Raw genomic sequence first — 57671 nt, forward strand, 5'->3', positions numbered from 1 at the left:
CGCCGCAGTGTCCCTTTGCGCGGTCCGGCCCCGCCGCCGTCCGTACGCCTCCGCCCGGGGACGCCTGAGGGGACGGTCCTGGATACTCCCGAACCGTCCCCTCAGCGCTGCAGATCCATAATGCCGGCTGTCGCGCGGCTGGCTAGCCCTGGCGGGACAGGGCCCCTGCCACCAGGAACGCCATTTCCAGGGACTGCATGTGATTCAGGCGCGGATCGCAGACTGACTCGTAACCCTCCAGGAACGCTTCCTGGTCGATTGGATCGGCTCCGCCCAGGCACTCGGCAACGTCATCACCGGTCATTTCCACGTGCAGTCCGCCCGGGAACGTGCCCAGGGAGTCGTGGACCTCGAAGAAGCCGCGGACTTCGTCCATCACGTCGTCGAAGTTGCGTGTCTTGTACCCGTTGGGAGAGGTGACCGTGTTGCCGTGCATCGGATCGGTGACCCACAGGACCTGGGCTCCGGATGCGGTGACGCGTTCCACCAGCGGGGGCAGCTTTTCGCGGATGTTGCCGGCGCCCATGCGGGTGATGAAGGTGAGCCGCCCCGGTTCGCGGTCCGGATCCAGCTTGTCGATGAGGGCCAGTGCGTCCTCCGGCTTGGTGCCCGGACCCAGCTTGACGCCGATGGGGTTGCGGACCCTGGAGAGGAACTCCACGTGCGCCGAGTCGAGGTCACGGGTGCGTTCACCAATCCACAGGAAGTGCCCCGACGTGTCATAGGGCCGTCCGGTGCGGGAATCGATGCGGGTCAGGGCGCGCTCATAATCCAGCAGCAGCGCCTCGTGGCTGGCGAAGAACTCCACCCGCTTGAGTGCCTCAAAATCGGCACCGCAGGCATCCATAAACCGTACGGCGCGGTCAATCTCGCGGGCCAGCGATTCGTACCGCGAGTGCGCGGGGTTGGCGGTGAAGCCCTTGTTCCAGTGGTGTACCAGCCGAAGGTCGGCAAACCCGCCCTGCGTGAACGCGCGGATCAGGTTCAGCGTGGAAGCGGACGTGTGGTAGGCACGGACCATTCGTGCCGGATTGTGCTCCCGGGACTCGGGGGTGAAGTCGTAACCGTTGACCATGTCTCCGCGGTAGGCCGGGAGCGTCACCCCCGCGCGGGTCTCGTCGTTCGAGGAGCGGGGCTTGGCGAACTGACCGGCCATCCGCCCCATCTTGATGACCGGCAGCGAGGCGCCGTAGGTCAGGACGACGGCCATCTGCAGGATCGTCTTCACCCTGGCACTGATCTTGTCGGCCGTTGCGCCGTCGAACGTTTCGGCGCAGTCACCGCCCTGCAGGAGGAAGGCCTTGCCCTGGGCTGCCGCGGCCAGCCGGTCCCGGAGGATATCGACTTCGCCGGCGAAGACCAGCGGAGGAACCATTGACAGCTCGGCGACGGCTGCCGGATAACCCGGGTGGTCCTGCCAGGACGGCTGCTGGAGCGCCGGCAGGGACCGCCAGTCATCGAGGCCGGGATACTCCGCAGCGCCCTGGCGGGGGGCGGTGGAAAAGTCTGACGCGTTGTCTACGGGAGTGTAAGTCACGTCTTTAAGGGTACTGTCTGCACCCCTCCTGGACAGAAGCCGCACGCCGGAGAGCGTAATCTGACGCTGCCGGTCCGCAACACTGCGGGCGCTTCCGAAAGGTCCCGCCGCTGATCCTAAGCGCTGTGGGGTTCGGTGTCTTCGGGTTCCGCTCCCGCTGCGGCACCTGACGCAGCGGACGGGTCCGCCGCGGCAGGAGGCGCAGCGGCAGGAGGCGCAGCGGCGGGCAGTGTTTTCCGCCGGCGTCCAATAGTCGTCACGGTACCCGGCTTCCGCGGAGATCTCCGGGCCGGCGGGACGGCGTTGTTCCCGGCGGCTTCCTCCCCGGCGCGCACTGTACCTCCCGTCACGGCGTCCGAAGCGGCAGAAGCATCCGGCGCACTGCTTGCGGCGCCGCCGTCCGCGCCGGCTGCCGGGCGTGAACGCCCGCCCGGCTCCGCTGGCCGAACGGCAGGCGTCCCGGTCCCGCCGGACACTCCACCGGGGCTGCGCGGCTCGGTAAGGCGCACCGCCGCGCTGCGGGCTTCAGCGCCCTTGGAGACCTTCCGGGCGGCCGCCTGCTTTTCCTTCATGGTGCTTGCATAAACGTCGACATATTCCTGGCCGGAAAGACGCATCAGCTCGTACATGATTTCGTCGGTGACGGAGCGCTGGATGAACCTGTCGTTCTCCATCCCGGCGTAGCGGGAGAAATCCAGCGGCTCACCGACGATGATCCCGATGCGCCGGATATTGGGAATCCTCCGGCCGATCGGCTGGACCTTGTCCGTGCCGATCATCGCCACCGGAATCACCGGAACGCCGGTTTTCAACACCAGCTTGGCCACACCGGTCTTCCCCCGGTACAGCCGTCCGTCGGGGCTGCGTGTGCCTTCCGGGTAGATCCCCAGCAGTCCGCCGTTCTCCAGGACGTCCACGCCGGCGGAGAGGGAGCTTGCCGACGCCGCGCCGCCGGACCGATCCATCGGGAGCTGGTTGGTGAGCCGGAAGAATGCCGCTGTGAGCTTGCCTTTGAGGCCTTTGCCCGTGAAGTACTCCGACTTTGCCAGAAAGCTCACCGGGCGCGGCACCGCAAGCGGCAGGAAAATCGAGTCGGAGAAGGACAAGTGGTTGCTCACCAGCACCGCCGGACCCGTTTCGGGCACGTTGTTCATGCCTTTGACCCAGGGCCTGAAGAGCAGATTGACCACCGGCCCGATGAAAATGGTCTTCATCACCCAATAGAACACGTAAGCCAGCTCTCCCGTCCGGACATAACAAATCAGGGACCCGGTTTGGATTCCCCAACTCCTACTCTATGCGCCCACCCGGCCGCGTTGAATTCTGCACCAAACCAGCGCCCCGGCTTGGGCGCTGCAGGGGTGGAAAACACGCAGCTCAATGCAACCATAGTGTTATGACTTCCCCACTGGCCCCAGCCGGCTTCTCCAGCAACGGGCATGGCGCCAACGCCGCCACCGGAGTGCTCTTGAGCCACGGCTTCACGGGCTCTCCCGTCAGCCTCGCCGCATGGGCCCGGCATTTGTCCGATTTGGGATACGCCGTGCGCCTGCCGCTGCTTCCGGGACACGGCACCACCTGGCAGGAGCTGGCCCGCACTCCTGGGAGCTCTGGTACGACGCCTATGACCGGGCCTATCAGGAGCTCGCGGAGGGCACCGACCGAGTGTTCGCCGCCGGACTCTCCATGGGAGGGACCCTGGCCCTGCGGCTGGCTGCGCACCGGCCCGTTGCGGGGGTAGCCGTGGTGAACCCGGGCCTGACCATTGACGATCCCCGCGCGCGGTACTCCGGACTGCTGAAGTATGTCCAGAAATCCGTCCCTGCGATTGCCAACAACATCAAGCTCGAAGGCCAGGACGAAGGAGCCTATTCGCGGACTCCGGTGGGCGGAGTGCATCAGCTAATGCGTCTGTTTAAGGACACGACGGCGGTGCTGCCGCGCATCACTTCACCAGTCCTTGCCTTCCGGTCTACAGTTGATTTGGTGGTCCCCGAATCGAGCATGGATGTCCTGCGCCGATACGTCGGCAGCACGCTGGAAGCGGTTTCGCTGGAGAACAGCTACCACGTTGCCACCATGGACCACGACGCGCCCTTGATTTTTGACCGTTCCCATCAGTTCATCCAAAGGATCAGCGCAGGTGCTGCAGCATGAAAGAACGTGAACCGGAACGCAACGAATCCACTGATGAAACCATTTGGCAGGATCTGGTTTCCCGGCTGGAGAACATGCCCGCCGATGGAACACACGGCGGCCGGGGCACACCCGGCGCCGGACCGTCGGTGGGACCCGGGGGCAACCCCGGCGCGGCGGGACCGGTAACCGGACCGCCTGCCACCGGAACTCCTCCGCCGGCGTCCGCGGAGGAGGCAGGATCAGCGGGTGGGAACGGTGAGGCAGGAGAGCCTGGAGCGGGAACAGCGGGTGCCTCCCGCGGTTCCGCACCCCGCTCCCCCGCTGAGCGCACCCGTGCCATTTTCGAAAACCAGCCGTTCCGGGACGCGCCGCCCCGGGGCCCGCGCGATTACGACGAGCCCGAGGAGCTCGAGTCCGAAGGTGAGTTCGTGCCGCCTGAACCGCCGCCGTTCAGCACGGGCGAGCCGCTCGTTGTGCTGGCCTGGATCGGAGCCCTGGGCGGACCACTGCTGCTGCTGCTCTTCGCCATGTTCTGGCGGGGCGCCCCCGTGGCCGTCATCCTGGGGGTAATCGCACTCTTCGGTGCGGCAGCCGCCTACCTGCTCTTCAGGCTGCCGCAGCACCGCGACGACGACGGCGCCGCCGTCTAGGGCAGCGCCGCCGCTACACGGCGGAGCGGCACAGCGGGGAGCGGCACACTGCGCGGGTGCCACACGCTGCAGCGCACGCCGGCGGCCCGGGGGCCATCATCAGCGGCGGGCGGCTATCCGGGACAGGTCCGCGGCACCGATCATGCCGGCAGCGGGCCCGAGCGCCGCAAGCTCCAGCCGCGCGGCAGGCCGGAATCCGCGGCCGGTCAGGTTGCGGGCAAAGGACCGGCGCGCTGGTTCCAGCAGCAGGTCACCGGCAGCGCTCAGGCCACCGCCGACAACGAACATTCCCGGATCCAGCGCAGCGGCCAGGTTAGCCAGGCCAAGTCCGAGCCACTGCCCCACCTCTTCCAGCAGCTCCACCGACGCCTGGTCGCCTTCGAGTGCCATTCGGGTCACCACGGCCCCGGTTATGGCACTGATATCCCCATTGACGGCGCGCAGCAGCTCCTGCGCCACCGGAGAATTGGCGGCGGCCAGTTCCCGGGCTTCCCGGCCGAGGGCATTTCCCGACGCGTACTGCTCCCAGCAGCCGCGGTTCCCGCACTCGCACCGCTGGCCGGACGGCATGATGATCTGGTGGCCGAACTCGCCCGCCACACCAAACCTCCCGCGCTCCAGCCGGCCGTCCATGATCATGGCACCGCCAATCCCGGTTCCCAGAGTCACACACACCATGCGGCTCTGCCCCAGGCCCGAACCAAACCGCCACTCAGCCCAGGCCGCGCCGTCGGCGTCGTTTACCAGGTATACGCGCCGGCGCAGCAGCCGCTCGAGATTTTCGCGCAGCGGTTCGTTGCGCCAGGCCAGATGCGGACTAAACAGCACAGTGCTGCCGGCGAGGTCCATCCAGCCCGCCGCACCGATGCCGACCGACCAGACGTGGTGGTTGGCGGAGAGCTCACTCACCAGGTCCACAATGACCGATTCCACTTCACGGGGGTCCTGGCCGGGCGTGGAGCGGCGGGCCTCGGCGATAACCCGGCCGTCGCCGTCCACCAGCCCGGCCGCCACTTTGGTGCCGCCAATATCGATGCCGATGGCCAGTCCGCGGCGGCGCATCCGGTTGGGCAGCCGCATGGGGCGGCGGGCGGGGAAAGGCTCAACGGCACGGCGCTGCCAAAGAAGAGGGGCAGGACGGGGCACAGGCGCTGGGTTAACGGGACGCATCAACATCCAAGTGTATTCTTCGGCCGGCCATGCCGCGAAAGCGTTATTGGTTCGAGAAGTTACTCACCGGTATTTATTGTGATCTACGCTATAGGCTGGGCGTTAATGTCTGCGCAGCGTCTGCCGGCCAGTCGGATATCAAAGGAGCTATCGTGCGTGAATACAGTGTTCCCCCTCTGGTGGAATCACCGTTGGAGACCAACACCACCGAACTATTGCTGGAGCAGGCGGCCAAGCCCTCCAATCCCGCCCTCTTTTCGGTGCGCGGAGCGGACGGCGCCTGGGCTCCGATTACAGCCACGGAGTTCCTGGCGGATGTCCGGGCCCTGGCCAAGGGCTTTGCCGCTTCCGGTGTCGAGCCGGGTGACCGGGTGGGCATCATGGCCCGCACCCGGTACGAGTGGACGCTGGTGGACTTTGCCCTCTGGTTCGCCGGGGCCGTTTCAGTTCCAATTTATGAGACGTCCTCGCCGTCCCAGGTTGCCTGGATCCTCAGCGATTCCGGTGCCGTGGGCGTGGTTGTCGAAGCCGCGCGCCACGAGAATGTGGTCCGCCAGGCGGCCGTCGAGGAGGACCTTGACGCGGTAAGGAATGTCTGGCAGATCGACGGCCAGGGGCTCGATGAGCTCCGGACAGCCGGAGCCGCCGTCTCGGACGGGGACCTGGAGGCCCGCCGCTCCAAGGCCACCCTGGATGACACCGCCACCATCATTTACACCTCGGGAACCACCGGGCGGCCCAAGGGCTGCGATTTAACCCACGGCAACTTCGTAAACCTCTCCCGCAATGCTGCCGCTGCGCAGCCCGAGGTATGCCGTGAGGGCGCACAAACCATCATGTTCCTGCCGCTGGCCCATGTGTTCGCACGCTTCATCTCCGTGCTCTGCGTGACCTCCGGAGCCACCGTGGCCCACACCGCCGATGTGAAGAACCTGCTCCCGGACCTGCAAAGCTTCCAGCCGGATTTCCTGCTCGTTGTTCCCCGCGTCTTCGAGAAGGTCTACAACTCTTCCATGCTCAAGGCCGAAGACGGCGGCAAGGGCAAGATCTTCCACGCCGGAGCCAAGACGGCCATCGAATGGTCCAAGGCGCAGGAAGCCGGCAAGGTACCGCTGAGCCTCAAGGTCAAACATGCGGTCTTTGACCGGCTTCTCTACGGAAAGATCCGCACCGCCATGGGCGGCCGGGTCAAGTACGCGATTTCGGGCGGTGCGCCGCTGGGCGACCGGCTGGGCCACTTCTTCCACGGAATCGGTGTGACAGTGCTGGAAGGTTACGGGCTGACCGAAACCACGGCCCCGGTGACCGTCAACACTCCCAAGCTGACCAAGATCGGCACCGTCGGCGCACCGCTGCCGGGCAACGCCGTCCGGATAGCCGACGACGGCGAAATCCTGGCCAAGGGCGTCAGCGTGATGAAGGGCTACTACAACCGCCCGGATCTCACGGCTGAAAACTTCACGGACGGCTGGTTCCACACCGGTGACATTGGTCAGCTGGACAATGACGGCTTCCTGAAGATCACCGGCCGCAAGAAGGAAATCATTGTCACTGCCAGTGGGAAGAACGTGGTTCCGGCGATACTGGAGGACAGCATCCGCGCCGATGCCATCGTCTCCCAGTGCGTTGTGGTGGGAGATCAGCGGCCGTTCATCTCCGCCCTGATCACTCTGGATGAGGAAGCCCTGCCGGGATGGCTGGAACGCCACAAGCTGCCGGCCGGGACGACGGTAGCCGAAGCGGGCGAAACGGAACAGCTGCAGCAGGAGCTCCGGGCCCTGGTGGCCTCGGCCAATAAAACGGTGTCGCAGGCGGAAGCCATTAAGGTCTTCCGCGTGGTGCCGTCCGATTTCACTGAAGCCAGCGGGCACCTGACTCCCTCCTGAAGATCAAGCGGGCCCAGGTCCTGAAGGATTTCTCCGCTGTGGTGGAGGAAATTTACAGCCGACAAAAGGTCTAACGGCAGCACAGGCGGGAACAGCGGCAGGGCGGGTCCGGAGTATCGGACCCGCCCTGCCGCTGTTCCCGACACCGGAGTCCCAGCCGGGGCCGGTGTGTTCCTCTACACCGTCGGCGCGGCTACCCGGCAGCGCCTGCCGTTCCGCTGGGCAGCGACAGCAGCGCGTTCTCCACCACTTCGGTCAGCGCCGGATGGATCCAGTACTGTCCCGACGCCATCGTCCGGGCATCCAGGCCGAAGGACATGGCCTGGATCAGCGGCTGAATCAGCATGGACGCCTCATGCCCCATGATGTGTGCGCCGAGCAGCCGTCCGGTTTCCTTCTCGGCCAGCAGTTTCACGAAACCGGTGGTGTCTTCCATGGCCCAGCCGTACGCGGTGGAGCCGTATTCCTGTACCGCGAGGGCGAGCTCAACACCGCGGGCTTCGGTGTCCCGGCATGCTTCCTCCTCCGTCAGGCCCACTGACGCGATCTGCGGGCTGCTGAAAACCGCAGAGGGCACAAACCTGTGGTCGCTGCGCCGCAGGTCGTCCGGGTGCACCAGGTTGTGGGCCACCGTCCGCGCCTCGTGGTTGGCCACGTGCTTGAGCTGGTAGTCGCTGCTGACGTCGCCAAGCGCCCACACGCCGTCGGCCGGTTTTCCGTTCCTCAGCACCCGCTGGTAGTCATCGACCACGAGGCGGCCGTCCGGACGGAGGTCGAAGCCGGCCGCCCCGACACCGAGCCGGTCGGTGTTGGGGACACGGCCCGTCGCCACCAGCACCAGGTCCGTGTCGAGTGCGGTTCCTCCGCCGGGTCCCTGCAGCTGTGCCCGGACCGAGCCGTCGGGATTCTCGGTCAGCGAGGTGACCCGCGTACCCAGCCGCACGTCCCACTGGCGGGAGGCAGCCTCGGTGAAGCGTTCGGCAATGGTGGCGTCCATGGCCCGCAGCAGCGGAGCCGAGCGGGCCGCCATCGTGACCTTGGCACCGAACGCGGAGAACACGAAGCCGAATTCAGCTGCTATGTACCCGCCGCCGATAATGAGGATCCGCCCGGGGAGGTCGGGGATGCGCATTACGGTGTCGGAGGTGTGCACCTGCGGCAGGTCCATGCCGGGAATGTCCGGCAGCACCGGCCGGGATCCGGCCGCCACCACGATCTGGTCCGCTGTGATCCGCTGGCCGTCGTCCGTTTCAAGGGCATGCCCGCTGACGAACCGTACATGCTGCTCATAGAGCGTGACGTTCTCCAGCTCCTCGGCCCGGTACCGCCGTCCGCCCTCGGAGATGGAATCGATCCGGGTGAAAATCCGGTCACGAATGTCGCGCCAGTGCACCTTCTCCAGGGTTTGGTCCACGCCCAGGCGCGCCGCGTCTGCTCCGGCTGCAGCGAGCTGCGCCGGATAGACGAACATCTTCGTGGGGATGCACCCCACATTCAGGCAGGTTCCGCCGAAGGTTCCCCGTCGATGACGGCAACCTTTTTGCCGTCCCAGTCGGGGGTGATCAGGGAATTGCCTGAACCGGAGCCAATGATGGCCAAATCAAAGTGAGTCACGGTTCCAGTCTAGAGCCGGGAAGGCCCCGGGATCCCTTCGGATTCCGGGGCCTTCGCGTTTTTCGCGCTTTCACTGCCGGGGCGGCAGGGCCGGGCTAGCTGTCGCTCGCGTCGATGACCACGAGCAGGTCTCCGCCCTGCACCTGCTCGACGGCGGAGATCGCCACCCGCGACACGGTCCCGGCCATGGGAGCCGTGATGGACGCTTCCATCTTCATGGCTTCGATGGTGGCGACGGTTTCCCCGGCGGCCACCTCCTCCCCGTCCTTGACGGTGATCGTCACGGCACCGGCGAAGGGCGCTGCCACATGCCCGGGGTTGCCGGGATCGGCCTGCTCGGCCACCTTGGCCTCGGACTGCACGCTGCGGTCGCGGACCATGACCGGACGCATCTGGCCGTTGAGGGTGGTCATGACCTGCCGCATACCCTTTTCGTCGGGCTCGCCGACCGCTTCGAGCGTGGCGATCAGGCGCACGCCCTTCTCAAGTTCCACCACATGCTCGGTTCCGCGCTGCAAACCGTAGAGGTAGTCACGGGTGTCCAGGACCGACACGTCTCCGTAGGTTTCGCGGACCGTGGCAAATTCCTTCGCCGGGCCCGGGAACAGGAGGCGGTTCAGCGTTTCCCGCCGCGTGGCCGAATCCCCCGCCAGCCCGGCGCGGTCCACCTCGGTGAGCTCGGCGTCGCGCACCTTGACGGTGCGGCCCTGGAGGGCCTTGGTCCGGAAGGGTTCGGGCCAGCCGCCGGGCGGGTTGCCCAGTTCACCGCTGAGGAACCCGATGACTGAATCCGGAATGTCGAAATTCTGCGGGTTTTCCTCGAAGTCCGCCGGGGACACGTTGCTTCCCACCAGCTGCAGGGCCAGGTCGCCGACAACCTTGGACGACGGCGTGACCTTAACCAGGCGGCCCAAAATGCGGTCCGCCGCGGTGTACATGTCCTCGATAGCCTCGAACCGCTCACCCAGGCCCAGCGCGATGGCCTGCTGGCGGAGGTTGGAGAGCTGACCGCCGGGGATCTCGTGCTGGTACACGCGGCCCGTGGGCCCGGCGAGGCCGGACTCGAACGGAGCATAGACCCGGCGCACGGCTTCCCAGTAAGGCTCCATGGCGCTGACCGCGTCCAGGTCCAGGCCCGTGTCCCGTTCGGTATGGGCCAGCGAGGCCACCAGCGAGGATGCGGAGGGCTGGCTGGTGGTGCCCGCGAGCGAAGCGCTGGCGACATCGACGGCGTCGACCCCGGCCTCGGCGGCCGCGAGCAGCGTGGCCAGCTGGCCGCCGGCGGTGTCGTGGGTGTGCAGGTGGACCGGCAGGTCGAAGCGCTCCCGCAGTGCTGCCACCAGCTTCGCGGCGGCGGCGGGGCGCAGCAGCCCGGCCATGTCCTTGATCGCCAGGATGTGGGCGCCGGCGTCCACCATCTGCTGGGCGAGGTCCAGATAATAGTCCAGCGTGTACAGCGTCTCGTCCGGATCCATCATGTCCGCCGTGTAGCACAGGGCGACCTCGGCGACGGCGGTGCCCGTGGCACGCACGGCGCGGATGGCCGGCTCCATCTGCTCGACGTCGTTCAGCGCATCGAAGATCCGGAAGATGTCCACCCCGGCATCTGCGGCTTCGGAGACAAACGCTTCGGTGACCTCGGTGGGGTACGGCGTGTAACCCACCGTGTTGCGGCCGCGCAGGAGCATCTGAATGCAGATGTTCGGCAGCGCCCGCCGCAGGGATGCCAGCCGTTCCCAGGGGTCTTCGCCAAGGAAGCGCAGGGCGACGTCGTACGTCGCACCGCCCCAGGCTTCGACCGAGAGCAGCTCCGGCGTCAGCGCCGCCACTGCGGGTGCGGCCAGCAGCAGGTCCGGGTGCGGACCCGGGTCGCCAGCAGCGACTGGTGCGCGTCGCGGAAGGTGGTGTCGGTGACGGCCAGAGCCTGCTGCGCCCGGAGTTCCGCCGCAAACTTTTCCGGACCCAGTTCCTGCAGGCGCTGGCGCGAGCCGGCACGGACCTCCGGAAGGTCGGCGGGAAGCTTGTCGGCCGGGTCGACGTGGACTGTCAGCTCGCCGTGCGGCTTATTGACCGTGGTGTCTGCCAGCCAGTTCAGCAGCCGGGAACCGCGGTCCGCGGAACCGCGGGCATTGAGCAGCTCGGGGCGTTCCTCGATGAAGGAGGTCGCGACGTCGCCGGCGATGAAGTCCGGATCGTCCAGTACGGCCTGCAGGAAGGAGATGTTGGAGGAGACACCGCGGATGCGGAACTCAGCCAGGGCACGGCGTGCACGGTTCACCGCTGCAGGGTAGGTGCGCCCGCGGCAGGTCAGTTTCACCAGCATGGAGTCGAAGTGGGGACTGATATCGGCACCGGCGTACACCGTACCGCCGTCGAGCCGCACACCGGCGCCGCCGGCCGAGCGGTAGCCGCTGATCTTCCCGACATCGGGGCGGAAACCGTTGGCCGGGTCCTCGGTGGTGATCCGGCACTGCAGCGCCGCACCGCGCACCTGCAGTTCGTCCTGCCTCAGGCCCAGGTCCCCGAGGCTCTCACCGGCGGCAATCCGCAGCTGGGACTGCACGAGGTCGACGTCGGTAATTTCCTCGGTAACCGTGTGCTCGACCTGGATGCGCGGATTCATTTCAATGAAGACATGCTGTCCGGCGCGTTCCCCGACAGTATCCACCAGGAACTCCACGGTGCCGGCGTTCTCGTACTTCAGTGCCTTGGCGAATTTCACGGCGTCCCGGTACAGGGCCTGCCGGATGCTCTCGTCCAGGTTGGGGGCCGGTGCGATCTCGATGACCTTCTGGTGGCGGCGCTGCAGGGAGCAGTCCCGCTCGAAGAGGTGGATGACGCTGCCCTCGCCGTCGGCCAGGATCTGCACCTCGATGTGCCGGGGCCGGAGCACCGCCTGTTCAAGGAACACGGTGGAATCGCCAAATGCGGTGTCGGCTTCGCGCATGGCGGCGCTTAGCGCGTCGGGAAGATCCTTCGCAGTGTCGACACGGCGCATTCCCCGGCCTCCTCCGCCGGCAACCGCCTTGACGAAGATGGGAAAGCCGATCTCTTCGGCTTCGGCGAGCAGCTTTTCCGGATCGGAGCTCGGCTGGGTGGAGCGCAGGACCGGTATCCCGGCTTCCCGTGCGGCGTTTAGTGCGTGGACCTTGTGTCCGGCAAGCTCCAAGATGTCAGCCGCGGGGCCCACGAAGGTGATGCCCGCTTCCTGCGCCGCCCGGGCAAGCTGGGGGTTCTCGGAGAGGAACCCGTACCCCGGGTAAATGGCGTCACACCCTGATTCCTTCGCAACCCGGATAATTTCGTCCACGTCCAGGTAGGCACGCACGGGATGCCCTTCCTCGCCGATCAGGTAGGCTTCGTCGGCCTTCTGCCGGTGAATGGAATTGCGGTCCTCATACGGGAACACAGCAACAGTTTTCACCCCCAGCTCATAGGCTGCCCTGAAGGCGCGGATCGCGATTTCTCCGCGGTTGGCTACGAGTATCTTCGAGAACATTGCTCTCCTGCATCGTTGCGGGCTGAGGGACAGCCGGGGTACCGCCGTCCTCATTCGGATTCTAGTCCAGACTATTTCACCGCGGCGATCCACAGCCGCAGACGTAACGCTCCTTATAGTTCCTCGTGTACGCCACCCCTGCAAACTCTGCGCTGCAGGAGTTACCACCGGGCGTCACATAGAATGAAGCTGCAGCCTCACAAGGGCCCCGCTCGTGATCCCTAGACACGTTAGGTTTTGGTTTAACAAGTGCAAGTAGTGAGCATCAGCAGTCTTAAGGGCGGCGTGGGCAAGACTTCAGTGACGCTTGGACTGGCATCGGCTGCACTGGCAGCAGGAATTCCCACCCTCGTGGTGGACTTGGACCCGCATGCGGATGCCACTACCGGCCTGGGGGTTACCGCCTCCGACAAACCGGGCATCGGTGAGATGCTCAAGAACTCGCGCCGCGCCCAGCTGGCCGACAATGTGGTCTCGAGCGGCTGGGTCGCTAATGACCGCCGCACCCGAACCGCCGGCCACAAGCGCCAGCCCATCCTCGACGTCGCCATGGGCTCCGCGTTTTCCGGCATTTACGACCGCCCCGACCTGGGAAAGCGCGACCTCAAGCGCCTCTCCACCCTGCTCGGCCGCGTCAGCGGCTACGGGTTGGTCCTGATCGACTGCCCGCCGTCCCTCAACGGTCTCACCCGGATCGCATGGACCGCGAGCAACCGCGTCCTCCTGGTCGCCGAGCCCGGCCTGTTTTCCGTGGCCGGCACCGAACGGACCATGCGTGCCCTGGAACTGTTCCGCAAGGAATTTGCGCCGAACCTGGCTCCGGCGGGGATCATCGCCAACCGGGTCCGTTCCGGTTCCAACGAGCATACGTTCCGGCTCGCGGAAATGAAGCAGATGTTCGGAGACCTGCTCCTGACCCCGACCATCGCCGAGCAGGCCAACTGGCAGCAGATCCAGGGCGCCGCACACTCCGTGCATCACTGGCCCGGCGAGTCGGCCAAGCAGGCGGCGTCGACGTTCGATGAGCTGTTGAAGAACCTCGTGGAGACCGGAACCGTCCGCAACCGGGTCATCCGCCGCGCCGGCTAGTCCTTTCCGCAACAAAAAATTGCAGGCACCGGAATATCCGATGCCTGCACGCTGCGTATCGTAAGCCTGCTCGGGCCCGGCCGATCCTGCCGCGGTTAGCTGATCTTGCGGGCAATCCGCCGCTGGCTTAGTTCGTCTCCGGGAAAGGTATGCTCGCCCACCCGCTCGCTGGGCAGCTGGGCAAGGCTCCCCTCCACTTCGCGCCAGACGCGCCCAACGGCGATTCCGAAAACGCCCTGCCCGCCCTGTACGAGGTCAATGACTTCGTCGGCGGAGGTGCACTCATACACGCTGGCGCCGTCGCTCATCAGGGTGATCTGAGCCAGGTCTTCGACGCCGCGCTCGCGCAGGTGCTCCACGGCCGTGCGGATTTGCTGCAGAGAGACGCCCGTATCCAGCAGCCGTTTGACCACTTTGAGGACCAGAATGTCGCGGAAGCTGTACAGCCGCTGCGTACCGGAACCGGAGGCGCCGCGCACCGCGGGTTCCACGAGGCCGGTGCGGGCCCAGTAGTCGAGCTGGCGGTACGTTATTCCCGCCGCTTTGCATGCAGTGGGGCCCCGGTAGCCTGCGTCCTCGTCGAGAACGGGCAGATCCTCGGTAAACAGCAAGCCCTGGGCTCCGGGAACCTTGCCCGGTGCAGCGGCGTGGGTCTGCTCGCCGGCATCGCCTTTCGGACTCACTTGTGCCTCCTTGTAGCGGTTCCCGGGGGGGTGGCGCGGGTAAAGGGGTCAGGATCGACTTCCTTCAGTGTGCCCCGCGGAACCTCTCAGGGGAAGAACCCCGGAAAGAGGAAGAGCGGAGAACCGTGCAGTGGGAACTCTATGCTTCGACGTTAGATCTGACCCGGTCCAAGGTCAAAGATGCCGGCTCTTTTCTCCAGGCGTGTCGAATCAGCGCTCGAAGTCCTCGGGCTCCACGTCGGCCAGGAACTCCCGGAACTGGCGCAGCTCGCGCTCTGCGTTCTCCTGGTCCTCCTCGTCCTCTTCGTCCTCATCGGCGTCGGCGATCCGCACACCGGCTTCGTCCAGGACTGCCTCCGCACAGAGAATGGGACAGTGTGCCCTCAGCGCCACCGCGATGGCGTCGGAAGCCCGGGAACTCACGGTGACTCCGTTGTCGAAAACAAGCTCGGCATAGAACACTGTATCCTCCACCGAGACCAGGCGGACCTCGCTGACGCTGCGGCCGAGGGCCGTTACCACGGAGGCGAGAAGGTCGTGGGTCATGGGCCGGGGCGGGACGATGCCCTGCTGGACGAAAGCGATCGCGCTGGCTTCCGGTGCACCGATCCAAATGGGCAAATGCCGTTCGCCGTTAACTTCCTTGAGCAGGACCAGCGGCTGGTTGGACGGCAGCTCGATGCGGACGCCCACCACTTCAACTTCACGCATGCTCCTCAGCCTTCCATTCGTGCGATATGCCCGTTGACCAGGGCACTGTGCAAGTTCAGGCAGAGATCACTGATCTCGCGCGCTGTCTCGGCCGCACGGGCCTTGGACGCGACATCCCGGCGCGAGGCCAGGGGTGCCACGACGCTCTCCACCAGCCCCAGCTCTCGGTCTGCTGCCGCACGGAACGGCCGAAGGTGCCGCGGTTCGATGCCGTGGGCCTGAAGTTTGGCGGACGCTTTCGCAACCTTGAGCGCATGTTCATCGAACACCCCGTGGTCCGCGCCGTTGCCGGCGGAAGCGATGAGGCCGTAGCCGGCCAGGTTCCGGACCAGATCGGCTGAGGCACCGGATTCCCGGACCAGTTCATCAAAGGTCAGGGCGCGGGCGTAGGTGCGGGCCGAAAGCTCCCCCGCAAGCTGGTCGGAGACGGCGCGGGGCGTCAGCGACATTCCTCCGGGCAGGGACTCGGGGCGTTCGCCGCGGTCGATGGCGTCCAGGTAGTCCTTGATGACTTTCAGCGGAAGATACTGGTCCCGCTGCAGCGCCAGCACGAACCGCAGGCGCTCGACGTCGGCGGACGTGTACTTCCGGTAGCCGGCTGCTGTTCGCTGCGGAGTGACCAGGCCCTTTTCTTCCAGGAACCGGATCTTGGAGGCACTGATACCGGGAAAATCGGCGCTGAGCTCGCCGAGCACCTCACCAATATTGAGCACACGGCCGCGCAGGCGCTCGTTCCCCGTTCCCAGGGTCCGCCTGACGGGCTGTGATGCTGCCATACCTAGTACCTATTCCCTCACTAATCCTGTGGGCATCCGGCCGGATCCCACCGCGGCTTTTCCTGCGGGCGCGTGCCTATGCCCGTGCTGCGGTTGGCCGGGCAGCGTAGAAAGTCAGCCGGAACTTGCCGATCTGGACCTCATTGCCTGTCCGCAGCAACAGTGTGTCCACGCGGTCATTGTTCACGTACGTCCCGTTCAGACTCATGGAGTCAACGACGCGGAAGCCCTCGGCAGTACGCCGGAACTCCACGTGCTTGCGGGATACGGTCACGTCGTCAAGGAACACATCGGCGTTCGGATGGCGTCCTGCCGTGGTCACATCCTGGTCCAGGAGGAACCGGGCGCCGCTGTTCGGGCCGGAATGGGCGATCAGCAGTGCCGACCCCGCGGGCAGCGCCGCCACGGCGGCCCGCTCGTCGGAGCTGAGTTTGGGCTCCACCGACGTCGCCTCTTCCTGAGGCGGGAGACTGATCGATGTGGTGTCCTCCACGCCCAACTCACGCCGGTTTCCGGCCTGTCCGGCGTTGTGTTCCTCGCGCGCCATGGTGATACATCCTCCCCAAAAGATGCGGCCAACCATTCTGTTTCTGGCTGGCCGCACAATTCCTGCTGACTCCTGCTGACAAATCTTGCCTACCGGCTGTCCTAGCCTACCTGTTGGCGGGCCATCCCGGCACTGAGCGCATTACGGGGCTTTACCGGTCCGGAGCCGGAATCACCTGCACGGCAAACCGTGACGGCGTGCGCGGGAGCGGTCCGGCGCCCGGATTGACGCCGATGGAGGGCGGGGGGAACGATCGGCCTGACGCCGATGGAGGGCGGGGCGGAACGATCGGCCTGACGCCGCAGCCCCGGGCGGACGGGCCCCGCCGGCGCTGCTGCACGGCAAACGCCCGGCGGCCAAAGGCCGCCGGGCGTTTCCGGCACGGATAACCTCCGGAACTACTCGCTCACGAGTTCCTTCAAGTCCAGGCCTGCAACGGGCATGGTCTCCTGGTACTTCGACGTGTCGGCGTGGACGAGGGGGTTGTCCCCGTACCAGGTCATGCCGTACGTCATGTCCTTGGGCTCCCACACCAGCGGCTCGTGATCAGGGTCGAAGAACGGGTACCCGCCGGAGTAGAGCTCAATGCGGTAGCCCGAGCCCGGGTCGCGGACGTACAGGTACATGGCCTGGCCGACGCCGTGCTTGCCCGGTCCCGCGTCAATCTGGATACCCAGATCCCGCAGCTGGTCCACTGCCGTCAGGGCATCGTGCATATTCTCGAGCGCGAAGGCGACATGGTGGAACTGGGCATCCTCTCCGGTCATGGAGGAGCCGATCGCGATGTCATGAAGCTTGGAATTCACTGACAGCCACGAGACATAAGGGACGTCCGGATTCTCCGGCAGCACCATTGCCTCACGTCTCTTCATCCCCAGTGACTCCCGCAGCCAGCCCTCGGCCTGTGCCATGTTCTGCGTACTCGTCTGGATGTTCAGGTGATCAATCCGCTGGACGCCAAGTCCCCGCCGGATTGAGCTGTTCCCGAAGAGCTTTGAGCGCATTCCCTCCGGAGCGAGGGGCCGCTCGATGCCGTAATAGAGCTCAAGCGGGTGTCCGCCTCCGGGCAGAAGAAGCCGGACAGCCTCGCCGCGGCCAAGTTCCGTACCCGCGCCAACGTGACGTACTTCGAGGCCCTCTTCGACAAATTGGTCGTGGAACAGTTCAACATCCTGGGGCCGGTTGACGCGCAGGCTCATCGTGTTGATCCGCGCCTCGTCCTGCTGCGTCAGCACCAGAGAGTGGTGGATCCGCTCCTGGTATCCGCGCAGGTAGGCAACGCCGTCATCCTCTGCGGTGACCTCCATGCCGAAAATGTCGCGGAAGAACCACAGGGACTTCTGCAGGTCCGGGGTGCCGATGTTGATGCCGCCTGCGTGGGCGATCGTGGGACCGGGATCATAGGTGGGGCGGGGTGCCATGCGTTTCTCCTTATTGTCTTGTGGTTCCGGGCAGGTCTTACAGGATCAGGCGGACGAAGGATCAGGCCGCGGGTGAGCGGTAGTGCGCGTTCGCTGCCTCGACGATGGGGCCGCGCGGGTGGGCAGAGCGTTTCTCCGCGTCGTCGCCGAAGCCGTCCGGGTACCAGCTGGGTCCGTCGCCGAGGTGGTCCAAAACTTCCCGGGCCACGGAAGCGGGGTCGGACGCGCGCACGCCGGGGGCGTCAAACTGGTAGCCGAGACGCTCCATTGCGGGCGTGCGGGTCAGGCCCAGGCACAGCTCCAGAACATCAACGTTGTACGGGCGCATTTCCACCCACAGCGCCTCGGCAAAGTTGTGCACAAAGGCCTTCGCAGCGGAGTAGAAGCCGATTCCGGCGGCTCCGGCAAAGCCGCTCAGCGAACCGGTGAGCATGATGCCCCCGCGCCGCCGTTCCTGCATCGGCAGGCCAAACCGGCGGACCAGGGCGGCGGTGACCGTGATGTTCAGGTCGATCACCTGCTGGGCGCGGTCCGCGTCGGACGTCACAATCTCGCCGCCGTAGGTGTTGGCGCCGGCATTGGATACCAGCAGGCCCACCTCGCGGTCACCAAGGCGCTCGGCGATCGAGTCAACGGCACCTTCGGCGAGCAGGTCCTGCTCAATGGCGAGCACTTCGACGTCGTACGCAGCACTCACGGAGGCAGCTACCTCTGCGAGGGGCCCGGGTTTGCGTGCCACAATGGCCACGTTGAGGCCGCGCCCCGCCAGCTCGTGCGCCAGCGCAGCGCCCACTCCCTCTGAACCGCCGGCAATCAGCGCCCAGGGCCCGTACTTCTCGAAACCACTCATTCCACGTTCCTCCCTTGCCCGGCCAAGCGCTTGTTTGCATCTTGAGTCACCGGTGATATTAGATACGGTAAAGGCCATTCGAAGGGGAATAACTGATGAGTCCACTGACCGAGATTGCCGCTCTCCGCGAGCGCGTCCAACGGCTGGAAGACCACCGCGAGATACTCGGCGTGCTCGCCGCTTACGGTCCTGCCGTCGACAGCGGCAGCGCTGACGCCGTGGCCGATCTGTGGACCGAGGACGGCAGCTACACCTACAGCCTCGGTGACGGCGCGGCAACACTGAGTGGCGCGGAGGACTTCCGCGGCATGGTGCACGGGCCGTCACACCAGAAAATCATCGCGGAGGGCTCCAGCCATTTCCTGGGGATTCCGGACATCCGGGTTTCCGGAGACGCCGCCGTAGCCACCGGTTACTCCATGCTGGTGCGGCACCGGGACGGCCCCGATCCGGGCTATTACGTGGACAGGCTCTCGGCGAACCGCTGGGAGCTGGCCCGCACGGAATCGGGCTGGAAGGTCACCGCGCGTACCAACTCGCTGCTGGACGGCCGCGCCGCTTCCCGGAAAATGCTCGCCAACGCAGGGAGTGCAGCGCTGTGACCGCGGACCACGATTCGACTGTGACCGGGCCCAGCGCCGCCGCTGATCCGCTGTTCCGCGGGTTCAGCGTACGGTCGCTGCACCTGCCCAACCGGATCGTCATGTCTCCGATGACCCGCACCCACTCCCCCGGCGGCGTCCCGGGCGAGAAGGTTTCACGGTACTACCGGCGCCGGGCCGAAGGCGGCACGGGGCTGATCATCACCGAGGGCGTGGCCATTGACCATCCCGCTTCGGTGGACCATGCCTCGGTGCCCAACATGTTCGCGACGACGGCGCTGGACGGCTGGCGCTCCGTCGTCGACGGCGTGCACGAGGCCGGCGGACGCATCATCCCGCAGCTCTGGCACGTGGGCCCCCTGTGGGGGGCGATGGGCGGAAGCCCGGCCATTACCCCGATGCGCCCTTCCGGCCGGTGGGGAACGCCCGGGATCACCACCTACTCCGATAAGTACGTCAGGGCTGCCGAACCGGTAACCCGCGCCATGACAACCGCCGACATCGAAAACGTCATCGGCGCCTTTCGCGCCGCCGCCCGCAGCGCTGTCGACGCGGGTTTCGACGGCATCGCCCTGCACGGCGGGCACGGCTACCTCCTGGATGCCTTCCTGTGGGCCGACACGAACCGGCGGACGGACGAGTGGGGCGGTGACGCCGAACGCCGCGCTGCTTTCCCCGCTGCGGTGGTTCGGGCCATCCGCGAGGAGATCGGTGCGGACCTGCCCATCTTCTTCCGTTTTTCCCAGCACAAGCAGCAGGACTTCGGCGCCCGTCTGGCCGACACTCCGGAAGAACTCGGCGCCCTGCTCCGCCCGCTCGTGGCAGCCGGCGTCGATGTCCTTGACGCCAGTGCCCGCCGCTTCCAGGCTCCCGCCTTCGAGGGCAGCGACCTAAGCCTGGCCGGGTGGGCCAAGAAGCTCACCGGCGCGCCGGCCATGGCGGTAGGCAGCGTCGGTATCGGTTCGGCCATCAAGGACCGGCGCAGCAGCGGCAACCCGACCCTCGACAACCGCGAGGAGCTTCTGCGCCGTCTGGACGCCGAGGAGTTCGACCTGATCGCCATTGGGCGGCTGCATCTCGCCGACCCTGATCTGGTGCAGACCCTGCGCGCCGGACGGCCGCTGCCGCAGTACGACTATGTGCTGCACGAGTCGGACCTGGTGTAGACGGCAGCAGCCGGGACGTGTCACACCCACTGAACGAGTTGGACAATGAGCCCGTTCGGGTCGCGGTACTGGGGGAACCGTTCTCCCCAGGGTTCTGTTTCCGGTGCCGTGACTACGTCGATACCCCGGTCCGCCAGCTGCCGGTGGAAGCCGTCAAGGTCCTTCACGACCAGCACCAGCAACAAACCTTCCCGGACCCGGCCGGCCGCCTCCGGCGCTTGAACGTTGACAGGCCGGTGCGGAGAAAGATGATGTTCGATCCGCCGTTCGGGTGGCGAAGCGAGAAAAACCCGCCGTCATCCTGCATGTCGATGCCGTAGCCAAAGTATTCCGTGAGGAAGCGGGCCGAGGCCTCCGGCTCCGGGACGTTCAGGGAGACGGCGAAGCCGCTGACCGTGAACTGCATTGTGTTCCCCTTTCCGACGGTTGCAGCGAGCTCCTTTGGCTCTTGCACCGAACCAGGACATGAGCTGCTCGTTGAGTTCGTCCTGGGCGTCCCCCGCCCACGCCACCTGCCCGTCCGGCCGCACCAGGGCAGCCGGCGGGTCCTGCACCAGGCTCCGGCGGGATGTCGGGGACGTAATCCACCAGGTCGGCCCATCCCCCGGTCGAAAGTTCTCCCGTGCGGTCCAGCAGGAGCCCGTGTCCGGAGCAGCGCATCCGCTCGAAGAGACGTCCCTGCTTCAGCGGCTTATCGGGCATCCGCCGCCCGACCAGCCGGTGTTCGCCGCCCAGGTCATAACGAATACCGGTGGCGGTGATTTTTTCGATCAGGAAGCGGTTCACCTCGGGAAAGTCCATCAGCTCGGCAACCAGGCGCCGTACCGCCTGCGGGCCCGGTTCCGGAGAGGTCAGGATCCCCTGGACGTGGGTGTTTTCCAGCACGGCGGCGGCCACCGGGCGGCATTCTGACTGGTAGCTGTCCAGCAGCGATGCCCGCAGCACCCTCCCGGACCGGTAACGCTCCGCCAGGCAGGCGGCGTCGCCGAACCGGGACATCCACCGTGGGGAATGCGCGGCGAAATCGGTGCCGGCGATCCGGCGCAGCTGCTGCCAGCGTGACTGTCCCGTCGTCGCCCTGTGTCAGTCCCGTCGGCTCCCGCCCGCGGCGGATCTCCAGGCCAAGTTCCTGCGCATGTTCGGTCAGCAGGCGCTCGGTGACCGTCTGCGGAATGGCCAGCACGTACGGATGGGAAGTATCGAGGCCCTCGGGCAGGTCCCTGGTGATTCCGGCGAAGAACCCGGCCAGCGGGTATTGCCGGCCCAGCGGCAGAAACCGTTCCAGCAGGCCCCGCTGGTCCATGATCTCGATACTGCGGGCATGCAGGCCCCCCCGAACGGTCCACGGAGGTTGGCTCAGGGTCCTTATCCAGCAGGAGTACGTCCACTCCGTGCAGCCGGAGTTCGCTGCCCAGCATGATGCCGGTCGGTCCCCCGCCGGCGATGAGAACATCGTGCATCTTCCCTCCCGGTTCAGTGGGCCACTTGTCCGGTGAAGCCCTGCGGCCCGGAATCGCTCAGTTTGACCGCGAGGCGGATACGCCAGTCCCGCAGATCCCGGACGTGTGCAGGGTCCACCAGATATTCCTCCAGCCGGCAGGTCCAGCCGTCCGGGTCGTTGCCGGGACGGTCAAACACCAGCCCCTGGAACTCCGCCCAGTCCAGCAGGCCGGCCGTCGCCTCCGGCACCTCTGCGGGGTCACCGGCATGCAGCAGGCAGGCGTATCTGCCGGCAGGCAGGACATCCGACAGCGCCGCCTCCCCGGGACTGATCGGCGCCGGTCCGGTCAGGCGGGCGCCGACGTCGACCTGCAGCGTCCCGGCCATGTCGATGGAGGTGTACCGCCAGAAAATCGGATAGGGGTCGGTGTCCGAGTACTCCACCAGCGACAGGAGCCTGTCTTCGACAGCCGGCATGTCGCGTCCAAGGGACGCCCTGTCGGTGACGACCGGCAGCGCGAGATAGGGCACTTCCCGGCGGTCCTCGATCCAGGGCGTTGTTCCGTCCATGCTTCCTCCTTGTGCACAACTAACCGCCGACGCTGACGCGCAGGATGCGGTCGTCGCCGGGGCCCGGGCTGCCCCGGCCGTCCGTATTGTTGGTGAGCACCCACAGGGAACCGTCGGGTGCACTCACAACGTCCCGCAGCCGCCCGTGTTCACCCGTCAGGTACCGGGTGGAGGTCCGGAGATCGGCCAGCGGCACCCCGCGCAGCTGCTCCCCGCGCAGGTTTGCGATGAAGACGGAGTCCCCCGACACCGCAATGCCGCTGGGGCTGGCATCGGCCGGTTCCCACTGCTGCACAGGATCAATGAATTCGTCCCGGCCGGCACTGCCCTCCACTTCGGGCCAGCCGTAGTTGCCGCCGGCAGTGATCACGTTGAGTTCGTCCCAAGTGTTCTGGCCGAATTCGCTGGAGTACAGGGTTCCCTCCGCGTCCCAGGCGATGCCCTGCGGATTGCGGTGTCCGTAGCTGTAGACGAAGGAGCCTGGCAGGGGGTTGTCCTCCGGTATAGCGCCGTCCGGTGTCAGCCGCAGGATCTTTCCGGACAGCGAGGCGGTGTCCTGGGCGCTGCCTCGGTTCCCGGCGTCTCCGGTGGTGGCATAGAGCAAGCCGTCCGGACCGAACGCGAGGCGCCCGCCGTTGTGGATCGGCCCGGCCGCTATCCCGCCCAGGATGATCTCGGGCGGACCCAGGCCCAGGGAACCGGTGCTCCCCGTCAGCTCGCGGCGTTCGATGCGGTTTTCTCCCCGGCGGTGGCGTAGCTGTAGAGGTATCCGTCCTGCACGGCGATCCCGAGGAGGCCTCCCTCTCCCCCGCCTGCTGCATCGTTAATGCTGCCAATTTCGCGGGCGTTTCCTTCAGCGTCCAGTTCAAGGATCCGGGCTGAGTCGCGTTCGCTGACCAGCGGGGTGCCGCCGTGGAAGGCAACCGACCAGGGGGCTTGAAGACCGCTGGTGATGGAATCGGTGGACGCTGTTCCGGCCGTCGTGCTGCTTTCCCCGGCGGGTGCAGTGCTGCAGGCCGACACCATCAGGGTGAGCGCTAAGGCCGCAGCGGCAGCTCTGGGAGTACCGCGGCGTCGTTGTTTCCCGGCGGGTCCGCGTTTCATGCGACGGCTTTCGGAGGAGGAGAGTGGCGTTTCCCTAGGGTAAGCGGGTGCCGGGCTTGAAGTGAGCCCTGCCGTCCAATGTACGTAAGCCGGCGTGCCGTGTTCCTCCCGGGACCGTCCCGGAACGTCAGTTGCGCCGGCAGATCACCCCGGTTCCCCGTTCTTCCAGCAATGTCCGTGCATCCCGAAAGCCGCGGCTGCGCAGCTGATCCGTGATGACGCCCGTATGTGCGGCGGACCCCGCGCCCTGAAGGGGACCCGGACCGTAGAGGATGGCGAGCCGCCCGTCCGGGCGCAGGACCCTGAAGAGGACGTCCAGCTCCGGGCCCGCCGGATCCGTCCAGAACACATTGACGTTGACGGCAAAAGCAACATCAAAGGTTCCGGTGTGCTCCGGCAACTGTGCCAGGGATGCCTCGAGCACCTCCAGCCGCCCGGCGGCCCGGTGTGAAGCGTTGCGGGACCGGGCCCGCGCCACGGCTGTCGCCGACCGGTCCACCGCAAGCAGAAACCCGGTATCCAGCAGCGGGCAGATCAGTTCGGCGGCAGCCCCGGGACCGCAGCCGATTTCGAGCACCCGGTCCCCGGCCGACAGACCCAGCAGCCCTACCGCCCATCGGATCCGGTCCGGAATTACTGGTGCCGCAGTCATGGCAGCCTCCCGGCGTTCCGTCCCTGCGCCCTACCCTGCGCCCTTTGCCCCGCGTATCCTTCGGGGCACGATAGTAGCTGGGCCCCTCGAACGGAAGAAGGGCCAACAGCCCAGTCCCGGGGTGCCGGCCCGGAGTCGGGTTATGCCCGGCTGCATTTCGCGTCACGACAGGAGCTTCAATGATCGAGGTCCTTCCGGCCACAGCCGACCGCTTTCAGGATCTCTCCTCCGTCCTCGCGCCGGGAAAACCCGGCTCCGCCGCCTGCTGGTGCCTCAGCTACCGGATTCCCGGCGCCGAGTTCAACGCCCTGACCGGTGACGAACGCCCGGCCCGGCTGCGCCGCTTCGCCGAGGAGGGCGCTGCCCCGGGGGTGATCGGTTACGTCGACGGCGAAGCTGCCGGCTGGTGCTCGGTCAGTCCCCGCTCCGGCCACCATCGGCTGGCCCGGTCCCGGACCATCCCCACTGTGGATGATGTTCCTGTCTGGAGCATCATCTGCTTCGTCGTTCGGCCGCCGTTCCGCCGCCGGGGCCTGTCCGCCCGCCTGCTCAACGGCGCCGTCGACTACGCGCGGACTGCCGGGGCCCCGGCGGTGGAAGCCTATCCGGTGGATCCCGGCGGCGGACGCGTCAGCTCAGCCCTGGCCTACGTGGGAACAACCGGGCTCTTCGAGTCAGCAGGCTTTGAACGGGTGATGGAAACGGCGTCGACATCCGGCGGGCTAACGCGGTGGCTCATGCGCCGAGACCTGGCAGCCTAGATGAGCCGGCTGTCCCGCCCCGGCCTGTGGTATCTCTTCGACTACGGCATGGTGATCTCCACGGAACCCGAACCGGCCGATTGGGAGGCCCTGCACCGGGCGACAGGCCTGGACCTCGAACCGGCCGGGAGCCCGTACTGGGCCCGGCGAGCGGACTTCGACGCCGGAACAGCGGACCCGGAGCAGTACTGGGCCGGGGTCCTGGGCCGGGCACCCGGGACGGAGGAGCTCCGGAAACTCGAAACCCTCGACGCGGCCCAGTGGTCCCATCTCAACCCGGACACCCTGGCGGTCCTTGACGCACTCCATGAGGAAGGTGCCTGCCTTGCGCTGCTCTCGAACATGCCGGCGGCCATGTCGCGCCGTTACACTGCCGGGGCCTCCTGGCCCCGGTATTTTTCGCGTCTGTACTTCAGCGGGCAGCTGCGGATGATGAAACCCGATCCCCGGATCTTCGACCATGTGGCCGCTGACCTGAAGGCGCGTCCGCGGGACATTGTGTTCATTGATGACAACGCCCTGAACATAGCTGCCGCCGGGAAGCAGGGGTTTCAAACAGTTCTGCACACGGGCACCATTGATTTGCGGGCGGAACTGGCCCGGCTCGCGCGGTAGCCGGTGGCCCGGCACCGGCAGGAAGGAGAACCCATGGAGATCCTCTTCGTTCACGGGGCCGGTGGATGGCGGGATGACCGGCCGATGGCCGCAGAGCTGCGCGGCATCCCGGGGGCGGAGGTGCTGGCACCCCGGTTCCCGGACGAGGACATGTCGGCAGCGGGCTGGCGGCGGGAGCTGAACGGGCATCTGCGGATGCTCGGTCCGGCGCCGGTGGTAGTGGCGCACTCTTTTGGTGCGTCCATGGTCCTGCTGCATTATTCGGATGATCCCGTGGAGCCTCTGCCCCGCGGCCTGATCCTGTTGGCCATGCCATTCTGGGGTTCCGAGGGCTGGCAGGCCGAGTACTCCCTGCCGGTCGACGCTCGGCTGCCCGCGGACCTGCCGTTGTTCCTCCACCAGTGCCTGGACGACGACGTCGTGCCCCTGACCACCTTGACCGCCACGCGTCCCGGCTTCCGCAGGCCCTCATCCGCCGGCATGCCAGCGGCGGACACCAATTTCAGGGGCGGATGGATGAAGTCATCGACGATGTCACGATACTGGGACGCTGAGATGTCCGGAAATCAGCGCGTCAGCCGGTAGGCCCCGCTTCCCACGGCTTCCCGCACCCGCGCCAGCGCCGCTTCCGGGGTGTCCGCGGAGGTGTCGATGGCATGCCGCTCCAGGGTTCCCAGATCCGCGAACTGATCCCACATCGCGGTAATGGGGCCTTCATCGACGAGTGCGCCGGGCGAAGTCCTGGCCAGCGCCCGCCGCAGGGCCTCCTTCCGGCCCGGCCGCAGGACAATGTAATGCAGGCGGCGCCCCGGCGCATCGGGCTGCGGTTTCCTCCTGCGGAAATGCTCCAGCATCCACGGGCCGATAATTCCATCAACGATTGTCACGAAGCCGCCCCGGGCATACGCCGTGGCGGCACCGCTGATCACGCTCATCACGGTCCGGTTCTGGGCATCGGATTCGGCGAGGTGCGGCGGGATTTTTCCGGCCGCAATGCAGTGCCAGAAATCGTCAGTGTGCAAGTGCACGGCTTTTGGATAGGTCCGGGCGAGGCTCCGTGCCGTTGTTGTCTTTCCGGAACCGGGAGGCCCGGAAAGGAGAATGACGTCCGCTGCCATGGCGTCCACAGTAGCGCGTGGGATTTCAGCGAAGGGGCTGTCAGGAAGCGGCAGCTCGCGGAGTTGCCGGCGTGAACTAATACCCAACTTGCGGAAGATGCTGCGCAGGTGGGCGTCAATGGTTCGGGGGCTGAGGAAGAGCTGCGTGGCGACTTCGCGGGAGGTGGCACCGGTGGCCACCTGCCGGGCAATGTGCAGCTCGTGGGCTGTGAGGGAGTCGGCCGGCTGGACGCTGCGCTTGCGGGGGTGCTCGCCGGTGGCCCGCAGCTCTCGGGCGGCACGGTTCGCGAACGCCTCGGCGCCCATGTCCAGCAGCAGCCCGTGTGCGGTGCGGAGCTGTTCCCGGGCGTCATTCCGGCGCCCCTCGCGGCGAAGCCACTCACCGTAGACGAGGTGGGCGCGGGCGAGGTGGGCGGCCATCCGGCAGCGCCCGAGCTGCTTTATCGCTTCACGGTAGTTTTCCTCCGCCTCCGGCCCGGTGCTGGTCAGGGCCCGCGAACGCGCCGCCAATCCGAGCCCCCACGGCGTGCCGCTGGCGAGGGCCCGTGTGGTGAGCTGCTCCAGCGCTTCGGCCGCACTCTCCTGCCGGCCGGAACGGCAGGCCGCCTCGATAAACTCGGAGTGGGCCATGTTGTTGAACCTCCACGCTTCGGAGTCGAAGGCCCGTTCCGCCGCGGCATAAGCCGCCGGGTAATCGCCCAAACCGTTGTACAGCACGGACATGGCATACTGCGTGAGGGACCCCTCCGTGCCGTGCGCCGGTCCGGCAGCCTTTCGGTCAATGGCCGCATGGACCTCGGCGGTCTCGGTTGGACGGCCGCGCCAGGCCGAGAGGACGAGCTGTGCGTGAAGCAAAGGCACAGCCCCGGCCGCGGCCGCAAATGCGTTCTGCTCGGCGGCCCGGACGAACTCACCGGAGAGCACCAGCATGATGGACTGGCCGAGAAGCGCGGCCGGGAGGGTGTCCAGGGCGCCGGCTTCCCGCGTCAACCGGACATTACGAAGGGCCAACGAGTGAAGCGCTTCGTCGTCGAACACCGACATCGCAGTTCGGCTGGCGAGCCACCCCCATCGGCAGCCGTTGGTGCCGTCCACCGTGTCAGCGTCCGGCTCGTGAAGGAAAGCCTCCAATGCCCTCCGCCGTCCGGGCAGACCGGCCTCGTACCCCTGCGTAAACGTCACCACCAGCCCATCGAGCAAAAAATCCACCGGCCGCTGCGGCCACGTCGGCGTTGGCGCTGCCCTGGCCGCCTCGGTAACAACCGGTATGCTGCGGCCGCGGCCGAAATTGCCGGTGACAATCGCCGCTTCGAGCGCGTGCAGGTAGGTCTCGCGGGACAGCGCCGGATCCAGCGGTGCGAGGCTCCTGGCGGCGTCCAGCAGCATTACCTGTCCTTCGCCGCTGCGGGCAAGATGAAATGCGATCCGGGCACGCAGCAGTTCGAGGCGCGCCTGTTGCAAGGGATCGAGCGGGCCGGCCGCAGCGACTTTCAGCAGCTCCAAGGCGTCCTCGGACGCACCCGCCTCCTGCTGGGCGTGTGCAGCCTCCAGCGCCCGGGCAGCCCGGAGGGCATGGTCAGGGTCAGTTTCGCCGCCTGTTCCATAAACGCCGCTGAGGCAGCCAGCCCGCCGCGGGCCCGCGCCCGTCCGGCCGAGCGCACGAGCTCCGCTGCGGCATCTTCGTCCGGGCCCAGCACGGCCTGCGCGCGGTGCCAGGCGCGTCGATCGGGGTCAACGTCTGAATCGGTGGCTGCGGCCAGCGCGCCGTGCACACGGCGGCGGTCCACCGGGGCAGCTGCCCGAAGCACTGCCGAACGCACCAGCGGATGGCGGAACTGCACGTGGCCATCGATCTCCAATAGCCCGGCTGCTTCCGCAGGCGCAGCAGACTCGGAAGCGATCCCCAGGTGCCCGGCCGCACGCCAGAGCAGCGCCGCGTCGCCGGTCAGATCGACCGCCGCCGTCAGCAGCAACAGTTGCGTCGGGACCGGCAGGCCCTCCGAGCGGCGCCGGAAGGTCTCCTCGATGCGGTGGGTGGTGCCCAGCACGCCGGGCGGCCCGAATCCGCCCACCCAGGCTGCGGAGGCGCTTGCGCTTCCGCCCAGTTCCAGCAGCGCGAGGGGGTTCCCGCGCGCCTCGGATAGGACGCGCTCGCACATCCCCTCATCCAGCGGGGCATGGACGGACCTGGCCAGCAACACGCGCGCGTCGGTTTCGTCCAATCCACTCAGGCAGATGGCAGGCAAACCGTCGAACGGCCGCAGGTCCAGGTCTGTGGGGTCACGCAGCGCGAAGACCAGCACCATGCCCTCGGCCGCTATCCGCCGCGCCACGAACGTGAGGACCTGCGCGGACGCCTCGTCCAGCCACTGGACGTCGTCGACGAGGCACAGAAGGGGCCCTTCCTCGGCGACTTCGGCCAACAGGTTAAGTGTCGCCAGACCCACCAGGAACCGGCTCGGCGCCGCGCCGCCCTGCTGCCCCAGCGCCACACCCAGGGCGGTCTGCTGCGGCTCCGGCAAGCCGGCCACGCGATTGAGCAATGGCGCGCACAACTGGTGCAAAGCCGCGTAGGCAAACTGTGTTTCAGACTCCACCCCGACTGCGGACGCCACCTTGAAGCCCCGGGACTCCGCCTGATGGCGCGCGTACCCGAGCAGCTCGGTCTTACCGATACCCGCTTCGCCCCGCACCACTGCTGCCCCGCTCAACCCGGTACGTGCTTGGAAGAGGAGGCTGTCCAGCGTTGCGCGTTCGGCGCGCCGGCCCAGGAAATCCACAGTGCCCCCTTTCAAAGAATGCGAGCACACTATTAGGCAATTGTTACCGATGCAAACGAAACCGGTCCGGCCCAAGGGCGGATGGCAGCCGGGCATAGGCAGTGGCTCCCGCCGACGCGAAAGCACCGGCACGGGTGCGAGCCTGAAGTACCAGCCGGAAAAGGCTCAATCACCCCGCACCAGGAAAGAGGCCCGCACCATGAATCCCATTCAGGAACTCATCATCAATTTTCAGGAACTCGCAGCCCAGATACCCGAGGCCATCCGCCCCTTCATCGTGATGCTCGCCGGGGCCATTCCCTTCATCGAGGGCGAGGTCGCCGCCATCATCGGCTTGGTGGGCGGCCTCAACCCCATCGTTGCCGGCATTGCCGCCGCGGCCGGTAATTTTTTGTGCGTCCTCGCCGTGGTACTCGTTACGTCGAGGGCGCGCACAGCCGTGGTGAACCACAACCGGGACCGCGCAGAGGCCACCCGGAACGCCACGCTTGTCCCGGCTGCTCCGGGGTACCAGGGAGCCACTGCCGTCGAAGCACCGGCATCGGCCAAACCCCAGTCGAAGGGCCGCCAGCGCTTTGCGAAGTGGCTCGTCCGGTTTGGCGTCCCCGGAGCCAGCATCCTGGGCCCCCTCGCGATTCCGACCCAGTTCACCTCCGCGATCCTCATCGCGAGCGGAACCCCGCGCGGCTGGGTCCTGCTCTGGCAGGGGGTGGCGATCGTTCTCTGGACGACCGTTTCCATCGTGTCAGTCTGGGCGGCCCTCACTTTCGTCGTCGGTGTCTAGGGCCCGCACGGGGATGGCCGGCACGGGTGCAAGGAACGCCGGCCGTCAGGGCAGCGCCGCCGATCCGGCCGCGCTGCCCTGGGGACAGGGCACCGGGGAAGTGAACACCGGAGAAAGCGGCACAGGAAGAATCGACGGCGGGAGGAAATTATGGAAACCACGAAAGCGGTAAAGCCCGGGGACGGCCATTTGTTGCCCAGTTACCACTGGTGGCAGGGATTCTCACGGGCCCTGTTTCATCTGCATCTCACCGGGGCGGGCGGCGCGCCGGAGACCTGGTCCATCGACATCAGGCCCGGGGGTGATGTCGACGGCGAGGTGCGGGCCAGGCTCTACCGCAATGGCGTCAACACGTCCGTTTCGATGGTCCCGGCAGCATTCCCGGTGCCGGGAGGCACCATCGAGGTCGAGGCACCATCGAGGTCGAGGTCAGCGGCTTCGGAATGAAGCGCTGCCACTTTGTGAGGCACGATGGGTCCGAGCAGCAGCTTGTGCCCGACCCGATCTCCGCCGAGGGACGGCGGGCCCGCCTGGAGGCGGGCAACCCGGTGCTGAGCCGTGCCCTGGGCTTCCTATCGGTGAGCATCCTCGCGGTCGCCGTCGTGCTCGGTGTTCCGCAGATCGTCGAGCAGATCACGCTGCTCCCGCCGATCGCCGATCATATCGGCACGTTCTCCAGCCCGTTCCGTCTTCCGGCGGTGGCTAATACGGCGCTTTTCGTGGCCTCAGTGGCCGCGAGCACCGAACGCGCGCTCCGGCTGCGCTACAGCTGGCTCCTCGACGGGAGTGCCTTTGGCGGAGGCACGTTTGGCGGGAACTAGGACCGGCAGGCACCTCCTCAACGGCGAAAGGCTTCCATCGCTGGAGTGAGGCGCTTGAACGACAAAAGGCCCAACGGAACTTTCGTTCCATCAGGCCCAGTTGTCGGGTTGACAGGATTTGAACCTGCGACCCCCTGACCCCCAGTCAGGTGCGCTACCAAGCTGCGCCACAACCCGTTGTTTGGCCGGAATGATTCCGGCCGAAGCAACTCGAATACTCTACCTCATAAGTGACGGATTTCCCGAATCGGGAAGCCCCGGACGCGGCTGCAGCGTCCGGGGCCCGAAATGCTAGCGGTTCTTGCCGCGCTTTTCGCGCACGCGCATGTTGACTTCGATGGGAGTGCCCTCGAAGCCGAACGTCTCGCGCAGGCGGCGGGTGATGAAGCGGCGGTAGCCCGGATCCAGGAATCCGGTGGTGAACAGCACGAACTTCGGCGGGCGGGAGGACGCCTGCGTGCCGAAGAGGATGCGGGGCTGCTTGCCGCCGCGCACGGGGTGCGGATGGGCCGCAACGAGCTCGCCCAGGAAGGCATTGAGCTTGCCGGTGGGGATGCGCTTGTCCCAGCTCTCCAGTGCCTTATCCAGGGCGGGAACAAGCTTGTCCTTGTGCCAGCCGGTCCGCGCGGAGATGTTCACGCTCGGAGCCCACTCCACGTGGGCCAGGTCGCGCTCAATCTCGATCTGCAGGTAGCGGCGGCGTTCGTCGTCGAGCAGGTCCCACTTGTTGAACGCGAGCACCAGGGCGCGGCCGGATTCGATGGCCAGCTGCAGGATGCGGACGTCCTGCTCGCTGAGGACTTCGTCCACAGCCAGGAGCACGACGGCGACCTCGGCCTTTTCCAGCGCGGACTGCGTGCGCAGCGAGGCGTAGAAGTCGGCACCCTGCGCCATGTGCTGGCGGCGGCGGATGCCGGCGGTGTCCACGAAGCGCCAGGTGCGGCCGCCGAGCTCGATGAGCTCATCGACCGGGTCGCGGGTGGTGCCGGCGGTGTCGTCAACCACAACGCGCTCGGTGCCGGCCAGCTTGTTCAGCAGCGAGGACTTGCCCACGTTCGGGCGGCCAATCAGGGCGATTCGGCGCGGGCCGCCGGACTTGTCCAGTCCGCCGTAGGCAGAGTACTCGGGGAGTACTTCCAGGACGGCGTCGAGCATGTCGGCGGTACCGCGGCCGTGCAGGGCCGAGACCGGGTACGGCTCGCCAAAGCCGAGGCCCCAGAGCTGGGCGGCGTCGGCTTCGTTCTGGATGTCGTCCACCTTGTTCGCGACGACGACGACGGGCTTGCCCTTGCCGCGGAGCATCCGCACCACGGCTTCATCGGTGGCGGTAATGCCCACGGTCGCGTCGACCACGAGCATGACGGCGTCGGCATGGTCCACGGCCACCTCGGCCTGGCCGGCCACGCGGGCATGGATGCCGCGGGCGTCGTGCTCCCAGCCGCCGGTGTCCACCAGCGTGAAGTTCACGCCGTTCCAGGTGGCGGGGTAGGACACGCGGTCACGGGTGACGCCGGGGGTGTCCTCGACGACGGCCTCGCGGCGGCCGAGGATGCGGTTCACCAGGGTGGACTTGCCAACGTTCGGCCGCCCCACGATGGCGACGACGGGGTCCTGCAGCAGCGGTGCGTCTTCGTCGTACTCTTCGAAGCCGCCGGCCAGCAGGGCCGCGTCTTCTTCGTCGAGTTCATAGTCGTCCAGGCCGGCGCGCAGCGTTTCCGCGCGCAGCTCGGTTTCGGCGTCGTCCATCGTGGCCAGGCGTTCGTTAACCTGGTCCTCTCCGGCAGGAATGTACTCTTCCTGGCCCGTCTCGTCGCCGGCGGTGCCGGAATATGAGGAGTTCGTCATTTTTGCTTTCTTTCCGTTGAGGTCTGCAGCACTGCAAGCAGGCCGTCTCCGGACCGTTCAGCCCGGTAAGTTTTGTGAGGGGTTCCGCGGGTGATGACACCGCAGTTCCACCTGTCCATTGAAACACGTGCGGCACCGGCAGGGCATTTGCCCCAACCGGTGCACGTCCGCTCTGATTGTTCCCGGCAGCGCCTAGTGCGTGCTGGAATACACCACGTCCAGCACGGCCTGGACGGTTTCCTCGAAGTCCAGGTCGGAGGAGTCGATCGTTACCACGCCGTCGGCTGCCTGCTGGAAGTTCACCACGGTGGAATCCTTGGCGTCGCGAATCAGGACCTGCTCCTTGAGCGCCGCCGCGCTCTGCGTGCCGCCGAGCTGGACGCCGCGGCGCCGCATCCGGGCTTCCTCGGAGGCGGTCAGCAGGATCCGCACCTCGGCGTGGGGCGCGACGACGGTGGTGATGTCCCGGCCCTCAGCCACGATCCGCAGGCCGGAGTCCGCGATCAGCTGCTGCTGGCGGCGGACCAGCTCGGCGCGGGCTCCGAGGGTGGTGGCAACGGCGCTGACCGAGGAGGAGACGGACGGCTCACGGATGGCATCCGTCACGTCGCGGCCGCTGACCCGGACCCATTCGGCGTCCGGGGAGGTGCTGAGCTCAATGTCGGCGTTGCGGGTTGCCGCTTCCACGGCCACGGCGTCGGTGAGGTCGATGCCGGCTTCCATGCAGGAGAGCGTGACCGCCCGGTACATGGCTCCGGTGTCGAGGTAGGCCGCGTGGAGCCGGCGGGCAGCTTCCCGGCTGATGCTGGACTTGCCGGATCCCGAGGGGCCGTCGATGGCGACCACGAGGGGCTTTCCCAGCCGGAACAGGGCCGGATTGCGTTCTTCAGTCACTCCACTACCTTCCACCCGCGGGCGCTTAATTCATGTACGAGGTTGTGCACGCGGCTGGGCAGGACGGAAATTTCCGCCCGCCCCACCTGCTGACCGGAGGAATGCTCCAGCCGAAGATCCTCCAGGTTCACGCCGATCTCACCGATCTCCGTGAGCAGCCGGGCGATCTGGCCCGGGGTGTCATCCACCAGCACGGTGAAGGACACGAAGGACTGCGGCGGCGCGCCGTGCTTGCCCGGAATCCGGGCCTGGCCGGTGTTGCCCTCGGAGATCAGCTGGGCCATGTCCAGCCGTGCGCCGTCGGCTAACGGGTCCTCCAGGGTGTTGATGAGCCGGTTCAGGTCTTCCCGCACGCCGTAGAGGATTTCCACCAGCCGCGGGGCGTTGCCGGACAGGATCTGCACCCAGAGCCTGGGATCACTGGCGGCAATCCGCGTGACGTCGCGCAGCCCGTTGCCGGCCAGTGCCATCGCCTGGGCCGGCGTTTCCTGCAGCCGGCTGGCGACGAGCGAGGACATGATTTGCGGCAGGTGCGACACCAGGGCCACCGAGGAGTCGTGGTCCTCGGCGCTCATGCGGGAAACCACGCCGCCAAGGTCAATGGCCAGTGATTCGGCGCATCGAACCGCCTGCGGCGAACTTTCCGGACCGGCACAGATCACCCAGGGCATGGAGGTAAAAGCTCGCCGAGCGCGGCCACCGGCCCGGACTTCTCCCGCCCCGCCATCGGATGGGTGCCGACGTAGCGGCTCAGGTCAGCTCCGGAAGCGCGCAGATCGGAGAGGATCGCGCTCTTGACGCTGGCAATGTCCACGACGACGGCGTCGGGCCAGTCTTTGAGTGCCTGCACCGCCAAAGACGCGGTGACGTCCGGCGGCGCTGCCACGACGACGAGTTCGGGGGCGAACCCTTCCTCCACCGTTTCGAGCAGGCGGCCGGCACCGATGTCCCGCGCCACCGCCGCCGTCGACGGCGAAATGTCCGACAACGCGACGTCCACGCCCTGCCGCCGCAGCCCCAGCCCGATGCTGGTGCCGAGCAGCCCGGTGCCGATCACCAAAACCGGGCCGGACAGATGCGTGGCGGATCCCTGTGCCGCGCCCACTGCCTTAGAGGCCTACGGAGGCCAGGAGGTGGCCGACCTCGCCGCGGCCGAGCACACGGATGCTGCCCTGGCGCTGGTCGTTCACGCGGATGGGGCCCACCTGGGTGCGGACCAGGCGCTCGACCGGGTGGCCGACCGCGTCGAACAAACGGCGGACAATGCGGTTGCGGCCCGAGTGCAGGACCACCTCGACGAGGAGGTGCCCCGGCGTGGAATCCACCAGCTTGAAGGAGTCGACGTTGGCAAACCCGTCTTCGAGCTCCATGCCTTCGCGCATCTGGGCGCCGACGCCGTGGGCCATCGGTCCGCGGACCTTGACCAGGTAGGTCTTGGGGACCTCGTAGGACGGGTGCGTGAGGCGGTTGGCCAGCTCGCCGTCGTTGGTCAGCAGCAGCAGGCCCTCGGTGTTGGTGTCCAGGCGGCCGACGTGGAAGAGGCGCTCGTGCTTGTTGGTGCTCTTCAGGAAGTCGCTGATGCAGGGACGGCCCTCGGGGTCGTCCATGGTGCAGACCACTCCGCTGGGCTTGTTGAAGACGTAGTACTTCAGGTTCTCGTCCAGCTGCAGGCGCATGCCGTCCACGTGGATGGCAACGTTCTGCGGGTCGACGCGGACGCCAACCTCGGTGACGACCTCGCCGTCGACCTCCACGCGGCCTTCGCGGATCATGTCCTCGCAGACGCGGCGCGATGCCACGCCGGCCTGGGCCATGACCTTCTGCAGGCGGATGCCCTCGGGGTCGTGGTGCTCGGAAATGACCGGCTTGGCCGGCCTGCGGGTGTTGGTGCGCTTGACGGCGCCCAGGTTCTGGCCGAAGCGCTCGTTGCGAAACGCGCGGTCGCCGCTCTTGCGCTGACCGGACTGGGGACCGCCGCTGCGCGATGCTCCGCCGCCCTTGGTGCCGTACGGCTTGGCCGACTTGGCGCCGGCCTTGTAGCCCTCGGGCTTGAACTGGCCGGCTCCCGGCTTGGAAGCACCGGAACCGGACGGTTTGCCGGCACCCTTGCCGTCGAAGGCCCGGGAAGCGGCCGAACGGAACTTCTCGGGACGGTTTTCGGCGGACTCGTCGCGGGGCTTGTAGCCGTTGGCACGGAATTCGCCGGCGGTCATGCCGGCGTCGCGGGCCGTGGCGGGGCGGCCGCCGGAGCGCGGGGCGCCGGTGCGGGAGCCGGCAGGCTTGGAGCCCTTACCGAAGGACCTGCCGCCGGCTGCTCCCCGCTGCGCGGGTTGTTGCGGCCTGATCCGGATCCGGAGCGGGGTGCCTGTGTCATGAAAAATCCTTCGGGTGTAGCGGTTAGTAAGTAGTGTCTTCAAATTCAGCCAGGTTTTCCAGCCCGGGCAGGTGCGGCGCGAGCCGCGGAAGTTCGTCGAGGCCGCCCAGTCCGAGCCGTTCCAGGAAGTACGGCGTGGTCCGGTACATCATGGAGCCCGTTTCGGCTTCCATGCCGGCTTCGTCGATGAGACCGCGCTGGACCAGGGTCCTAACCACGGAGTCGACGTTGACGCCCCGGATGGCTGATACCCGCGCCCTGGAAACAGGTTGCCGGTAGGCAATCACTGCCAGGGTCTCCAGAGCTGCCTGAGTCAAACGTGAGCTCTGGCCGCCCAGGACGAACTTCGAGACCGCGGGTGCAAACTCGGCGCGGGAGTAGATCCGCCAGCCGCCGGCCACATCCCGCAGTTCAAAACCTCGCATTGAAGTAAAACCACGTACTGTGCCACCGGGTCCTCCCCCAGTATAGCCGTCATACTCGCGCTGCAGTTCCGTGAGGATGGCGGAGACCCGGGCTGCGGGGACTTCCAGCACGGCGGCGAGCTCCGCGGCGGTGACCGGTTCGTCAACCACCATGAGTACGGCTTCGACGGCGGCCCGGAGGTCCTGAGGCTGCCCGTCGGCCCCGGCGGGCACTGCCGGCTCCGGCTCAGCGGGCGGGTTCTGCTTCATGTTCCTCCAGAGTGACTTGATCATTGACCAGTTCCGCAGCGGTGCCGCCTTCCGCGCGGCCGTGCGCCCGCGGCGGCCAGGTGCCGGGTTCCGCCGCCCAGGTGATCAGCAGCTCCCCCAGCGGGTCGGGCTGGTCAAAGGCCACGGCCCCGTCACGGAACAGCTCCAGCAGCGCCAGGAAACGGGCTACCGCAAGCGAGCTGCCGGCGTCGTGCACCAGCGCGGCGAAGGTGAGCTTTCCGGCTGCCATCAGCCGGTCCGCCACAATGTCGGTCTGTTCGCGCACGCTGACCTTGGGCGCGTGCAGGTGGGTCAGCCCCACCGTGGCGGGCGCCGCTTCACGGGGAGTCAGCGCTTTGGCTGCGAGGGCCGCAAAATCCTGCGGGCCGGTGCGCCAGATAAGGTCCGGCAGCATGGCCGCGAACCGGGGATCGAGACCGGCCATCCGGGGGAAGCGCTCGGCCTCCTCGAGCAGGCGGGCGTCCAGGATGGCCGCAATCTGTTTGAAGGCCCGGTACTGCAGAAGACGGGCGAACAACAGGTCGCGTGCCTCCAGCAGTGCCACGTCGTCGGCATCCTCGACGTCGCCGGCCGGCAGCAGCCGGGCCGCCTTCAGATCGAGCAAAGTGGCGGCAATGACCAGGAATTCGCTGGCTTCATCCAGCGCCCAGGCCTGGCCGTCCGCCCCCAGGTCCCGGATGTAGCCGAGGAAGTCGTCGGTGACGGCGGCGAGGGCAATCTCGGTGATGTCCAGTTCGTGTTTGGAGATCAGACCGAGCAGGACGTCGAACGGACCGGTAAAGTTCTGCAGCCGGACGCGGAAGCCCCGGGCGCCGGGTCCGGATTCCGGTGTGCCGGTCCGGACAGGCGCCGTTGACGGGACAGGGCCGGCAGGACGGGCTGCTGCTGGCGTGCCGGATTTCACGAGCGTTAGGGGGCGCCGCCGCGGGAGATCAGTTCCTTGGCGAGGCGGCGGTAGGAATCAGCGCCCGGGTGGTTGCCCGCGTAGGTGGTGATCGGCTCGGCGGCCACTGTGGCGTCGGCGAACTTGATGGTGCGCTTGATGACGGTTTCGAAGACCTTGTCCCCGAACGCTTCCACGAGCCGGGAAATGACCTCCCGGCTGTGGAGGGTCCGCGCGTCGTACATTGTCGCGAGCACGCCGTCGATCTGCAGTCCCGGGTTCAGCCGGTCCTGCACCTTTTCGATGGTCTCCACCAGCAGTGCCACGGCGCGCAGAGCGAAGAACTCGCAGATCAGCGGGATGATGACGCCGTGTGCGGCCGTCAGTGCGTTGACCGTCAGCAGGCCCAGCGAGGGCTGGCAGTCGATGAGGATGACATCGTAGTCATCGGAGACCCTGCGCAGTGCACGCTCCAGGACCTGCTCGCGGGCAACCTCGTTGACCAGCTGCACTTCCGCTGCGGAGAGGTCGATGTTGGCGGGCAGCAGGTCGATGTTCTCGATGCCGGTCTCATGGATGGCCTCGCGGATATCCACCTTGCGGTCCATCAGCACGTTATAGACCGTGAGGTCCAGTTCGTGCGGATTAGTGCCCAGTCCGGCTGACAGTGCACCCTGCGGGTCAAAGTCCACCAGGAGGACCTTGCGGCCAGCTTCAGCCAGTGCGGCGCCGAGGTTGATGGTGGACGTGGTTTTGCCCACGCCGCCCTTCTGGTTGACCATGGCGATGATGCGCGCGGGGCCGTGGGAGCTCAGCACCGGAGGCTCGGGAAATTCCGTCAGCGGGCGCCCGGTGGGTCCCATCACGGAATCCGCTGCGTCCTGTGTTGCGTCCTGCAGAGTTGTTGAACTCTGATCGCTGCTCACGTAATAATCCACGCTTCCGTCTCTAGCTGTCCTGCGGGCTGTCCCTGTCAAGATTACAACCGTGCAACGCCTATACCGCGAATCGGTGCCATGGAGCGCCGCGAGCCTTGACGCTCAACTAGAGGTCGAAGCTTCCTGAGGTGTGTGCCCGGTTCCGCAAAGGCCTTCCCCATTGATTCGCACTTGCCGCCTCGGTCTGCTGCGGTTTTGGGATTCCCTGCCGCTCCCGCAGTGGCAGGGAAAACCGCAGGAACGACCGAGCGTTCAGCTAGGGTCCAGGCGCGCCGGGGATGCATTCACCTTGTTGACACGGGTTTCCTCAGGCCGTTCCATGTGAGAACCCGAGCGCAAGATCTTTCGCCGGCCTGCTCACTAATGCAGGAAATTGAACAAAGGACCGGAGACAGATGACATATGAAGTGGCTGTATGGGCAGGCAGAACTATTCCGATCAGCGGGCACTGCGCCCAGCGACCGATTCTCCTAAAAGCATGCCCTCGAAATTGACCCAGCTGCGGGCAGGGAACGGCCGAATCTCATCGCGGGCATCGAGTCGCGGGGATTCGTCCTTGCTCCCGCAGTTGGTGTCGCTCTTGGTATGAGGTCACCCCCTCCGGAAGGAAGGGAGCCTATTCTCCGGAGACACCGTCCGGCGGACGTGCATCCCGACCAGGCCGCCAAACACCGAAGGGCGCTCCCGCAGAAACTGCGGGAACGCCCTTCGGTATAAGGGGCCTGGCTGACCCCCAAGGGAACCGGATCGGAACCGAAGTGCCGGAGCAGTGCCCCGGCAGAAACCCTAGCGGCTGCCGCTGCTGCCAGTTCGGGTTCGGCGGTGGGAGCCTGAGGCTCGCTGTGGCCGTCGTCCATGGTGGACTCGTCGAACGGAAGTTCGCGGTTCAGCACCGCGTTGACCTGGCCCTTGTCGATTTCCTTGGTCCAGGTACCGATCAGGACGGTGGCAACGGCGTTGCCGGTGAAGTTGGTCAGCGCGCGGGCTTCGGACATGAAGCGGTCAATGCCGACGATCAGGCCGACACCCTCCACCAGGTCCGGGCGGTGGGACTGCAGTCCGCCGGCCAGAGTGGCCAGTCCGGCACCGGTGACGCCGGCGGCACCCTTGGAGGCGATGATCATGAAGACCAGCAGCGAGATCTGCTCGCCGAGTTCCAGCGGCATGTTCATGGCGGAGGCCACGAACAGGGCGGACATCGTGAGGTAGATGGCGGTGCCGTCCAGGTTGAACGAGTACCCGGTGGGTACGGTCACGCCAACCACGGGCTTGGACACACCCAGGTGCTCCATCTTCGCGATCAGGCGCGGCAGGGCAACCTCGGAGGATGAGGTGGAGAAGATCAGCAGGTATTCGCGGCCAAGGTAGCGCATGAGCTTGAAGATGTTCACTCCGGTGCACAGCTTCAACACCCCGCCCAGGACGATGACGATGAACAGGGCACAGGTGATGTAGAAGGCGATCATCAGCACCGCCATGCTCTTGATTGCTTCGACCCCGGTTTCGCCGACGACAGCGGCAATCGCGCCGAAGGCGCCGATGGGCGCCAGCCACATGATCATGCCCAGGATGCGGAAGACCAGCTTCTGGATCTGCCCGATCAGGGTGAGGAGGGGCGCTCCTGTCGAGCCCATTTTCTGTAGGGCGAATCCGACCAGCAGGGCAACGAAAAGGGTCTGCAGGATGCTCTCGCCGGTCAGCGAGGACAGCAGCGTGGTGGGAATGATGCTGAGGAGGAATCCGGCCATGCCTTCGGCGTCCTCGGCGACCTCGGGCGCACTCTCTGCGCTGGCCGCAATGTTCAGGCCCTCACCCGGGTGGATCAGGTTTCCCACGACCAGGCCGATGGCCAGGGCGAAAGTCGACATCAGGATGAAGTAGCCAAGGGCCAGCCCGCCCACCTTGCCCACCGTTGCCGCTTTGGCGATTGAGCCGATGCCGAGGACAATTGTGCAGAAGATGACCGGGGCGATCATCATCTTGATCAACCCGATAAAAGCGGTGCCGACAGGCTTCAGCTCTTTGGCGAATTCAGGCTGCATCAGGCCCAGGGCGGCGCCGAGCACCACCGCGAGAATTACTGCGATGTACAGAAAGTGTGTTCTGTCCTTCTTGCGCGGGCTCTTCGGTGAGCCGGCGCCTCCGGAATTAGTGGCAGATGCCATGTGTGCTGCTCCTACGCTGGTAAAGGTGTTCCTGGGCGGCACCGTGGATGCGGTTCTCCGTTTGGTGCGGAGCCATGCGTGAATCGCCGGGAACGGAAGATCGTCGTACACATCGTCATCCGGCTTTGTGATGACTGTCACGATTGTGGTCATACTGTTCTCAAGCACCGGGCATAAAGGAAAAAATTGCGGAAATGGAGTTTGGCCAGCCGGCTGCTTATCGGGCAGCTGGTTTTTATCGTGTGCCTGTCGCTGGGCTTGTCGCTGACGCTTTATTTCCAGGCTGAGCAGGACAGCTACGAGGAAACCTCCGAACGAATGCTCGCCGTGGCCGGAACCGTCGCCGCGGACCCCATCGTCCTGGAATCGGTGGCCGCACCGGATCCGAGCACCACGCTCCAGCCTTTTGCCCTCAAGGTAATGGACGCAGCCCACATCGATTTCCTGACCATCATGGCTCCGGACCGTACCCGCTACACGCACCGCAGCAGGGACCAGATCGGCGCGCCCTACCTCGGTTCCGTGGACCAGGCACTGAACGGACAGTCCTTCACCGAAACGTACGCCGGCACGCTGGGCCCCTCCGTGCGCGCCGTCGTCCCGGTCTTGGGTCCCGACGGCACGGTAACGGCCCTGGTGGCAGCGGGAATCACCGTGGACCGCGTAGCCATCGCCCGCAACGCGCAACTGCCGGCGGTCCTCCTCACCGCGCTCGGCGCCCTGGCCTGCGGCGCACTCGCGTCCTATCTGCTGAGCCGCTACCTGCGGCGCACCACCCAGGACCGGCGCCCGGACGAACTGCGGAGCATGTTCGCGTTTTACGGCTCGGCACTGCATTCCCTGCGCGAGGGCCTGGTGCTGCTCAACAATGACGGCAACGTGGTGCTCTACAACGATCAGGCTGCCGCACTGCTGGGACTCGCTCCCGATAACCGCGGTGTTCCCCGTGATCCGCGGACGCTGGGGCTTCCCGCACCGCTGGCGGCGCTGCTACATGAAGGCCGGAGCGCCGAGGACGAGTTCCATTTCTCCAGGGACCGCATCCTGGTGGTGAACCAGTCCCCCGCGCTGGCTCCACGGGGGCACGACGGCGCCGCCCGGCTCGGCAGGCTCACTTCCCACCGCCGCGGGGCCCGCGCGGAAACATCCCCGGGGCGGCGCTTTGGCACCGTCACCACCCTGCGCGACCACACCGATATTGAAGCCTTAACCGGAGAACTGCAATCCATGCGCACGCTGACCGATGCCCTTCAGGCCCAGGCCCACGAACATGCCAACAGGCTCCACACGCTGGTGGCGCTGATTGAACTCGACCGGCATGAGGACGCCCTGGACTTCGCCACCCGTGATCTTGAGCTGTCCCAGCAGTTGACCGACGACGTCGTCGCCTCCGTCGGTGAGCCCGCGCTGGCCGCCCTCCTGACCGGGAAAACAGCTCAGGCCCGCGAGCGCGGCATCGCGCTGGTCCTCGATCTGGACTCCGCGGCTCCGGACAGCGGGAGCCTCCGGCTCTCGACCCCGGGGAGCTGGTGACGATTGTCGGGAACCTCATCGACAATGCTTTTGACGCCGTGCAGGGCAGATCCGGCGCCGCGGTGGAGGCAGGCTTTGCGCTGGTGGAACGGGGCGGCCGGACGTGGTTCGAGATTGTGGTGCGGGACAACGGGCCGGGCATTGCGGAGCTGGACGCGGAACGGATCTTTGACCAGGGTTTCAGCACCAAGGATCCGAAGGTGCTGCTGCCCTCGGGCACCGGTGCGACCGGCCGTGGGATCGGGCTGCCGCTGGTGCGCCAGGCAGTCCTCCGGCTGGGCGGAACCCTGCACCTTGACCCCGGCGGGCAGCCGGGCCGCGGGGCCTGCTTCACGGTTCTGCTGCCCCATGCCGGGCCGCTTCGCCAAACGGACGCCGCGGCCAGGACTCCCCGTGCTGCCTGGACGGGGCAGCCGTGAACGGCGCTGCACCCATGAACGACGATGCGGCACTGAACACAGAGCGGGACATCACGGTGCTGGTGGTCGAAGACGACCCCATCGTCGCCGAGGCGCATGCGGAATACGTGCGGCGCTCCCCCGGGTTTTCCCTGGCCGGCGTCGTGCATTCCGGCACCGATGCGATCACCTTCCTCAACGCGCCCGCTGCCGGACGCAGCGGCCCGGCGTCCGACGGCGGCCCGGCACCTGCCGCCGGGACCGCCGCCCACCTGATCCTGCTGGACATGAATCTTCCGGACCTGCACGGACTGGACGTTCTCCGCCGGATCCGGGGTGCGGGCGTCCCCTCCGACGTCATTGCCATTACCGCGGTGCGGGATCTCGCCGTCGTGCGCGGAGCCATGTCGGCCGGCATCGCCCAGTACCTCATTAAGCCCTTCACCTATTCGGCGTTCAGCGCCAAGCTGGCCACCTACCGGGAGTATCACCTGAACCTGGCCGGGCAGGGTGCCTCGGCGACCCAGTCGGAGGTCGACCGGGCCCTGGCCGCGCTGCGGCCCAATGTCACTGCTGACCTGCCCAAGGGGCTCTCCCCCGATACCCTGACGACGGTTTCGAGCTCCTGAAGTCCGCCTCGGCCCCGATGTCCGCCAGCGAGGTTTCCGCCGCGCTGGCCATGTCCCGCATTACCGTCCGCCGTTATCTGGAGTACCTGGGCGACCAGCGGGCGGTGCTGCGCACCCCCCGGTACGGCACCCGGGGGCGGCCGGAGCTGGAGTATCTCTGGCGGCGGTGAACCGGCAAGCCGGGACGGCATGGGATCATCCTTGCAAAAGTTCATTCCGTCGCGGGGATTTCACCTCAGCAGGTACCGGGACCGCGCGCAGGCACTTATCCTTTTTAGGTGCGTTAAGCGAACCAGCAGGCCGTTGATGCCTCCCACCCCGGCCTTCTTCCCAACCAGGGAGACGCATGTTCAAGGACACAGACCTCGAAAACCTCAGCGGCAGAGTGCAGGGTTCGGTGAGCCGTCCCGGTGATCCCCGGTATGGGAACTTCGTCCGTTGCGGCGCCCTCCGGCTGGCTGGCGCGGCTCCGCGATTCGGGGACCCCAGCGGCTACGATTTCCGGATGATTACCCTTGTGCGTCCGGACGCGGACCTTCAGCGCTCTTGGCTCGAGTGCGCCGCGGACTTCCAGGGCTCCCGCCGCAACGGCTCCGGAAGTGAAGACTGGCCATTGGACACCCTCAGGGACCCGGAAACCTTCCGCCACTTCGTTGCCGGACTCGTGGCGGACGCTCTGCCGGAGACTCCGAGGAAGCCTGGACATGTGCCCTGCACCTACCTATGGGTTGCCGAGGGGCAGACCGTTGTAGGATCCCTGGCAATCCGGCATGAACTCAACGACTTCCTCCACCGCGAGGGAGGGCACATCGGATACAGCATCCGGCCTTCCGCGCGCCGCAGGGGTCACGCGGCCGAAGCACTAAAGAAAGCCCTGCCGATCGCCCGGGAGCTGGCAGTTCTCTCGGTCCTGCTCACCTGCGACGAAGACAATGCCGCTTCCCGGGCGACCATCGAAAAAAACGGCGGCGTTTTCGAAGGCACCGCCCACGGCAAGCGCCGCTACTGGATTCCTACCGGCTATGTTCAACTCCCCGGACGCAGCAGCGGCAGCAGCGCGTCGATGACCCCCGGATCCTCGATGGTGGACGGCACGGCGTAGGCATCGCCGTCGGCAATCTGCCGCATCGTCTTGCGCAGGATCTTGCCCGACCGGGTCTTGGGCAGCGCCTCCACCACCTGCACGTCCTTGAAGTCCGCCACCGGACCGATTGATTCGCGGACCAGCTTCACCAGGTCCGCCCGCAGCTCCTCCACGCCCAGTTCCGACCCGGATTTCAGCACCACATAGCCGCACGGGCGCTGCCCCTTGAGGGAATCCGCCACTCCGATCACGGCGCACTCGGCCACGGCGGGATGGGTCGCCACAATCTGCTCCATCGCGCCCGTGGACAACCGGTGGCCGGACACGTTGATGACGTCGTCGGTGCGGCCCATGATGAACACGTAGCCGTCCTCGTCCACGTAACCGGAATCGCCGGTGGTGTAGCAGCCCTCGAAGATCTCCAGGTACGAGGACCGGAACCTGTCATCGCTTCCCCACAGCGTGGTCAGCGTACCCGGCGGCAGCGGCAGCCGCAGCACAATGTTCCCCTCCTCGCCGGGAGGAACCTCCGCACCCTCGCCGTCCACGATTGCCAGGGAGAAACCCGGCACCGGCACAGTGGCGGAGCCGGCCTTGACCGGCAGCTTTTCCAGGCCCAGCGGGTTCGCGCAGATCGCCCAGCCCGTTTCGGTCTGCCACCAGTGATCCACCACCGGAATGTCCAGCGCCCGTCCGGCCCACGCGAACGTCTCCGGATCCAGCCGCTCCCCCGCGACGAACAGCGTCCGCAGGCCGGACAGGTCATAGCCGGCCATCAACGCGGCCTCCGGGTCCGCCTTGCGGATCGCACGCAGCGCGGTGGGTGCCGTGAACAGGACATCCACCTTGTGCTGGCCGGCGACGCGCCAGAACGCCCCGGCGTCGGGCGTGCCCACCGGCTTGCCCTCGTACAGCACTGTGGTAGCCCCGGCGAGCAGCGGCGCGTACACAATGTAGGAGTGCCCCACCACCCAGCCCACGTCGGAGGCGGTCCACATCACCTGGCCGGGGCCGACGTCGTAAATGTTGCGCATCGACCATGCGAGCGCGACGGCGTGGGAGCCGTTGTCCCGCACCACTCCCTTCGGCGCGCCGGTGGTGCCGGAGGTGTACAGGATATAGAGGGGATCGGTGGCAGCCACGGACACCGGTCCCGCCGGTGTTGCCTCCGCTGCGAGCGCATCCCAGTCGTGCCAGGCGGTGCCGCCGTCGCCGTCGTATTCCCGGGCGCTGTGTTCAAAGCCGCTTCGGGCGGCAACCACCACATGGTTCACCCGGTGCGCTGCGGCGGCGAGCGCCTCGGCCACATTGGGCAGGTACTCCACGGACCTTTTGGGTTCCAGCCCGCCGCTGGCGGTGACGACGACGGCGGGATGCGCGTCATCGATCCGGGCCGCCAGCTCCTTCGGGGCGAAGCCGCCGAAGACCACCGAGTGCACCGCGCCGATCCGGGCTGCGGCAAGCATCGCGATGACGGCCTGCGGAATCATCGGCAGGTAGATGATGACCCGGTCTCCGGCTCCTACGCCGAGGCCGCGGAGTACTCCGGCAAAGGTCTCCACCTCGGCCAGCAGTTCACTGTAGGTATGCGTCCGGGAGGTTCCGAGCATCGCTGAGTCATAAATGAGGGCAGTGTCCCCTCCTCCCGGCGTCCACATGCCGGTCCAGGGCGTTGTAGCTGGTATTGAGCATCCCGTCGGGGAACCACCGGTACAGCGGCGCTGCGGAGTCATCCAGGCCCTGCCGCGGAGCCGTGTCCCAGTCCACCAGTGAGGCAGCCTCCAGCCAGAAACCTTCGGGATCGGCAATGCTGCGCGCGTAGGCCTGCGCATAGGCGCCGGTGCTGCCGGGTCCATCCGTACCGGTGCCAGCTGCGCTGCCTGCTGCGGTGACTGCTGCCGTGCGTCCGCCGTGCGCAGCGGCTTCCGCCGTTTCATTTCCTGCATCCAGGCCAGAGCTCATGAATCCTCCTCGATTCGGATGTGATAGCCATCACCCTAGGTCAGTTGAAGTGCAAGCCACAACACCGCTGTGTATACATGACCCCGTGAGAACATCAAGAATTTCCCATTCCGGTTTCCCCGAGGTCCCACTGTGTATACACTAATGAGGCACATCACAACCGGACCGGTCTTCCTGCCAGAGCGGCCCGCAGCAGAAGGGAGCGTCAGTGAGGGCAAGTGACCGCGCCTACCGGGCGCTTCGCGAGGACATCGTGACCGGCCGCCTGCTGCCCGGAACCGTGCTCGGCGAAGTGGAACAGTCCCAGCGCCTTGGCATTTCCGCACTCCGCTGCGCGAGGCCATCAGCAGGCTCACCGCCGACGGGCTGGCCGCGCCGCACAATGGCCGCGGCGTCGTCGTCACCTCCATCTCCCCGCAGACGGTGAGTGAGCTGTTTGAACTCCGGCAGGCCCTGGAGTGCAAAGCAGCTTCCCTGGCCGCGCAGCGGGGCGACCCGGAGGCCTTCACTGTGCTCCGGCGGGAGTTTGAAAATGCCGCCGGCCTGATCGTGCAGGACACCGCAGCAGCCGATCCGTCCCGCGCGGACTACTACGCCCTGGTCGCCCGGCTGGACGTAGCCATTGATGCGGCAGCGGCAAACACCTACCTCACCCAGGCATTGGCGAACGTCCGGCTGCACCTGGCCCGCGTGCGCCGCCTGGCAAAGGACAATCCCGAACGGCTGCTGGCTACGGCCGGTGAACACGCCACCATCGCCGCAGCGATTGCGGCCCGGGATCCTGCCCTGGCCGCTGCTGCCACTTCGGTCCACCTGCACAAGAGCCTGGAGCACTTCCTGGCTGCCGCCGGCCCGCCGGGCTGACACCGGCCTGTTGCAGGACCGCCTCCCTGGAACGGCTCACCTGAACCGGCACCCCGGCAGCAGCCGCAGGCGCGGCAATTCCCCAACTTCCTCCGAAAACCCTGACCGTCCCGAAAGGACACACAATGAATCTCCACAAGGTGCGGGTCCACCGCAGCGATGAAAACCTGGCCCGCGAAGACCAGCTGGCCTACAAGATCGCCGAGGTCGCCGCCGACCCCGTCGCCGTCACCGATGAGGTCACGGATATGGTCATCAACCGCATCATCGACAACGCGTCGGTGGCCATCGCCTCCCTGAACCGCGCGCCCATCGTCGCCGCCCGCGCCCAGGCGCTGTCCTTCTCCCCGTCCGCGCACGGCAAGGGCTCAGCCGTGTTCGGCGTCGAGCAGAAGACCTCGCCGGAATGGGCCGCCTGGGCCAACGGCGTCGCCGTGCGTGAACTGGACTACCACGACACCTTCCTGGCCGCCGAGTACTCCCACCCGGGTGACAACATCCCGCCGCTGCTCGCCGTCGCGCAGCACACCGGCGCCTCCGGCGCCGACCTGATCCGCGGCATCGCCACCGGCTACGAAATCCAGGTGGACCTGGTCAAGGCCATCTGCCTGCACAAGCACAAGATCGACCACGTGGCCCACCTCGGTCCCTCCGCCGCCGCCGGCATCGGCACCCTGCTGGGCCTCGACGTCGCCACCATCTTCCAGGCCGTGGGCCAGGCCCTCCACACCACCACCGCCACCCGGCAGTCCCGCAAGGGCGAAATCTCCACTTGGAAGGCCCATGCTCCGGCCTTCGCCGGCAAGATGGCTGTCGAAGCCGTGGACCGTGCGATGCGCGGGCAGACCTCCCCCACCCCCATCTACGAAGGTGAAGACGGCGTCATTGCCTGGATGCTGGACGGCCCCGACGCCGCCTACGAGGTGCCGCTGCCCGAAGCCGGCGAAGCCAAGCGCGCCATCCTGGACACCTATACCAAGGAACACTCCGCGGAGTACCAGGCCCAGGCCTGGATCGACCTGGCCCGGAAGATCCACCGCGAACACCCGGCGGCAGCCGACGCCTCCCAGGTGGAAAGCGTGCTGATCTCCACCTCGCACCACACCCACTACGTGATCGGCTCCGGCGCCAACGACCCGCAGAAGTACGATCCCACCGCCTCCCGCGAGACCCTGGACCACTCGATTCCGTACATCTTCACCGTCGCCCTGCAGGACGGCTCCTGGCACCACGTGGATTCCTACGCCCCCGAGCGTGCCGGCCGTCCCGACACCGTGGAACTGTGGCACAAGGTCACCACAGTGGAGGATCCGGAATGGACGCGCCGCTACCACTCGCTGGACATCAACGAGAAGGCGTTCGGCGGCAAGGTGACCATCGTCCTGGCCGACGGCACCGTGATCACAGATGAAATCGCCGTCGCCGACGCGCACCCACTGGGCGCCAAGCCGTTTGCCCGCGAACAGTACATCAACAAGTTCCGCACCCTGGCCGCCGGCCTGGTCTCCGAAGCGGAGATCGAGCGGTTCCTGACCACGGTCCAGCGCCTGCCCGAACTGGCTGCCGGCGAACTGGACGCCCTGAACATCACTGCAGCCGACGGCGTCATTGACCCGGCCAACGCCCCGAAGGGACTCTTCTAAATGCTGTACTCCTCCGTAACCCCCGAAGCCAAGCGCATCGCCTTCCGTGAAGGCCTTGCTTCCGGCACGCTGCAGCAGTTCCCGGGAGCGTTCAACCCGCTGTCCGCCCGCCTGATCGAGGAAAAGGGGTTCGACGGCGTCTACATCTCCGGCGCGGTCCTCGCCAATGACCTCGGCCTGCCGGACATCGGACTGACCACGCTGACCGAGGTGGCCGCCCGCGCCGGGCAGATCGCCCGGATGACGGACCTGCCTGCCATCGTCGATGCAGACACCGGTTTCGGTGAGCCGATGAACGTGGCACGCTCCATCCAGGAACTCGAGAACGCCGGCCTGGCCGGCTGTCACATTGAAGACCAGTTCAACCCGAAGCGCTGCGGCCACCTGGACGGCAAGAACGTCGTGGACCTGGACACGGCCACAAAACGGATCCGCGCCGCTGCGGACGCACGCCGCGATCCGAATTTCCTCATCATGGCGCGCACCGACATCCGCGCCGTGGACGGCCTGGAAGCGGCCCAGGACCGTGCCCGTGCCCTGGTCGACGCCGGAGCGGACGCCATCTTCCCCGAAGCCATGAAAACGCTGGAGGAATTCGCCGCCATGCGCGACGCCGTCGACGTGCCGATCCTGGCCAACATGACCGAGTTCGGCAAGAGCGAACTCTTCAGCTACGACGACCTGGCCTCGGTGGGCGTGAACATGGTCATCTACCCGGTGACCCTGCTGCGCAGCGCCATGGGCGCCGCGGAGCGCACGCTGGAGACCATCAAGGCCAAGGGCACCCAGCAGGATGATGTCCCCAACATGCTGACCCGTGCACGTTTGTACGATCTGGTGGATTATGAAGCCTACAACCGCTTCGACACCTCGGTCTTCAACTTCCAGGTTCCCGGCAAGCACTAGCATTTCCGCCGGAATCCACTGCAGCACCACCACCGCGACAAAGGAGTCTTTCGCTATGACAGATGATCAGATCCACAAGGGACTGGCGGGTGTCCTCGTTGACACGACCAAGATTTCCAAGGTCAACCCGGAAACCAACTCACTGCTGTACCGCGGCTATCCGGTCCAGGAGCTGGCCGCTCACTGCAGCTTCGAAGAAGTTGCCTACCTGCTCTGGAACGGCGAGCTGCCCACCGCGGACCAGCTGGCCGAGTTCACCTCGGGAGAGCGGGCCCAGCGGGCCCTCACCCGGAACTGAAGGCCGTCATCGATGCCCTGCCCACCACCTGCCACCCCATGGACGTGTGCCGCACCGCGGCATCCGTACTGGGTGCACAGCACGAAAAGGCCGACGATTCCTCGGTTCAGGCCAACATGGAAAAATCCGTGAGCCTCTTCGCTGCCATGCCGGCAGTGGTGGCCTACGACCAGCGCCGCCGCCGCGGCCAGGACGTGGTGGAACCCCGCGACGACCTGGACTATTCAGCCAACTTCCTCTGGATGACGTTTGGCGAGGAAGCTGCCCCCGAGGTGGTGGAAGCGTTCAACGTGTCGATGATCCTCTACGCGGAGCACTCCTTCAACGCCTCCACGTTCACCGGCCGCGTGATCACGTCCACGCTTTCGGACCTGCATTCGGCCGTGACCGGTGCCATCGGCGCGCTTAAGGGTCCGCTGCACGGCGGTGCCAATGAGGCCGTGATGCACACGTTCGAGGAGATCACCGAAAGTGCCGGCGAGGGTGACGTTGCCGGCCATGCCGCGGGCTGGCTGGACGCGGCTCTGGCCGACAAGAAGAAGATCATGGGCTTTGGCCACCGCGTCTATAAGAACGGCGACTCGCGCGTTCCCACCATGAAGGCCTCCATGGACAAGATGGTCAAGCACTATGACCGGGCGGACCTGGGTGAGCTGTACACGGCACTGGAGTCGGCTATGGGTGAGCGCAAGAACATCCTGCCGAATCTTGACTACCCGGCTGGCCCGGTCTACCACATGATGGGTTTTGACACGCCCACCTTCACCCCGCTGTTCGTGGCCGCCCGGATTACCGGCTGGACCGCGCACATCATGGAGCAGCTGGAAGCCAACTCCCTGATCCGTCCGCTCAGTGCCTATGACGGTGCTGAGGAACGGCACGTGGGTTAGGCTCCGGCCGGATGGGCCTGACGGGCCCTGGGGCGCTGCGCGGACCCCGGAACGGCGGCAACGAAATTTCCTGCTCGCAGAACTCGCAGGAAATATTAAAGCCGCCTACTCCGGGTCCGCTCTGCGTTCGGCTCCGGGGTCCGCTCTGCGTCCGGCCCCGGTTCGGACGCCGGCTGCGCCGGACGGTCCGCCGCGAAGATCCGCCCGGAGGCATCCTGATGCGCCAGCCGCCGCAGCGCCAGCAGCAAGGGCTCAACCAGGACCGTCCCGAGCATGACGTAGCGCAGTGCTTCGGCAGGGCTGCTCCGGGGAACCCCCTCCACCTCACGGGTGGCCACCTCCCGCATGACGGCGGCATACATGTCCAGGAAGCCTTCAGGGGGTTCAAAATCTGCGTCATTTAGGCCCTGCAGCGCCAGTTCCAGCCGGGAGCGGGCATCGTGGTCCCCGGGATCAACGCTCCATCCCCACGTTTCCAGCAGGGCATCGGCGCGGGGATGGCTCGTCCGGGCCTCCGGCAGCACCGCAGCCGCGTGGGCGGCGATCCCCAGCAGGTCATGGGCCGATTCGGGCGGATCGTCCAGCTGCTGCAGGACCTTTCCCGCTTCGGCAACGGAAAGGCCGCCCGGCCCCAACAGAGCCCGGATCAGACGGAGCCTGCCCACGTGCCCGTCGTCGTACTGCGCCTGGCGGGGCGCGGTGAGGCGGCCGTCATGGAGCAGTCCGATCCGCAGGTAGTACTTGATGGTGGCCACCGGAACACTGCTCTGTTCCGCCAATTCTGAGATGCGCATGTGAACCCCCTTGTGCTGGATAGTCTAACTCTCTAGTTTGGATACCATCACTATCCAGACATCCAGTCGGAGGGAGCCGTCATGGCTCACATCTACCCCCAGCGCAGAAGCCACGCCTACGATGGATCACTTGTGGTCTTTCTCATCGGTATGCGGATCAATAAACCTTGGCGACCGAACCTTTGGCTTCCGGCCTTCACGGCCATGCCCCGCATGCTCGCCGAGCTTTCCTCCGATCCGGAGTCCGGACTGTTGGGCTACCGGATGACGGTTGGTTCAGGCGGGCCATTGGTCATCCAGTACTGGAAAAGCACAGAGCAGCTCTATGACTACGCGTCGCAGCCGAACGCCGAGCACCGGCCCGCGTGGGCCGCCTTCAACCGGGCTGCCCGCAAGGCACCCGGCAGTGTGGGGATTTGGCACGAGACATACGTAGTGGACCGGGCTGAATCCATGTACGTCGGAATGCCGACCACGGGGCTGGCCAAGGTCACCGGAGTGCAGGACGCCGCCTTCGGCAGCCGGGCCGCAGAGCGGCTGGGGCCGGCGGCGGCATAGTTCCGGCGCCGGTTCCCACGCTGTGTTGCCCTGCGGGGGGGACGTGGTCCCGCCGGACCCACCGGCGGGACCGCGCCCCGGGTGGGAACACGTGCCGCTACTCACGAAAAGACGACGCTGGCAACACTCTCGTTGTCGGACGCCAGGGTGATGGCGACGTCGAAGGTGCGGCCGGCGAGCACTTCCGGCATCCAGTGCGCCGAGTCAGGCCACATCTGCGCGTAAGGAACGTCCCCTACCGGATACCAGGCAGGAATGATTTCGGCCGACGGTGCGGGCTCGCCTTCCCAGGTCCGGGTCCGGTAGACAACCGTGGACATGTCCCAGTCCGGGCGGGCCGGGAACATAAACTCAACGGTCCCGGCCTGCTCCAGATCCGTTTCCGCCACGACAACCCCGGATTCTTCAAAGACTTCCCGCACGGCTGCCTGGGCCGGGGTCTCCCCCGGTTCCACATGACCGCCAAGAGTGACAATCCGGCCGATGCCGAACCCGGTCTGCTTCAGGCCCAACAGGACTTCCGTGCTTTCCACAGTTTCGCGGATCAGGAAACACAGGACCACGGGGACGGCTTGGGATGGCTGGAGCATCTCCTCAATCTACCCCGCGGCTCCTGTTCCGGCTGCAGCCGGACTGCTGGCCGGGCAGACCGGACCCACCGCAGCGCTCCGCACCGGGCAGCCGTTCTGTGGGATGATCCGTGGCAACCTACGGCGGAGGTGGTGTCCGGTGAGCAGCAGCCAATCGTTTGACCGCAGTTCGGTCGAATATGGGCGGGGCGTCTCCTTTTTTGACGCCATCTACGGATTCGCCATCACCCTGCTGGTTACCAACGTCGACCTTCCGGCGGCGGAGGCCTGGCAAAGCCCTGCCGGCGTCTGGAACTCCGGAATCGTCGGCCAGCTGTTCGGTTTCCTGCTCAGTTTCGTGGTGATTGCGACCTTCTGGCGGGTGAACTTCCGGTACATGTCGGCCGTAACCCGGATGAGCCCGCGGATTGTCATTTGGAACATCACCGCGAGCTTTTTCATCATCCTGCTTCCCTTCAGCACACAGGGAACCAGTGACCCGGCAACCGCGGGACTCCCCCTGCCAACTGCCCTCTACGCGCTCAATATCGCTCTCGCCTCACTGTCCCAGACTCTCCTCTACCTGAGCGCGAGGAAGCACGGACAAATCCCCTCCATGCAAAGAACCGGGCCCGCCCAAACCCTGTTGCATCTGACAGTGCCGGCCGTCTTCCTGGCCTCGATCCCGGTAATTTTCCTGGCCGGGCCGGTTCCCGGACGACTGGTATGGGCCATCCTGGTAATTGCCAGTCCGGTGGCGGGCAGATATATTGTCCCGGCAGAGCCGCCGCCGGCCGGTACAGCGGCTGCGCAAGGCAGCTGATCCGAAAGGCACCCGTGCGGAGCGCCTGCGGCAACGCTCCGCGGTACGGACGGGCGGAGCGCCTACAGCGCGCGGGGGTGCGCGGCGGCGTAAACCTCGCGCAGGGTTTCAGCGGTCACCAGTGTGTACACCTGGGTGGTGGTCACCGAGGCATGCCCCAGCAGCTCCTGGACCACCCGGACATCGGCCCCGCCCTCGAGCAGGTGGGTGGCAAAGGAGTGCCGCAGCGTATGCGGAGATACGTCCCGGCCGATCTGGGCCTTTTCGGCAGCATTTTTCAGGATCGTCCACGCGCTCTGCCGGCTCAGCCGGCCGCCGCGGGCGTTCAGGAACAGCGCGGGAGTCCCCTTGCCCTTCACGGACGCCGCCGGCCGGCCGCGGACCAGATACTCGTCCAGGGCGCGGGCGGCATAGGACCCCAGCGGCACCAGGCGTTCCTTGGAGCCCTTGCCGAACAGCCGGACGACGTCGGGCCCGTTGGCCGGAATACGCTCCAGGGACAGGTCATCAATGTCCAGGCCGACGGCCTCGCTAATGCGCGCACCCGTGGAGTACAGGAACTCGAGCAGAGCACGGTCACGCAGTCCGGTGGGGGTCTCGGTGTTGACCGCTTCAAGGATCCGGGTGACTTCGTTGACGCTGATGGCTTTGGGCAGCCGCTTGCCAGGCAGCGGCGGATGGACGTCTGCGGCCGGGTCAGCGGTGGTGAGGCCTTCCAGGGCCCAGAACTTATGCAGCCCGCGTACCGCGACGACGGTGCGCGCCGCCGACCGCACGCTCAGTGCGGAGGCGCCGTCGGATCCTTCGACGATGGACTGCGCAAAGGCGGTGACATCGTGCCGGGAAATGCGGGCCACATCCTCCACACCGCGGGTGGCGAGGAAACGGGCGTAACGCAGCAGGTCCCGGCGGTAGGCGTCCAGGGTGTTGACGGCCAGACCCCGTTCCACGGCCATGTGCTGCAGGTAACCGCCGATGGCGCGTCCGACGGCGGTGGCGCGCAGCTCATCGGCGGCGGACGGACCCTTGGTCGCCGGAGCCTTGGTCGCCGGAGCCTTGCCGGCTGCCGCAGGAGCTTTATCCGAGGCAGCGGGCGCCCGGGGTCTGCCGGGTTTTCCGCCGCGGCGGCCTGGCCCCCGGCTCCCGGAACAGTTCCACCGCCGCCTGATTGGCCGGTGGCTTTGTCTTCGGCCAGTGCGGCCCGCAGCAGTTCGGCCGGAGAATCGAGCCGAAGGGTTTTGTTCAGCGGGGAGAAATCGAACGCCACCGTGTCATTGAACGGCGCGTTGGAGGGGGCCTCCGGCGCCGCAGTACCGGGGTGTACCGGGGGCACCGGTGCAGGAGAGTGTCCGCCGGCAGGTAGATCGGAGGCGGCCATAGCGGTCTGCGGTCCTAAAGAACGGGGCCCTGGGGCCAGGTTGAGTGCTGGGAGTGGTGTTCGGGCCAGGGGGCGTCGCCCGGCCGCAGGTTCGTGAACCCCGAGGGACGTGCGGCCGCCGCAGCGAGCACGCCGGCCACCGCGGAGGGGCTGTGCATCCGGCCGTCCAGAGCCGCCTGCACGGCATCGTCCAGGTCCACCCACATGGTGCGGATTTCCGCTTCCTCATGGGTGCGCACGTGGCGGTCCGCTTCGGGAACCTCGGTAATCCCCCGGGCCAGGTAAATGCGCAGGGCTTCGCGGGACGAACCGGGTGACAGGAACAGGTCGGTGAGGACGTTCCATTCACTCGCCTGGATGTCGGCCTCCTCGGCCAGTTCCCGGGCGGCGCCGACCTGGAAGTCTTCGCCGTCGATGTCCAGCAGTCCGGCAGGGATCTCCCACAGGGTCATCCGCACCGGGTGCCGGTACTGGTTGATCAGCAGCACCTGGCCCGCGTCGTTCAGGGCCAGGATAGCCACCGCCCCCGGGTGGCGGATGTAGTCGCGGACCAGGGGTTCGCCGTCGTCGGTCAGCTGGAACTTGTCGCTGACCACATCCCAGACCCGCCCGGTGTATTCCACGGAGGAACTCAGCAGGCGGCGGGGACTCTGTTCGTCGGCGAACCCTCTGGTCTCGCTCATGGGGTGTTAGCCCTTCCCGTTCTGGTGGGCCAGGGCGGCCTTCACCAGACCGGCGAAGAGCGGATGCGGGCGCGTGGGACGGGAGCTGAGCTCCGGGTGCGCCTGCGTGGAGACGTAGTACGGGTGCACGTCAGCCGGAAGTTCAACGAACTCCACGAGTCCGCCGTCAACCGTGGTGCCGGAGAAGGACAGGCCTGCCTCGGCGATCTGGCCGCGGTACTCGTTGTTGACCTCGTAGCGGTGGCGGTGGCGTTCAGCCACTGCCGTCTTCCCGTAGGTCTTGGCAACGACGGAGCCCTCTTCGAGCTTCGCGTCCCACAGGCCCAGGCGCATGGTGCCGCCCATGTCGCCCTCGCCGGAGACAATGTGCTTCTGCTCCGCCATGGTGGCGATGACCGGGAACTTGGTGTCCGGGTCGAACTCCGAGGAGGACGCGCCTTCCAGGCCAACGACGTTGCGGGCGTACTCGATGACCATGCACTGCAGGCCCAGGCACAGGCCCAGCGTCGGGAGCTTGTTTTCCCGGGCGTACGTCAGGGCGCCGAGCTTGCCCTCCAGGCCACGGATGCCGAAGCCGCCGGGAACACAGATGGCGTCAACATCACCCAGTGCCTCTGCGGCGCCTTCCGGCGTCGAGCAGTCATCCGAGGGCACCCAGCGGATGTTGACCTTGGTCTTGTTGGCGAAGCCGCCGGCACGCAGAGCCTCGGTCACGGAGAGGTAGGCGTCGGGCAGGTCAACGTACTTGCCCACGAGGGCAATGTTCACGTGGTGCTTGGGGTTGTGGACGGACTCGAGGAGCTTGTCCCACTTGGTCCAGTTGACGTCCTTGAACTTCAGGTCCAGGTGCTGGACGATGTACGCGTCCAGGCCCTGGGAATGAAGGGTCTTCGGAATGTCGTAGATGCTCGGCGCATCCGGGCAGCCGACGACAGCGTCCACGTCGACGTCGCACATGCGGCCGATCTTGGCACGCATGGCATCGGGAACCGGCCGGTCCGAGCGGATAACAATGGCATCGGGCTGGATGCCGATGGACCGGAGGGCAGCCACGGAGTGCTGCGTCGGCTTGGTCTTCAGTTCCTGGGACGGACCGATGTACGGCACCAGGGAGACGTGCAGGAAGAAGACGTTGTTCCGGCCGATGTCTTGGCGCACCTGGCGTGCTGCTTCCAGGAAGGGCTGGGACTCGATGTCGCCAACCGTGCCGCCGATCTCGGTGATGATGACGTCGGGGGTCTTCTTCGCCTCGGAGGGCAGGCGCATCCGGCGCTTGATCTCGTCGGTGATGTGCGGAATGACCTGGACGGTGTCGCCGAGGTATTCGCCGCGGCGCTCCTTGGCGATAACCGTGGAATAGACCTGGCCGGTGGTCACGTTGGCGGAGCCGTCGAGGCTCTCGTCAAGGAAACGCTCGTAGTGTCCGATGTCGAGGTCCGTCTCGGCGCCGTCGTCGGTCACGAAGACCTCGCCGTGCTGGAAGGGGTTCATCGTGCCCGGATCCACATTCAAGTAGGGATCGAGCTTCTGCATGGTCACCGCTATGCCGCGCGACCTCAACAGATGGCCGAGACTTGACGCTGTCAGTCCCTTACCGAGTGAGGACGCCACGCCACCGGTGACGAAGATGTGTTTGGTCGTAGAAGACGACTTGGGAAACCTGGAATTTGATCGCTGCACCACGGAGTTCGAGCCTATCACCTTTTGTAGATCCACTTGGAATTCATCGGACTATTCGTGCGGCGGGTGTCCCGCCGCGGCCAGGAGTTCGACGGCGTGTGCCCGGGCGGACTCGGAGTCCTCCTGGCCTGCGAGCATCCTGGCAAGTTCCTTGACCCGCTCGGCATCATCCAGGACAGTGACATCGCTGGCGGTGACGC

General features: G+C 66.6%; 48 protein-coding genes, 1 tRNA gene and 13 pseudogenes (1 of these 62 cut by a window edge). 24 read left to right on the forward strand and 38 right to left on the reverse strand.

Annotation, left to right across the window (positions count from 1 at the left end; translation table 11 throughout):
- Window positions 1-142 precede the first annotated feature (142 nt).
- A complete protein-coding gene (locus OL239_RS13350; protein ID WP_268909349.1) occupies window positions 143-1537 on the reverse strand; it encodes a class II 3-deoxy-7-phosphoheptulonate synthase in 1395 nt (464 codons plus the stop codon).
- Between the two features lie 571 nt (window positions 1538-2108).
- A pseudogene (locus OL239_RS13355) lies at window positions 2109-2766 on the reverse strand (lysophospholipid acyltransferase family protein); the annotation flags it as partial.
- A 167-nt stretch (window positions 2767-2933) separates the two neighbouring features.
- Between OL239_RS13355 and OL239_RS13360 the strand changes: the two are divergent.
- A pseudogene (locus tag OL239_RS13360) lies at window positions 2934-3694 on the forward strand (alpha/beta hydrolase).
- Window positions 3691-4326: a hypothetical protein gene (locus tag OL239_RS13365; protein WP_268909350.1), complete on the forward strand. Its 636-nt coding sequence runs from the start codon at window positions 3691-3693 to the stop codon at window positions 4324-4326. Before OL239_RS13360 ends, OL239_RS13365 begins: the two are co-directional and overlap by 4 nt.
- 99 nt (window positions 4327-4425) lie before the next feature.
- Here OL239_RS13365 and OL239_RS13370 read toward each other — a convergent pair whose 3' ends face one another.
- Window positions 4426-5406, reverse strand: coding sequence for an ROK family glucokinase (locus tag OL239_RS13370; RefSeq protein WP_268909351.1), 981 nt, complete (start codon window positions 5404-5406; stop codon window positions 4426-4428).
- 242 nt (window positions 5407-5648) lie between these two features.
- Here OL239_RS13370 and OL239_RS13375 point away from each other — a divergent pair.
- Window positions 5649-7456 (forward strand): annotated as a pseudogene (locus OL239_RS13375) (AMP-dependent synthetase/ligase).
- 119 nt (window positions 7457-7575) lie between these two features.
- On the opposite strand, the pseudogene OL239_RS13380 reads toward OL239_RS13375, so the two are convergent.
- Both OL239_RS13380 and OL239_RS13385 read right to left on the reverse strand, forming a co-directional pair.
- A pseudogene (locus tag OL239_RS13380) lies at window positions 7576-8996 on the reverse strand (mycothione reductase).
- A gap of 95 nt (window positions 8997-9091) precedes the next feature.
- Window positions 9092-12495, reverse strand: a pseudogene (locus OL239_RS13385) (pyruvate carboxylase).
- A gap of 249 nt (window positions 12496-12744) precedes the next feature.
- On the opposite strand from OL239_RS13385, the gene OL239_RS13390 reads away from it, so the two are divergent.
- A complete protein-coding gene (locus tag OL239_RS13390) occupies window positions 12745-13584 on the forward strand; it encodes a ParA family protein (RefSeq protein WP_268909352.1) in 840 nt (279 codons plus the stop codon).
- Between the two features lie 95 nt (window positions 13585-13679).
- Here the strand turns inward: OL239_RS13390 and OL239_RS13395 are convergent, their stop codons facing one another.
- The 6 genes from OL239_RS13395 to OL239_RS13420 form a co-directional block, all read right to left on the reverse strand.
- Window positions 13680-14267: a MerR family transcriptional regulator gene (locus OL239_RS13395; protein ID WP_329609225.1), complete on the reverse strand. Its 588-nt coding sequence runs from the start codon at window positions 14265-14267 to the stop codon at window positions 13680-13682.
- Between the two features lie 210 nt (window positions 14268-14477).
- On the reverse strand, window positions 14478-14978 hold the full coding sequence (locus OL239_RS13400) for a bifunctional nuclease family protein (protein ID WP_268909353.1): 501 nt from the start codon (window positions 14976-14978) through the stop codon (window positions 14478-14480).
- A gap of 5 nt (window positions 14979-14983) precedes the next feature.
- Window positions 14984-15754, reverse strand: a complete 771-nt coding sequence (gene ftsR / locus OL239_RS13405) for a transcriptional regulator FtsR (protein ID WP_268909354.1) — start codon at window positions 15752-15754, stop codon at window positions 14984-14986.
- 76 nt (window positions 15755-15830) lie between these two features.
- On the reverse strand, window positions 15831-16301 hold the full coding sequence (locus tag OL239_RS13410) for an FHA domain-containing protein (RefSeq protein ID WP_268909355.1): 471 nt from the start codon (window positions 16299-16301) through the stop codon (window positions 15831-15833).
- Between the two features lie 398 nt (window positions 16302-16699).
- Window positions 16700-17722, reverse strand: coding sequence for a VOC family protein (locus OL239_RS13415; protein ID WP_268909356.1), 1023 nt, complete (start codon window positions 17720-17722; stop codon window positions 16700-16702).
- Between the two features lie 61 nt (window positions 17723-17783).
- The gene (locus tag OL239_RS13420; protein WP_268909357.1) at window positions 17784-18572 is read right to left on the reverse strand and encodes an SDR family NAD(P)-dependent oxidoreductase; all 789 of its coding nucleotides are present in this window, start codon (window positions 18570-18572) and stop codon (window positions 17784-17786) included.
- A gap of 95 nt (window positions 18573-18667) precedes the next feature.
- Between OL239_RS13420 and OL239_RS13425 the strand changes: the two genes are divergently transcribed.
- Both OL239_RS13425 and OL239_RS13430 read left to right on the forward strand, forming a co-directional pair.
- Window positions 18668-19174 (forward strand): nuclear transport factor 2 family protein, encoded by a 507-nt coding sequence (locus tag OL239_RS13425; protein ID WP_268909358.1) that lies wholly within the window; start codon window positions 18668-18670, stop codon window positions 19172-19174.
- Window positions 19175-19194: 20 nt separating this feature from the next.
- Window positions 19195-20340, forward strand: coding sequence for an oxidoreductase (locus tag OL239_RS13430; RefSeq protein WP_268909359.1), 1146 nt, complete (start codon window positions 19195-19197; stop codon window positions 20338-20340).
- 20 nt (window positions 20341-20360) lie between these two features.
- Here the strand turns inward: OL239_RS13430 and OL239_RS13435 are convergent, their stop codons facing one another.
- Genes OL239_RS13435 through OL239_RS19620 form a run of 3 tightly spaced genes read right to left on the reverse strand, consistent with a single transcriptional unit; the run spans window position 20361 to window position 20894 of the window.
- The gene (locus OL239_RS13435) at window positions 20361-20516 is read right to left on the reverse strand and encodes a VOC family protein (RefSeq protein WP_329609226.1); all 156 of its coding nucleotides are present in this window, start codon (window positions 20514-20516) and stop codon (window positions 20361-20363) included.
- Window positions 20504-20746, reverse strand: a complete 243-nt coding sequence (locus OL239_RS13440; RefSeq protein ID WP_268911827.1) for a hypothetical protein — start codon at window positions 20744-20746, stop codon at window positions 20504-20506. The genes OL239_RS13435 and OL239_RS13440 overlap by 13 nt, the downstream gene beginning before the upstream one ends.
- Window positions 20637-20894: an aromatic-ring hydroxylase C-terminal domain-containing protein gene (locus OL239_RS19620; RefSeq protein WP_329609227.1), complete on the reverse strand. Its 258-nt coding sequence runs from the start codon at window positions 20892-20894 to the stop codon at window positions 20637-20639. The genes OL239_RS13440 and OL239_RS19620 overlap by 110 nt, the downstream gene beginning before the upstream one ends.
- Window positions 20895-20982: 88 nt before the next feature.
- Between OL239_RS19620 and OL239_RS19625 the strand changes: the two genes are divergently transcribed.
- Window positions 20983-21252: a hypothetical protein gene (locus OL239_RS19625; protein WP_329609427.1), complete on the forward strand. Its 270-nt coding sequence runs from the start codon at window positions 20983-20985 to the stop codon at window positions 21250-21252.
- Between the two features lie 178 nt (window positions 21253-21430).
- Here OL239_RS19625 and OL239_RS19630 read toward each other — a convergent pair.
- The 6 genes and pseudogenes from OL239_RS19630 to OL239_RS13460 form a co-directional block, all read right to left on the reverse strand.
- A pseudogene (locus OL239_RS19630) lies at window positions 21431-21643 on the reverse strand (FAD-dependent monooxygenase); the annotation flags it as partial.
- A 37-nt stretch (window positions 21644-21680) separates the two neighbouring features.
- Window positions 21681-21800: pseudogene (locus OL239_RS19635) on the reverse strand (FAD-dependent monooxygenase); the annotation flags it as partial.
- Between the two features lie 13 nt (window positions 21801-21813).
- Window positions 21814-22350 carry a hypothetical protein gene (locus tag OL239_RS13450; RefSeq protein ID WP_268909360.1) on the reverse strand — a complete coding sequence of 179 codons (537 nt, stop codon included), beginning with the start codon at window positions 22348-22350 and terminating at the stop codon, window positions 21814-21816.
- A 19-nt stretch (window positions 22351-22369) separates the two neighbouring features.
- A complete protein-coding gene (locus tag OL239_RS19640; RefSeq protein WP_329609228.1) occupies window positions 22370-22954 on the reverse strand; it encodes a PQQ-dependent sugar dehydrogenase in 585 nt (194 codons plus the stop codon).
- A gap of 107 nt (window positions 22955-23061) precedes the next feature.
- Window positions 23062-23454 (reverse strand): hypothetical protein, encoded by a 393-nt coding sequence (locus OL239_RS19645; RefSeq protein ID WP_329609229.1) that lies wholly within the window; start codon window positions 23452-23454, stop codon window positions 23062-23064.
- A 127-nt stretch (window positions 23455-23581) separates the two neighbouring features.
- On the reverse strand, window positions 23582-24106 hold the full coding sequence (locus OL239_RS13460) for a class I SAM-dependent methyltransferase (protein ID WP_268909361.1): 525 nt from the start codon (window positions 24104-24106) through the stop codon (window positions 23582-23584).
- Window positions 24107-24285: 179 nt separating this feature from the next.
- On the opposite strand from OL239_RS13460, the gene OL239_RS13465 reads away from it, so the two are divergent.
- Genes OL239_RS13465 through OL239_RS13475 form a run of 3 tightly spaced genes read left to right on the forward strand, consistent with a single transcriptional unit; the run spans window position 24286 to window position 26067 of the window.
- A complete protein-coding gene (locus OL239_RS13465; RefSeq protein ID WP_268909362.1) occupies window positions 24286-24867 on the forward strand; it encodes a GNAT family N-acetyltransferase in 582 nt (193 codons plus the stop codon).
- The gene (locus tag OL239_RS13470; protein WP_268909363.1) at window positions 24868-25482 is read left to right on the forward strand and encodes an HAD family hydrolase; all 615 of its coding nucleotides are present in this window, start codon (window positions 24868-24870) and stop codon (window positions 25480-25482) included. It begins immediately after the preceding gene.
- Between the two features lie 33 nt (window positions 25483-25515).
- Window positions 25516-26067: an alpha/beta fold hydrolase gene (locus tag OL239_RS13475; protein ID WP_268909364.1), complete on the forward strand. Its 552-nt coding sequence runs from the start codon at window positions 25516-25518 to the stop codon at window positions 26065-26067.
- Here OL239_RS13475 and OL239_RS13480 read toward each other — a convergent pair.
- Both OL239_RS13480 and OL239_RS13485 read right to left on the reverse strand, forming a co-directional pair.
- The gene (locus OL239_RS13480) at window positions 26049-28103 is read right to left on the reverse strand and encodes a LuxR C-terminal-related transcriptional regulator (RefSeq protein WP_268909365.1); all 2055 of its coding nucleotides are present in this window, start codon (window positions 28101-28103) and stop codon (window positions 26049-26051) included. The two genes, OL239_RS13475 and OL239_RS13480, sit on opposite strands and share 19 nt — an antisense overlap.
- Window positions 28091-29380 (reverse strand): AAA family ATPase, encoded by a 1290-nt coding sequence (locus OL239_RS13485; RefSeq protein ID WP_268909366.1) that lies wholly within the window; start codon window positions 29378-29380, stop codon window positions 28091-28093. Before OL239_RS13485 ends, OL239_RS13480 begins: the two co-directional genes overlap by 13 nt.
- Before the next feature lie 199 nt (window positions 29381-29579).
- Here OL239_RS13485 and OL239_RS13490 point away from each other — a divergent pair, with 199 nt between their 5' ends.
- The 3 genes from OL239_RS13490 (at window position 29580) to OL239_RS13500 (ending at window position 30985) form a co-directional block, all read left to right on the forward strand.
- Window positions 29580-30164 carry a small multidrug efflux protein gene (locus OL239_RS13490; RefSeq protein ID WP_268909367.1) on the forward strand — a complete coding sequence of 195 codons (585 nt, stop codon included), beginning with the start codon at window positions 29580-29582 and terminating at the stop codon, window positions 30162-30164.
- A 150-nt stretch (window positions 30165-30314) separates the two neighbouring features.
- Window positions 30315-30611, forward strand: coding sequence for a hypothetical protein (locus tag OL239_RS13495; RefSeq protein ID WP_268909368.1), 297 nt, complete (start codon window positions 30315-30317; stop codon window positions 30609-30611).
- A gap of 44 nt (window positions 30612-30655) precedes the next feature.
- A complete protein-coding gene (locus OL239_RS13500; protein WP_268909369.1) occupies window positions 30656-30985 on the forward strand; it encodes a hypothetical protein in 330 nt (109 codons plus the stop codon).
- Window positions 30986-31088: 103 nt separating this feature from the next.
- On the opposite strand, the gene OL239_RS13505 is transcribed toward OL239_RS13500, so the two are convergent.
- From OL239_RS13505 to OL239_RS13545, 9 genes and pseudogenes are all read right to left on the reverse strand, one after another.
- Window positions 31089-31162 (reverse strand) — tRNA-Pro (locus OL239_RS13505).
- A gap of 114 nt (window positions 31163-31276) precedes the next feature.
- Complete coding sequence (gene der / locus OL239_RS13510) at window positions 31277-32830, reverse strand: ribosome biogenesis GTPase Der (RefSeq protein ID WP_268909370.1); 1554 nt, start codon at window positions 32828-32830, stop codon at window positions 31277-31279.
- Window positions 32831-33022: 192 nt separating this feature from the next.
- Window positions 33023-33724, reverse strand: coding sequence for a (d)CMP kinase (cmk, locus tag OL239_RS13515; protein ID WP_268909371.1), 702 nt, complete (start codon window positions 33722-33724; stop codon window positions 33023-33025).
- Window positions 33721-34829: pseudogene (locus tag OL239_RS13520) on the reverse strand (prephenate dehydrogenase). The gene cmk and the pseudogene OL239_RS13520 overlap by 4 nt, the downstream one beginning before the upstream one ends.
- Before the next feature lie 4 nt (window positions 34830-34833).
- On the reverse strand, window positions 34834-35937 hold the full coding sequence (locus OL239_RS13525; RefSeq protein ID WP_329609230.1) for a pseudouridine synthase: 1104 nt from the start codon (window positions 35935-35937) through the stop codon (window positions 34834-34836).
- A gap of 184 nt (window positions 35938-36121) precedes the next feature.
- Window positions 36122-36772 carry an SMC-Scp complex subunit ScpB gene (scpB, locus tag OL239_RS13530; RefSeq protein ID WP_268909372.1) on the reverse strand — a complete coding sequence of 217 codons (651 nt, stop codon included), beginning with the start codon at window positions 36770-36772 and terminating at the stop codon, window positions 36122-36124.
- Window positions 36750-37697, reverse strand: a complete 948-nt coding sequence (locus OL239_RS13535) for a segregation and condensation protein A (protein ID WP_442864147.1) — start codon at window positions 37695-37697, stop codon at window positions 36750-36752. The genes scpB and OL239_RS13535 overlap by 23 nt, the downstream gene beginning before the upstream one ends.
- 5 nt (window positions 37698-37702) lie before the next feature.
- On the reverse strand, window positions 37703-38602 hold the full coding sequence (locus OL239_RS13540) for a ParA family protein (RefSeq protein ID WP_268909373.1): 900 nt from the start codon (window positions 38600-38602) through the stop codon (window positions 37703-37705).
- 827 nt (window positions 38603-39429) lie between these two features.
- Window positions 39430-40779: pseudogene (locus tag OL239_RS13545) on the reverse strand (cation:dicarboxylate symporter family transporter); the annotation flags it as partial.
- A gap of 186 nt (window positions 40780-40965) precedes the next feature.
- Between OL239_RS13545 and OL239_RS13550 the strand changes: the two are divergent.
- From OL239_RS13550 to OL239_RS13565, 5 genes are all read left to right on the forward strand, one after another.
- A complete protein-coding gene (locus OL239_RS13550) occupies window positions 40966-42312 on the forward strand; it encodes a sensor histidine kinase (RefSeq protein WP_268909374.1) in 1347 nt (448 codons plus the stop codon).
- Window positions 42309-42731, forward strand: a complete 423-nt coding sequence (locus OL239_RS13555) for a sensor histidine kinase (RefSeq protein WP_268909375.1) — start codon at window positions 42309-42311, stop codon at window positions 42729-42731. Before OL239_RS13550 ends, OL239_RS13555 begins: the two co-directional genes overlap by 4 nt.
- On the forward strand, window positions 42728-43339 hold the full coding sequence (locus OL239_RS13560) for a response regulator (RefSeq protein WP_329609231.1): 612 nt from the start codon (window positions 42728-42730) through the stop codon (window positions 43337-43339). The genes OL239_RS13555 and OL239_RS13560 overlap by 4 nt, the downstream gene beginning before the upstream one ends.
- Window positions 43340-43356: 17 nt before the next feature.
- The gene (locus OL239_RS19650) at window positions 43357-43509 is read left to right on the forward strand and encodes a hypothetical protein (protein ID WP_329609232.1); all 153 of its coding nucleotides are present in this window, start codon (window positions 43357-43359) and stop codon (window positions 43507-43509) included.
- Window positions 43510-43685: 176 nt separating this feature from the next.
- Entirely contained in the window at window positions 43686-44441 is a 756-nt protein-coding gene (locus tag OL239_RS13565) for a GNAT family N-acetyltransferase (RefSeq protein ID WP_268909376.1), read from the forward strand.
- Here OL239_RS13565 and OL239_RS13570 read toward each other — a convergent pair.
- Window positions 44366-46232: pseudogene (locus OL239_RS13570) on the reverse strand (AMP-binding protein). The gene OL239_RS13565 and the pseudogene OL239_RS13570 sit on opposite strands and share 76 nt — an antisense overlap.
- A gap of 361 nt (window positions 46233-46593) precedes the next feature.
- Between OL239_RS13570 and OL239_RS13575 the strand changes: the two are divergent.
- From OL239_RS13575 to OL239_RS13590, 4 genes and pseudogenes are all read left to right on the forward strand, one after another.
- Window positions 46594-47249, forward strand: a pseudogene (locus tag OL239_RS13575) (GntR family transcriptional regulator).
- 125 nt (window positions 47250-47374) lie between these two features.
- Window positions 47375-48892: an MmgE/PrpD family protein gene (locus OL239_RS13580; RefSeq protein WP_268909377.1), complete on the forward strand. Its 1518-nt coding sequence runs from the start codon at window positions 47375-47377 to the stop codon at window positions 48890-48892.
- Entirely contained in the window at window positions 48893-49798 is a 906-nt protein-coding gene (prpB, locus tag OL239_RS13585) for a methylisocitrate lyase (protein WP_268909378.1), read from the forward strand.
- Window positions 49799-49853: 55 nt separating this feature from the next.
- Window positions 49854-50986: pseudogene (locus OL239_RS13590) on the forward strand (bifunctional 2-methylcitrate synthase/citrate synthase).
- A gap of 95 nt (window positions 50987-51081) precedes the next feature.
- On the opposite strand, the gene OL239_RS13595 reads toward OL239_RS13590, so the two are convergent.
- A complete protein-coding gene (locus OL239_RS13595) occupies window positions 51082-51780 on the reverse strand; it encodes a MerR family transcriptional regulator (RefSeq protein WP_268909379.1) in 699 nt (232 codons plus the stop codon).
- Between the two features lie 81 nt (window positions 51781-51861).
- On the opposite strand from OL239_RS13595, the gene OL239_RS13600 reads away from it, so the two are divergent.
- Entirely contained in the window at window positions 51862-52338 is a 477-nt protein-coding gene (locus tag OL239_RS13600) for a DUF4188 domain-containing protein (RefSeq protein ID WP_268909380.1), read from the forward strand.
- Between the two features lie 101 nt (window positions 52339-52439).
- Here OL239_RS13600 and OL239_RS13605 read toward each other — a convergent pair whose 3' ends face one another.
- On the reverse strand, window positions 52440-52928 hold the full coding sequence (locus OL239_RS13605; protein WP_268909381.1) for an 8-oxo-dGTP diphosphatase: 489 nt from the start codon (window positions 52926-52928) through the stop codon (window positions 52440-52442).
- 139 nt (window positions 52929-53067) lie between these two features.
- Between OL239_RS13605 and OL239_RS13610 the strand changes: the two genes are divergently transcribed.
- Complete coding sequence (locus tag OL239_RS13610) at window positions 53068-53730, forward strand: TMEM175 family protein (RefSeq protein ID WP_268909382.1); 663 nt, start codon at window positions 53068-53070, stop codon at window positions 53728-53730.
- 62 nt (window positions 53731-53792) lie between these two features.
- Here the strand turns inward: OL239_RS13610 and xerD are convergent, their stop codons facing one another.
- The 4 genes and pseudogenes from xerD to recN all read right to left on the reverse strand — a co-directional run.
- Window positions 53793-54734, reverse strand: a complete 942-nt coding sequence (xerD, locus tag OL239_RS13615) for a site-specific tyrosine recombinase XerD (protein WP_268911765.1) — start codon at window positions 54732-54734, stop codon at window positions 53793-53795.
- Window positions 54735-55122: 388 nt separating this feature from the next.
- The gene (locus OL239_RS13620; protein WP_268909383.1) at window positions 55123-55791 is read right to left on the reverse strand and encodes an NUDIX domain-containing protein; all 669 of its coding nucleotides are present in this window, start codon (window positions 55789-55791) and stop codon (window positions 55123-55125) included.
- A 6-nt stretch (window positions 55792-55797) separates the two neighbouring features.
- Window positions 55798-57492 carry a CTP synthase gene (locus OL239_RS13625; protein ID WP_329609415.1) on the reverse strand — a complete coding sequence of 565 codons (1695 nt, stop codon included), beginning with the start codon at window positions 57490-57492 and terminating at the stop codon, window positions 55798-55800.
- 30 nt (window positions 57493-57522) lie between these two features.
- Window positions 57523-57671, reverse strand: a pseudogene (gene recN, locus OL239_RS13630) (DNA repair protein RecN) (it continues 1578 nt past the right edge of the window).

This window comes from Arthrobacter sp. ATA002, from assembly GCF_026898095.1.
Taxonomy (GTDB): Bacteria; Actinomycetota; Actinomycetes; order Actinomycetales; family Micrococcaceae; genus Arthrobacter_B.

Bases quoted from the DNA above. Each gene is read 5' to 3' on its own strand.
- OL239_RS13475 (WP_268909364.1), top strand. From the start codon at position 25,516: ATGGAGATCCTCTTCGTTCACGGGGCCGGTGGATGGCGGGATGACCGG.
- scpB (WP_268909372.1), bottom strand. From the start codon at position 36,772: ATGAAGCAGAACCCGCCCGCTGAGCCGGAGCCGGCAGTGCCCGCCGGG.
- OL239_RS19650 (WP_329609232.1), top strand. From the start codon at position 43,357: ATGTCCGCCAGCGAGGTTTCCGCCGCGCTGGCCATGTCCCGCATTACC.
- OL239_RS13470 (WP_268909363.1), top strand. From the start codon at position 24,868: ATGAGCCGGCTGTCCCGCCCCGGCCTGTGGTATCTCTTCGACTACGGC.
- OL239_RS13605 (WP_268909381.1), bottom strand. From the start codon at position 52,928: ATGCTCCAGCCATCCCAAGCCGTCCCCGTGGTCCTGTGTTTCCTGATC.
- OL239_RS13415 (WP_268909356.1), bottom strand. From the start codon at position 17,722: ATGGCACCCCGCCCCACCTATGATCCCGGTCCCACGATCGCCCACGCA.
- OL239_RS13440 (WP_268911827.1), bottom strand. From the start codon at position 20,746: ATGCAGTTCACGGTCAGCGGCTTCGCCGTCTCCCTGAACGTCCCGGAG.
- ftsR (WP_268909354.1), bottom strand. From the start codon at position 15,754: ATGGCAGCATCACAGCCCGTCAGGCGGACCCTGGGAACGGGGAACGAG.
- OL239_RS13565 (WP_268909376.1), top strand. From the start codon at position 43,686: ATGTTCAAGGACACAGACCTCGAAAACCTCAGCGGCAGAGTGCAGGGT.
- OL239_RS13410 (WP_268909355.1), bottom strand. From the start codon at position 16,301: ATGGCGCGCGAGGAACACAACGCCGGACAGGCCGGAAACCGGCGTGAG.
- OL239_RS13525 (WP_329609230.1), bottom strand. From the start codon at position 35,937: ATGACCGCCGGCGAATTCCGTGCCAACGGCTACAAGCCCCGCGACGAG.
- OL239_RS13425 (WP_268909358.1), top strand. From the start codon at position 18,668: ATGAGTCCACTGACCGAGATTGCCGCTCTCCGCGAGCGCGTCCAACGG.
- OL239_RS13400 (WP_268909353.1), bottom strand. From the start codon at position 14,978: ATGCGTGAAGTTGAAGTGGTGGGCGTCCGCATCGAGCTGCCGTCCAAC.
- OL239_RS13595 (WP_268909379.1), bottom strand. From the start codon at position 51,780: ATGCGCATCTCAGAATTGGCGGAACAGAGCAGTGTTCCGGTGGCCACC.
- OL239_RS13460 (WP_268909361.1), bottom strand. From the start codon at position 24,106: ATGACTGCGGCACCAGTAATTCCGGACCGGATCCGATGGGCGGTAGGG.
- der (WP_268909370.1), bottom strand. From the start codon at position 32,830: ATGACGAACTCCTCATATTCCGGCACCGCCGGCGACGAGACGGGCCAG.
- OL239_RS13600 (WP_268909380.1), top strand. From the start codon at position 51,862: ATGGCTCACATCTACCCCCAGCGCAGAAGCCACGCCTACGATGGATCA.
- OL239_RS13450 (WP_268909360.1), bottom strand. From the start codon at position 22,350: ATGGACGGAACAACGCCCTGGATCGAGGACCGCCGGGAAGTGCCCTAT.
- OL239_RS13495 (WP_268909368.1), top strand. From the start codon at position 30,315: ATGGAAACCACGAAAGCGGTAAAGCCCGGGGACGGCCATTTGTTGCCC.
- OL239_RS13370 (WP_268909351.1), bottom strand. From the start codon at position 5,406: ATGCGGCTGCCCAACCGGATGCGCCGCCGCGGACTGGCCATCGGCATC.
- OL239_RS13620 (WP_268909383.1), bottom strand. From the start codon at position 55,791: ATGAGCGAGACCAGAGGGTTCGCCGACGAACAGAGTCCCCGCCGCCTG.
- OL239_RS13490 (WP_268909367.1), top strand. From the start codon at position 29,580: ATGAATCCCATTCAGGAACTCATCATCAATTTTCAGGAACTCGCAGCC.
- OL239_RS13420 (WP_268909357.1), bottom strand. From the start codon at position 18,572: ATGAGTGGTTTCGAGAAGTACGGGCCCTGGGCGCTGATTGCCGGCGGT.
- OL239_RS13465 (WP_268909362.1), top strand. From the start codon at position 24,286: ATGATCGAGGTCCTTCCGGCCACAGCCGACCGCTTTCAGGATCTCTCC.
- prpB (WP_268909378.1), top strand. From the start codon at position 48,893: ATGCTGTACTCCTCCGTAACCCCCGAAGCCAAGCGCATCGCCTTCCGT.
- OL239_RS19645 (WP_329609229.1), bottom strand. From the start codon at position 23,454: ATGAAACGCGGACCCGCCGGGAAACAACGACGCCGCGGTACTCCCAGA.
- OL239_RS13580 (WP_268909377.1), top strand. From the start codon at position 47,375: ATGAATCTCCACAAGGTGCGGGTCCACCGCAGCGATGAAAACCTGGCC.
- OL239_RS13365 (WP_268909350.1), top strand. From the start codon at position 3,691: ATGAAAGAACGTGAACCGGAACGCAACGAATCCACTGATGAAACCATT.